Below are 56165 nucleotides of genomic sequence, written 5' to 3' on the forward strand. Positions count from 1 at the left end.
CCTTCACCTTGGATTATCCCAATCCGTTGGATCGCCGATTGGGCAAGACCGGGCACGGAATTTGGCTGCACGGGAATCCCACTGGGACGTTCAGTCGTCCGCCCCAGGACAGCGATGGGTGCGTAACTATGCACAACAAAGACCTGGAAGCCCTGGCTCCCTTGCTCAAACAAGGTAATGTTCCCGTGGTCATCGCCCGGCGGGTGGCCTGGGCTGATCCGGGTGAATTGAACAGGGCCCGCGACAAGATGTTGGATATGCTGGAGGCGTGGCGTTCGGATTGGGAAAGTCTGAACACCGACGCCTATTTGACGCATTACTCACGGGAATTTCGAAGCGGGTCCCAGAACCATGCCGCCTGGGCGCGACACAAGCGGAGGGTCAACGCCGGGAAAAGCGAAATCCGGGTTCATCTGACCAACGTCAACCTCTTTGAATACCCTGAAGCTCCTGGAGTCATGGTGGCTACCTTTATCCAGGATTATTGGAGCGACAACTTTCAGTCTTCTTCCCGCAAGCGTCAGTTTTGGAAGCACGAAGCCGACGGTCAGTGGCGCATCATCTACGAAGGAACCTACTGAGCAGGGATTGATTTACGCAATTCAAAGTATTCTAGGTGCTTTTAGGCCTAAAGTTTTTCAGGTATCCGCCGATAAAGGTCATGAGGAGAAATCCGCTGTGACCATTCAGCCATTCCAAGTTCAAAACATGCTTCGCGTTTACGACCAGCACCTGGATCAGGGGCGGCGAATGGCGCGATATCGCATGCTGCTCCAGCGGGCTTCGCCGGGGGACGTAGTCAATTTGTCCCAGGAGTCCCGCCGAAAGCAGTTGGTGGAGAAGATCGCCACCGAGATCATGGACAGTCTGATGGTTTCCGGGAGTAACAATCCGGTTGTCCTGGACATCAAACGGGACCTGCAACGGGAGTTCGGCTATGAAATGGAGTTCCGGTATCTTCCCCTGGAGCCCGAGATGCAGATCCTGCGCAAGGACGGAGAAGATTTGGTCGAAGTCACCGGCGAGGAGAAGGTATCCATTATTGAACGTTTTTGGCGCATTACCCTGGACAAGGTCAACGAGACGATGCTGTAGTGGGCCAAGCCCGCATGCCCGCGCCTAAAGCACAGCGGGATTTTGCCGATAGAGGGTTAGAGAGCAAGGAGGCAAAAAAATGCAAATCAAGAATCTGATTGATACCTTTCGTCCCGCGGAAAATCGGGATGTCGGGAACAAGTCGGCCCGGGGCGGGACTGCTTCGGGAGCTTCGACCCAGCAGAGTGACCGAGTCACCCTCTCCGCCGGGGCCCAGACTTTGCGCGCCGCGATGACCGCCGCCCAAGCCAGTTCCGGGGTACGCGCGGAGCGGGTCGAGCAGCTCAAACATCAGGTGGAGACCAACACCTATGAGATGAACAGCCGCAGGACCGCCGAAAAACTGGTGGAGCAGGAAAGCAGCCTCTGGGAGCGGTCGGTTTGACGCCTGTCGCTTATGACGGCTCGTGTGTTGAGCCTTCGCCTGTTTGACCTCCCCCGGCCAGATGCAGCCTCGGGGGGTGTCGCAACTGGTTCTGCGGGACCTGCATCCCTCTGCGCAGGCGAATGTTGATGACCAAAGGGCCGACCAGGTTCAGCACCGCATCCTCCGGCTTGCCCGGCGGGATGGTCACGGTGACCAGGACCACGGCCTCGCGAATGTTCTTCAACCGCAGCAGTTCCTGCTCGGGCGTGCTGATCTTGATCCGATAATCCGGCACGTACACGTAGGGGTCGGCGACCATTAGGCCCAGTTGCGGATCCGTGCTGCTCTGCAGCAGAAAGAAAGCCGAATCCTCCCGCAACCGGACCAGGGCAAAATCCCGTTGCGCTTCAAAACCCACCAATCCCTTGGGAAACAGGATCAGGCGATCCTGCTCCACATGCAGCGGCCCGACCCGGGAATGAATCACTCTTTCTTTTTTCTGGACCATAATTCCGTCGCCATGAAAAAGTCTTGCTCCGTGGCCCGCGCGGCCATCAGATTTTCTTCCTTGATCCGCAAATAGACCTCCTCCCGATGCACGGTCAGGTCCCTGGGGATGTCAAACCCCAACTTGACCTGATTGCCCTGGACCTTGAGCACGGTGACCTTGATGTCGTCGCCCAGGTACAGGCTTTCTCCCGCCTTTCGGGTCAAAATGAGCATGGTTCGTTGATCCGTGCCATCAGGCTTACATGAAATTGACCAGGCTCATGCGCATGATGGTGGTGGAGGATTTCAAAACGGCCTCGTAGGTGATCTGCTGCATGTGCATCTGGGTCATCAACTCGGCAATGTCCACGTCTTCGATGCTGCTTTTGCGCTCGGATGCGTTCAACTGCAATCCGTACAGAATGTTGTCCGTGATATCCAACCGATTCCGCCGCGCTCCGACCCCGGCAAGATAGGTGGAGATGTGACTCTGCACGTCGGTCAGATCGTCCAGGGCTTCCTGAGCACCTTGCTGGGTGTTCGTCTCCAGATATCCGACCAGTTTGCCGACGGTTTCAAAAAGATTGCTGGACAGCTTGCCGCGCAGCTCCACGGGTTGACCGTTGTACAGCCCGCCGAACACATCCATGCCGATGTTGTTGATCTGAATGGTTTCGTTCTGGGAGATTTCGACGTGCATCAAGGCGCGGTTGGGGCGGATGACAAACTGGTCGCCTCCAGCCGGATCGTCGTCAAGGTTCAGAAAACCACCGGGAACCGGGAGGGATGGGCTACCGTTCGCAGGAGCCGTATTTCCCTCCACCCAACTGCGTCCGCCGTCCGTGCTGTAGGAATAATTGACGTTGCCACCGGCAACGGAGTCAACCCGGACATTGACGTTTTTCTTGAAAACACCGGTTGCCTCCGGATCAAGGTCTGCCGTTGCCGTGGGGCCGAAGTGTTCCACCGCGATGCTGTTTTCGTCATCCCCCTGATAAACGGCTGTTGGCCGAATCCAGAGCCAAGAACCTGATGTGTCGTTGTAGTCGGCGCTATTAGTGGCAACCACAGTCGCAGTATCGTTTACCGTCACCCGAACGCCACCCATGACAAGAACCTGCGTGCCTATGGGGGGAGTTGAATCGTACTCACCGTTATTCCAGGTTTTCCCTCCATCCGTGGAATATCTGAAAGGGGGTTGCTCTGAGATGTCGTCGTCATCAAGAAATTGTACAAGTACGGTCCCCGATGTGCCTCCTTCCACGCTCAGAATATTTCCATCCAGTGTTCCGTTCCCGTTGCTCTGCGCGAACAAAGCTTCCCGAAACGCCAGCGTGTCGGTTTTATGGCCGGAATAGATGTATTTGCCTTCATATGAGGCGTTGGAAAGCGTGATCAGTTGGCTGTAAAGCTGGCGGGCCTCAAAGGAGATCTGTTCCCGGTTGTCCCCGGACAACGTGCCCGTCGCGGCTTGTTGGGCAAGCTCCTTGAGTCGGGTAATGACCACGTTGACCTGAATCAGGTTTTCATCGGCCAAGCCGTTCCAGCCCTGGGCCGTGTCGATGTTCTTCCGATACTGGGCCATGGAGGCCATGGAATCCCGGTAGGAGAGTACCCGGGACATGCCGATGGGATCATCCGAGGGACGGTTAATCTTTTTCTGGCTGGAAGCCTGCAGGTTCAGCTCGACCAGGCCCGAAAGCGACCGGTTCATGTAGCTGAGCACGTTTGCGTAGATATTTCGATGGCTGACACGCATGAGGCTTTGCTCCTTGCCGACGTTACGTCTACTTCATGGCTAAGATGGTCTGAAACATCTGGTCCGCCGTGGAGATGAGCTTGGCAGCGGCGCTATAGGAATGCTGAAATTTGATCAGGCTGCTCATTTCTTCGTCCAGGTTTACGCCGGAAATTTCTTCCTGGCGGTTTCGCAGATCGTCGGACAGGGCCTTGTTGAAGCTATAGTTGAAACTGGCGTTGCTCGTGGCCGCCCCGATGTCGCCGACCAGGGAACCGTAAAAACTTTGCAGGGTTTGCGAGGTTTTTCCCTGGAAGGTCGTTCTGAAATTGACTTTTTCGTACTGAAGGGCCGCGATGGCCTTGGCCGTTTCATTGTCTCCGGTGTTGATTTCCCCGGCACCATTGACGTGCCCGACATTGATCAGCGAAAGATTGTTGAAAACATCCTGGTTTATACTGAGGCCGCGCGCGTCCGTGCCGTCAAAGAACGTGTTGATGCCCAGGGCCGCCAGGAGGCCGGTGGAGTCGGAGCCGAAGGCGAAAGTATTGCCGGATGTTGAAATCAGTTGCAGTCGATTGTCGACAACGGATGCGGTTATATCAGTTCCTGCTAAACTAGCGTTGAGGGCCAAAACAACATCATCAAGGCTATGATCGAGAGCACTAAAATTCGCTTGGCTTGGATCGGCGGCTGTAAAGTCAATTGTATGGGGAGTGCCTGAGTTTCCGGAACCAAATACCCAAATCGTCAAGCTTCCGTCTTGCAACTTATCCCCATAGAACAAACCGGAAGACAAGCTGCCCAAAGGTATTGATTGATCCGAAACCCCATACGTCCCCAGCACCTGCCCGAATTTTTCCAGCCCAGCCCCTTGGCTGTGTATCCGGTTCACTTCCCAGGCCATGGTTGAAGCGAGCGAGTCCAGTTTTTCCCGGAAGTTGCCGATATAGTCGTCTCGGAAGTTGAAATAGCCGGTCAGAGAGCCGCCGGTGATCCTTCGGCGGTTGTCCTCCCCGTTAAAATGGATCTGGGGAGTGATGTTCATTTTTGAAGACGTATTTTCGTACCAATACAGTCCGCTTTTGGGCACGATTGTAAACTTGTCTCCCGCTGTTAACACTCCGTCATCAAACCAGATATCAAGGCCTTCGATCGTCACCTTGCTATCTTGCAACTGGGTAGTGAACTCGCGTTGAACTCCATTGTCATCCTTGAGCCAAGTGACACCACCATCTAGCGAGACCCTATAAGTGGCCACATCATCAGCATCACCGCCAGCCAGTACTTCAACAAGGTATTCACGTTCTGAAGTACCAGAAAAATTAATATTACTCGTTGAGGTTGGGGCAAGAGATTTGAATGCTTGCGCCCCCTCAAACTTCAACTCAAAGAAATGCTGCCCGTCCACCAACGTATGGCCCGCCGTGGTCATGACGAAGAATTCGCCGTTGCCCTTGTCCTGGGTCTGGATGTCCAGGAGGCCGGCGAGTTCGCGGACCATGGAGTCGCGTTTGTCCAGGAGGGCGTTGGCGTTGTTCTGGCCAGGGATGTCGTGGACCGTGATCCTGCTGTTGATTTCGGCGATTTCCCGGAGCAATTCATTGGCCCGGTTCACGTCCTGCCGGATGAAGTCATCCATCTGGCGCTGGAATAGCCCCAGGTCGCGTTCCAACTGGTTGATTATCTGAGTCATGTTTTGGGCCGTGCTGGTGAGCTGGCCGCGAGAGGCCATGTCGTCCGGGCGCAGGGAGACGTTCTGCCAGTCCGCCCAGAACTTGGCCATCACGTCGTTAAGGCCGTCGCCGATGGACTCGTTGAACAACAACTCCACCTGACGCAGGTTCGCGTGCAGGGAATCCCAGCGGTGCATGGTGGAGGACTTGTCCAGGTACTGGCGCTCAATGAAATAGTCGTAATGGCGGATGACTTCCTTGGCGGTCACGCCCGTTCCGATTTGCCCTGGGCGATAATCGATGCTCGGGTTTTCCTCCAGACGGACGGTACGCCGACTGTAACCCGGAGTATTCACGTTGGCGATGTTCTCGCCGGTGACGTGAATGGCGGCCTGGAAGGCCAGGAGTGCGCCCTTGCCGGTGTTCAGGAGTGAGTTGACGCCGACGGTCATGAAAATATCCTACAGTCTGCCCTTGAGCAGGGCGCCCGTGTCGCCGGGATGCAGCCATCTGCCGCGTTGGGAGTAGGTATGCCCGTTTTTGGGCCGGATTTCGTTGGTCAGGTAATCCAGGAGGGCTTGGTTCTGGTCCATCAGGCCGCGGGTGATCACGGCGTTTTGGGCGGCTTTTCTGGCGCAGTCCTGTTCCTGAACGTCGATTTGGCGGAGGGTATCACGAACCTGATCTCGGATGGACTCATCCAGAATCAGCGGCAGGTCGCGAATGCCCGGAAGGGCGGGGTCGATTTTGCGGATGGTGTCCTTGAGGTCCCGACGTTCCTCGCTGATCTGGCGCAACAATTCCTGAATGGAAAATTCCACTGAAGCCACGGACTGGGGGTCGCTCTTGCTCAGGTGCTGAAACTCCTCGTCCAGGAGGTGGGACAGGAGAAAGAGCGCCTGTTTTTGACGATGCAGATTTTGCAGTATGGCTCGGGACATGATCGACCTCGCGGGGTTGAGTGCAAATTTTTCCGGGTCGTCCGGCATATCCTCGACACATTCAAAAACTAGGCCGACTCTTGTTTACCGATGTGCAATCCGGCTTCCAGACGATCCCGAATCTGTTTCGGGTTCCAAGCCGTGGCGCCCTGACGGACCTCGAAGTGCAGGTGGGGGCCGGTGGAGCGACCGGTGGAGCCCACCGTGGCGATCTGTTGCCCAGCCTGGATTTTGTCTCCGACCTTGACCGTGTTTCCGTCGTTGTGAGCGTAGTAGGAACGCCATCCTCCAGCATGCTCCAGAACCACCATGTTCCCGTATCCGCCGCGTTGGCCCACGAAGACCACCCGCCCGTCCCAGGCCGCCCCGATGGGCGTCCCCTTGGGGGCAACCATGTCCACGCCGGAGTGCCAGGCCTGCTCCCCGGTGAACGGGTCCCGACGCCAGCCGAACCCGGAGCTGACCCGGCCTTCAAGAGGCCAGTGCATGGGGGGCAGAATCGGAGAGGGCGAATCGATGTTTCCGGTTGGGCTCAGGCCGTCGACCGACCCCGGGTGTTCCGGGACTACCCCGCCGCGTTCCTCAATGGACCGGGCAAGGGAGCGCACCATGCTCATGGTGCTGGTGGTTCCGGGAATGGTGACGGAGTCGAAGGAAGACGCTCCGGCGCGCCCCGGAGCATCGGGCACGGCGTAAGGCCCTTGGGACGAGGCCACTTGTGGATAGTTCTCAACTTGAGAGGACTTCTGGTCCTCTTCCGAGGCGACGGAGGCCGTGGGTGGGGTCGTGGTTGGAGCAAGGATGGTCAGGGGCATGGGCTTGCCCATCGGATCGCTGTCCTTGGTGGCCTGGACCTGGGTTTGCCGGAGCTGCTCGAAGATCATGTCGCCCAGGCCGATACCGCCGCTTCGAGCCAGGACCGAGGCCATTTCCATGTCAAAATGAGACTGCCAGAATTCTTCACCCTTGCCCCGCAGCGGGTCGTGGTGCGGAACCGTGGCCCGCATCTGCTTGATGAGCTGGTGCAGGAACATGGCCTCGAAATCCTGACTGGCTTCGCGCAGCTTGCTCTCGTGCTTGGCGGTCGCCGCGTCTTGCGGATCGCCTTTAACGGAGGCTCTCTGGGAATCCTCGGACGATTCACCGGAACGCAGTCCCCGGAGCGCATCGAAGCGCCGGTGAACATCGCTCTGCCCATGACCGAGCAGCAGGGTGTTCGTATCCGGCAGGCTGATCATCTAGATCACCTCCACATCCGCATGCAGCGCTCCGGCCGACTTCAGGGTGCGCAGGATGGAGATCAGGTCGCGGGGCGTCGCGCCGATGGCGTTGAGGCCGTTGACCAGGTCTTGCAGCGTGGCGCCTTCCAGCAGGGTCAGGCGGCGATCTTCCTCGCGAATGCCCAGTTCGGTGCGGGGAACCACGGCTGTTTGGCCCAAAGAGAAAGGTTGAGGCTGGACCACCTCCGGACGCTCGGACACGACGATGTGCAGATTGCCGTGGGCCACGGCGACCTTGGACAGACGGACGTTCTGGCCCACGACCACGGTGCCGGTCTTCTCATCCACCACGACCCGGGCACGTGAGTCCGGCGTGATGGGCAGGCCCTCCAGGGCCGCGATGAAGGGAACCAGATTGCCCTGGTACATTTCCGGGATGTCCACTTCGATGGTGGAGACGTCCATGGCCCGGGCCAGGGGGGTGCCGAAGTTGGCGTTGATCCGGTCCACAACCTGGACCGCTGTGGAAAAGTCCTTGGTCTGGAGATGCAGAACCACGTTATGCTGCTCATTGAACTGGAAGGGGACGGAGCGTTCCACCGTGGCTCCGTTGGGGATCAGGCCCACGGTGGTGATGTTTTTCTGAGCCTGGGCCGCATCGCCGCCGGCGCTGAACCCACCCAGAAGCAAGGGGCCCTGGGCCAGGGCGTAGGTCTGGCCGTCCACGCCGCGTAGCGGGGTCATCAGCAGGACGCCACCCAGGAGGCTGGTGGCGTCGCCCACTGAGGACACGGACACGTCCAGGTTGGAACCCGCTCGGGACGAAACGGGCATTTGGGTGGTGACCATCACCGCGGCCACGTTGCGAACCCGCAACCTGGAGCGATCCACCCGCACCCCCATCCGCTCCAGCATGTTGGTCATGGACTGGATGGTGAACTCCGCTCCCCGACGGTCGCCGGTGCCCGACAGACCAACCACCAGGCCGTAACCCACCAATTGGTTGTTGCGGTCGCCGGCCACCGTGGCGATGTCCTTGATCCGGACGCTGGCCTGGGCCGGATTCGTTCCCATCAGCGCGAATAAGAAGCCCATGGCGAGAACCAGCACGGCTGAAGTCTTGAAATATCTCTTCCACATACAATTTTCCTCCAGATTGCCGCCAGGGCAAAGGTGTCTCATGCTCGCATCGGAATCAGGTCGTAATCGAAATCGAAATCGAAATCGGGATCGAAATCGAAAAGAGCTTGATCAAAGAGCACTGAAACAACCCTGGCAATATCGATTTCGATTGCGATTTCGATTTCGATACCGATTAGAAATGGGTTCGTTTATGTAACCCTAAAACGGCCAGACATTGTCCAGTATCCGGGTCAGCCATCCGGGCCGTTGTTTGTCCGCCAGAACACCCATGCCGTAGAATTCGATGGTTGCGTCGGCCATGTGGGTGGAGAGGATGGTGTTGTCCGGGTCGATGTCCGTGGATCGGACCAGTCCCCGAACCACGACGATCTGGGTTTCGTTGTTCACACGGGTTTCCCGTGCGCCCTCCACCTGCATCAGGCCGTTGGGAAGCGTCTTGACAACCCGCGCGCCGACGGTGGCCGTGATGGTGGACTCCCGCTTGGTTTCCCCGTCGCCCTTGAAGGAGTTGGAGGTCTTGGCGCTGATCAACGGGGTATCTCCGAATTGGCCCCGTTCAATGCCCAAGACCGGCAGGCCCGCGTTGATCAGCCGTTGGTCCAAAAGATGCTCGATGCCCATGCCGATGTTGGACTCCCTGGACGTGTCCGTGGTGGCCTTGTTCGTGGCCTTGCTTTCCTCCACGACCTTGATCCGGACGATGTCCCCCACCCGCCTGGCCCGGTTGTCCGCGAAGAGCAGCTCCGCGCTGGCCGGGTTGAACAGCGAGCCGGGATTGAGTTCGGCCGGTTGGGGGTAGTCCACGGTTTGGGTCAGTATCGGGCTCGGCATGCTTTGGGTCCTGGCCGGGGCGCAGGCGAACCCGCTCAGCCCGAGGACCATTACCAGGGTCATGAGTACGGATGTTTGTATGGAGAGTGTTTTGTCGGTCATCGCATTATCCTCGTGTTTTCTTGAATTGGTCGGATCTCCAACTCGAAAGCGCAACGCGATAACGAATCGGCTCACCTGACCACCACGGTTTCATAATCCCGGATACGGGCCAGGACTTCACTATTGTTTTGCAAGTTTCGTACCGTGATGGTTTCCCCAATGGCACCGTCCTGGAGAGCCTGGACCTGGACCTGCAACCGGACCAGCTCGCCTTCATAGAGCAGCGTGATAACTTCTCCACGGCGAACGGCGGGCAGGGGTTCCAGGGCGGACAGGTAGACGACCTGGTTCATGCCCACCGGAGAGCGAATCTGCCACGGTCCGCCGGTCCCGTCCCAGACCTGTTCCCGCAAATAGGCCAAGTTCTTGCGCTGGAAGGTGACGTCGTCCAGGTCCAGCGGATTCCCCCGGTTTAGCGGTCGTCCCGCCGTGGGTACGGTTTGCCAGACGTCAAGAAAAACCGTGCCGGTGAGGCGGCGCGTGATGCGTTCGTCCACGGAGCGAACCAAAAAGCGCAAGCTGTTGCGTCCGGGTTGCGGATCCGCGGCCAGCTCCAGTTCCAGGGTGTCCTGAATGTGAGGCAGAAAAATATGGCTCGGAAGGCGAAAGTCGCGAACGGTAATTTCTTCTCCCAGCGAGCGGACCTTCGGGGTCAAAAAAGTGACGACGCGGGATCGCAGCTCTTCCTCCAGCACCACCTGCCCTCCGCCCTGGATCACGACTTGGCTCGGGATGCGCGTGGAGGCGGCGGCGTGGCCGACGTACTGCCGAAGCATGCCTGCCAAGCGGTCTTGGGAAAAAGTCAGGGTCTTGCCGCTGTCCGGAGCGGGCCACATGGGACGATCGGCGAGGCTCGTCCACTGGGCGCGGCCATGATCCGTCAACGGCACGGCGATGTCTCCAAACCGGACCACCTCGTCCTGGACCGCTGCCACGGGCTGAATCATATAATGCCAGTAACCCCGCTGGGCCTCGATCGGCTCTGCACGGACGGTCAGGCCGACCGCCGTCAAAAGCGCGAGAACCAGAATGAAACGAGTTGGAGAAGTTTGCATGGTCTGCCTTCTCATCCGTTTACCTTCCCCTCCTTACATTACCGCTTGAGCTGCGTGGCGGTCTGAAGCATCTGGTCGGAGGTCTGGATGGCCTTGGAGTTGATTTCGTAGGCCCGCTGGCCGGTGATCAGCCGGACCATCTCCTCGACCATGTCCACGTTGGAGCCTTCCAGGAAGCCTTGGGCAATGGTGCCGACGTTTTCCTCGCCGGGGACCCCTTCAATGGGATCCCCTGATGCCTCGGTGGGCAGGAACATATTCCGTCCGATGCTGTTCAGACCGGGCGGGTTAACAAAGGTAAACAGCGGGATGTCCGCGCCGGCCAACTCCTCGCCGAATCTGTCCATGGCCACGATGCGTCCGTTTTCCGTGACCACGATATTCTGGGTTTCCTGAGGCACGATGAATTCTGGCTGCAGGGCGTAGCCGTTGGCCGTGACCACCTGTCCTTCGTTGGTCAGCTTGAAGGCTCCGGCGCGGGTGTAGGCGAAGTCGCCGTTCACATCCACCTGGAAAAAACCGTCGCCTTCAATGGCCAGGTCCAAGGGGTTCCCGGTGTTTTGGAAAGACCCGGTGGAGAATTCCTTGTGCACGGTCACGGGGCGAACTCCCATGCCCACCTGAAGCCCGGTGGGAATCCGGTCTCCGGCGGCATTGGCAGCACCGGCGATTTTCATGGTTTGGTACATCAAATCTTCGAATTCAGCCCGGCTTTTCTTGAAACCCGTGGTGCTGACGTTGGCCAGGTTGTTGGACGTGACGTCGATGTTCATCTGCATGGCTTGCATGCCCGAGGCCGCCGTCCATAAGGAGCGCATCATTGAGGTTTTCCTCCGTCTATTTCAGTGCATTATTGCTATCGGGGTGAAGCCACTTCCCGGATGACCTTCTGGTCCGCTTCCTGGGCCGTGTGCATCACCTTCTGGTAGGCTTCGAAACTGCGATGGGCCTCGATCATGCTGACCATCTCGCTGACCACTTCCACGTTGGCTTGTTCCAGATAGCCCTGCACGACCGTGGCGTTGTCCGCGGGCAGCTCGGCGGCCTCGACTCCGGCTCGAAGCCGGAACATGTTCTGGCCCAGTTTTTCCAATACCTGTGGGTTGTCGAAGGTCACCAGGTCAAAATTGCCCACGGGCTCGCCATTGGCTTGGATGGCGCCGTCGGGGCCGATGACGATCCGGGCGTTGGGCTCCAGGTTCACGGGACCGCCGTCCACGAGCACGGGAAAGCCTTGATTCGTAACCAGTTCGCCGTCCGGGGTGAGACGGAAATTGCCGTTACGAGTGTAAAAGTCTCCTTCCAAGGTGCGGACCTTGAAGAAGCCATCGCCTTCAATGGCCGCGTCCAGGGGATTGCCGGTCTCCTTAGCCGATCCTTGGGCGAAGTCGATGTGGGTCAGGGCGATCCGGTTCTGGGCCAGCTCGTCCGGGACGGGGAGCAGCGATTTTTCGTTGATGGCGGAAATAGGGTCCAGCATGCCGTGGCCGAAGCGGATGAAGACGTCCCGAAAGGCCATGGTTTCACGCTTGTATCCCGTGGTGTTTACGTTCGCCAAATTGTTGGCGGTGTTTGCCAAGCGGTGTTCCTGGGTCAGGGCGCCGAACAGGGCGTTATACATACTGGTCTGCATCGCGATTCCTCCTGGTTTTGGATTCAAGCAAATTCCAAGCCATTTTTCCTGAGCTGGGTGCTTGACAAGTTCCAGGGCCTTGAGCATATGAACGACTGCGTTTCGCTGGCGGGCGTAGCTCAGCTGGTAGAGTACAAGCTTCCCAAGCTTGGTGTCGCGGGTTCGACTCCCGTCGCCCGCTCCATCTTTATTCGCAGCATCCTGATCGGTAGCGGCCCGGCCGCACAACAAAGACGACGAACGGGGTGGGCCATGTGGTCCACTTTTTTTTTGGATTTTCAGACAGCCATGCAGACTTCTCCCCCTTCTTCCCGCGCCCGGTCGGAAGAAATCCTTCGCCATCTGGAGTTATTGGTTTTGCCCGTTGTTCACGGCCTCGGTCTGGAACTTTGGGGGGTGGAGTATCTGCCCCTGGGTCGCAAGGCGTTGATCCGCATCTATATCGACGCCGAGAGCGGACCGACCATCGAGCAGTGCGCCATGGTCAGCCGCCAGCTTGGCCCTGCTCTGGAAATCGACGAACGACTTCCCGGTGCCTTTAATCTGGAGGTCTCCTCGCCCGGCCTGGAGCGTCGGTTCTTCAAGCCGGAGCAACTCCAAGGCTACCTTGGGCGGACCGTCCAGGCCCAGCTCCATGAGCCGCTGGAAGGACGCAAATCCTATCGCGGCGAGCTGTCCGCGGTGGACGACCCGACGGTCACGCTTGTGGAAAACGGTGCACCGCTGGCGTTGAATTGGAACCAAATAAAGAAGATTCATTTGATCCATGCGTTTTGACTCGAAACCGCCGAACGATTCCGGAACGGAAAGGGCTTTGGGAATCGGCGCATGGTTTCGACACATATGAAGAATTGCCGAAAACAATGATGATTGTTGCCGGCCGGAGGCGCGAAACGGCCCCGGCCCTGATATTATCCTGGAGGACGAGATGAGCGCCGAACTGCGCAAGGCCATTGAGCAAATCAGTAAAGACAGAGGAATCCACAAGGATCTTCTCATTGACACCTTGGAACGGGCCGTGCGGTCCTCGGTGACCAAAAAGCTGGGCGAGGATGTGGATATCGAGGTCACCTTCAACGAGGACAAGGGCGGCTTCGACGTCTATCAGTTCAAACGGGTGGTGGAGGAGATCGTCGATCCGGTCAGCGAGATTCTGCTTGAGGACGCCAAGCATCACGACCCCAATGTTCAGTTGGAGGACGAACTCGGTTTCGAACTGAAAGTGGAAGACTTGGGCCGGATTGCCGCCCAGTCCGCCAAGCAGGTCATCATCCAGCGGATGCGCGAAGCGGAGCAGGAAATCATTTACGAGGAGTACAAGGACCGCAAGCGGGAGATCGTCAGCGGGTCCATCCAGCGCCGGGATCGTTCCGGCTGGATCATCAACCTCGGTCGAACCGAAGCCTTGTTGCCCAAGGAAGAGCAGATTCCCAAGGAGCGGTTCCGGCGCGGCGATCAAATTCAGGCCCTGCTTTTCGACGTGCGCAAGGAAGGGCGCGGCCCGCAGATCATCGTCTCCCGGTCGCATCCGGATTACCTGACCGTGCTGTTTCATCGTGAAGTGCCGGAAGTGGGAGATGGATTCGTGCGGATCATGGGCGTGGCCAGGGACCCGGGCAGCCGGGCCAAGGTGGCGGTGATGTCCACTGATCGCGACGTGGATCCGGTGGGCGCCTGTGTTGGAGTCCGCGGCTCTCGGATTCAGAACATCGTCCAGGAACTGCGCGGCGAGCGGATCGATATTATTGTCTGGAGCCCGGAGATCACCACCTACGCGGTGAACGCTCTGTCTCCGGCGAGGATTTCCCGAATCACCGTGGACGAGGAAGACGGCGTCCTGGAAGTCGTGGTTCCGGATGATCAGCTTACATTGGCCATCGGGCGCAAGGGGCAGAACGTCAAGCTGGCGGCCAAGCTGTTGGGTTGGAAGATCGATATTTTCACGGAGAGCCGCTTCGGGACCATGTACAAGGATCGGCAGGGGCTGGAGCAGTTGGTCAGCGTGGCCGAAGTGCCTCTGGAAGCCTTTTTGGCCGCCGGCTTCAACAGCCCCATGGCCGTGGCCGAGGCCGACGACGAGCAACTGTTGACCATTCAGGGGCTGGACGAGGCCAAGGTCGCCGATGTTCGTTCAGCCATCAATTTTCTTGGCCTGATCGAACGTCCTGAGGAAGATGATGCCGAAGGCGACGAAGAGGCCGTGGACTCAGGTGCTGAGCTGAATGAAGCCGTGGATTACGATCTCGGAGAGTCTGAGAACGGGCCCGGAAGCGAGCTCGAGGAAGCAACGGAGGAAGCCGTTGAGGCGAGTGAAGAGACGGAAGCAGGTTTGGCCGAGAAGGTTGAAGGCGCTTTGGCCGGAGAAACGGGCATAAGCGCGGACCCCGAGGCGGAGCGTGTCCGAGAATGAGTCCCAAAGGGCGGGCAACGGTCTTCCCGAAGATGTTTCGAGGGAACCATTGAAATCCCAGCCGAGACGACACGCCGGGCACGTGCCTGAACGGACGTGCGTCGTCTGCCGCCGGAAGGCTCCCAAGATTGAGTTGCGGCGATTCGTGCGCGACTCTGAACGAGGACCTCTTGTTGACCTCCGTCAGCAACTGCCCGGGCGGGGACTTTACGTATGCAATCAATCATCATGTTTGGATAAATTGACGTCGACAGGGAAACGTCGGAAGCGGTGCAAGGGAGAAATGCATGGCCAATAAGATACGCATTATGGAATTGTCTTCTGAACTTGGGGTCAGCAATAAGGAATTGCTGCAAGTCTTGCGCGAGCTGGACATCCCGGTGAAAAGCCATGTCAGCAGCATCTCCGAAGAGGAGGCCGCCCAGGTTCGTGAGAGAATGCAACGCAAGGACGCCCCCGTCGATGTTCAGCAGCGTGAGGTTCAACCCGGGGTGATTTTGCGGCGGCGACGGAAGGTCGCCAAGCCGGACGTCCAGGAAGCTTCGGACGCCCCCGAGGATCAGCCTGGGGATTCCCCGGCTCCCGAAGGAACGGATGGTTCAGTGCAGGATGCGGGCAAGGAAGCGGCGGAGAAAGCTGAGGATGCGTCCGAGGCCGCTGCTCCGGCTCAACGTCGGGCTGGGAAAAAGACAGTGGACGCTCCCCGTGCACGGATTATCGGCACATCCGAAGAGCCGGTTGCCCCAGGCGTGAAAGAACCGGGCGCGGAAAAAGTTGGCGAGGATGCCCCCACCACGGATGCCTCCGAAGAGATGCAGGTTCGTGTTGAGCCGGATGCCCCAGCCGCGCAGGAAGGCCCTGGCACACGGGATGTGCCAAGTGACGCGCTGGGCACGCCGGATGTTTCCGGCACGATGGATACGCCCGCAGATGGCGTCGTGATGACCACACCCGCGGAGGAATCGGCGGTCAGTGCAAAGGCTGAGGACCCGGACGCCGTGGCTCCCGCCGACGCGGCCACTGGCGAAGAGTCCGATGCGGCTGCCTCGGAAGCCGCCGGTGAAAAGGCGAAGAAGCGTAAGCCACGGAAGCGCGAGCCGTTGATCCAGACCGGACCGCAGGTGCGGATCATTTCCAAGCCGGAAGCCAAGCCCGACTTTTCCTATAAGCCCGAAAGCAAGCCTTACACCCCCACTCCGGTACGGACGCCCGGCGCTACGGAAGCGCCTGCTCGGGCCGGGGCGGACGCCGGTACGCAGGGCGATGGCACCTCGGATCGGAAGAAGAAGAAAAAAGGCAAACGCACCGTGGAGATCACCCAGCCTACGGTGCTCGGAGAACAGGACCGCGGTGATCCGTCCTGGAAAAAGAAGAAAACCTCCCCGGTTCAGGATCGGACCGGCGGCAAGTTCCGGGCCAAGCGGTCACGTCCCAAGTTCCGTCACGAAGCCGAGGGTCAGGCCGGTCAGGCCGGAACCCAGCCGATCAAGGCCGCCAAGCGCAAGATCCGTATGGAAGAGGCCATCCGGGTTTCGGAGATGGCCAAGCAAATGGGGCTCAAGGCTCAGGAGATCATCAAAATGCTGTTTTCCATGGGCGTGATGACCACCATCAACCAGTCCATCGACATGGATACGGCGACTCTGGTGGCCGCGGAGTTCGGCTACGAAGTGGAGCAGGTCGGGTTCATGGAAGAAGGGTTCACCCACACCCGTGAAGAGGATAAACCGGAAGATCTCGCGCCGCGTTCTCCGGTTGTGACCATCATGGGCCATGTGGACCACGGCAAGACCTCTCTGTTGGACGCCATTCGCGAGTCCAACGTGACCAAGGGCGAGGCGGGGGGAATCACCCAGCATATCGGCGCCTACCATGTGGAGACCAATCGCGGCGCGGTGACCTTTCTGGACACGCCCGGACACGAAGCCTTCACGGCCATGCGTGCCCGTGGAGCCCAGGTCACGGACCTGGTTATCCTGGTGGTGGCCGCGGACGACGGCGTGATGGAACAGACCAAGGAAGCCGTGAACCATGCCAAGGCCGCCGGGGTGCCCATCGTCGTGGCCGTGAACAAGATTGACAAGGAAGACGCCAATCCCGAGCGGGTGATCCGCGAGCTGAGCGAGATGGGTCTTCTGGCCGAAGCCTGGGGCGGAGACACGATCTTCGCCAACGTCTCGGCCAAACAGCGCATCGGTCTGGACGAACTGCTGGAAATGGTCCTGCTCCAGGCCGAGGTCCTGGATCTTAAATCCAATCCGACCAAGCGGGCCCGAGGGCGGATCGTGGAAGCCCGACTGGACAAGGGCCGCGGCCCGGTGGCCACCGTGCTGATCCAGGAAGGAACCCTGCGCGACGGCGACGTCTTTGTCTGCGGCCTTTACCAGGGCAAGGTCCGGGCCATGTTCGACGACAAGGGCAAGAAGATCAAGGAAGCCGGTCCGGCTTTCCCGGTGGAAGTGCAAGGCTTTGACGGCCTGTCGGAATCCGGGGACGAATTCGTGGTGGTGGCGGATGAAAAGATCGCCCGCCGGATCGCCCAGTCCCGCATGACCAAGGAGCGGGAGAAGACCCTGGCCAAGGCCACCAAGGTCACCCTGGACAGCTTCCTGGCCTCCAAGGCGGCCGGCGAGGCCAAGTATCTGAATCTGGTCATCAAGACCGATGTGCAGGGGTCCGCCGAGGCGGTCTCCGAGTCCCTGCTCAAGCTGTCCACGGACGAGGTCCGGGTGCGGATCGTCCACTCCGGCGCCGGGGCCATCACCGAATCCGACGTCATGCTGGCCGCGGCGTCTTCGGCCATCGTGATCGGCTTCAACGTCCGGCCCGTGGCCAAGGTCAAGGAAGTGGCCGAAACCGAAAGTGTGGAAATCCGCTTTTACGACATCATCTACAACCTGGTGAACGACATCCGCGACGCCATGACCGGAATGCTCTCGCCGATCATCCGGGAGTCCTACTTGGGTCAGGCCGAAGTCCGCCAGACCTTCAGCGTGCCCAAGATCGGCATGGTGGCCGGGTGCGCGGTGATGGACGGCAAGCTGTTGCGTAATGCCAAGATTCGCCTGTTGCGCGAGGGCGTGGTGATTTACACCGGCAAGCTCAGCTCGCTGAGGCGCTTCAAGGAAGACGCCAAGGAAGTGCTCAAAGGCTTTGAATGCGGGGTGGGGCTGGCCAACTTCAACGACATCAAGGTCGGCGACGTGGTCGAGGCCTTCGAGGAAGTTTCGGAAGCGGCGACCCTGTAACCATGTTCGTCCCATGATCATCGGCGTATTGCGGCTGGAATTCCGGCTGCACGGGAACGACTCCCTCAAGGGCAAACGCAAGGTGGCCCAGAGCCTGAAACAAAAGCTGCGCAACAAGTTCAACCTTGCCGTGTCCGAAGTGGAGGCCATGGACGAGCATGAGCGGCTGATTCTGGGGGCTGTTACGGTTTCCAACGACGCGGCCCGGGTAGAAAGTCGGCTGCACAAGGCCATGGCTCTGGCCGAGGCCGCCGCGCCGGTGGAATTCGTCCAGGGCAACACGGAAATATTTCGATCAACGCAGGACCCCGGAGATCTCCGCGCGGACCTGCTGGAAGGAGGCTCATGGTAATGCGTGGTCCGTCCCGGCGATCGATTCGCCTCGCGGACATGATCCAGCGGGAACTGGCTCAGTTGCTCCAAGAGGAGATCCAGGACCCCCGGCTGGAACTGGTCACCATCAGCGGGGTGCGGCTGAATTCCGACCTGAGCATCGCCAAGGTGTTCTATACGTGCACCGACGACCCGCTCCGGCTGGAAGAAATCGCCGTCTCCCTGGGCAAGGCCAAGGGATATCTGCGTACCTTGCTGGGTAAGCGCCTGAATCTGCGCTCAACCCCGGAACTGCGCTTCGAGCGGGACATTTTTCTGGAGGACATGGTTTATGACGGCCGCCATGAAAGGTAGTACCGCGGACAGTTGGGCCAGGGTGTTGCGCCTGTTGCGCGAAGGCGACAATTTCCTGGTGGCCGGGCACAATAATCCTGACGGCGACGCCCTTGGCTCCACTGTGGCCCTGGGATGGCTACTGGAGGCTCTGGGCAAGAACTATTGCCTGTACAACGAATCACCGTTGCCGGATCGATTTTCCTGGTTGCGCTTCCCCCGTCCCTTGCAGCAGAGCCATCCGGACTGGGAACCCCGGTGGTATGTTCTGCTGGATTGCGGCGATGCGAAGCGGGTGGGCAAGGACTTGGCTGGTCGCCTGCCTCTGGAGCGGACGATCAACATCGATCACCACGTCAGCAATCGGGATTTCGGCACAGTGAACCTGGTGGAGCCGGATCGGTCTTCCGTGGGAGAGATGATCGGCTATCTGGCGCAGGAACTGAACATTCCCTTGAGCGGTCCCCTGGGTGAAGCCGTTTACCTTGCCTTGACCACGGACACGGGATCCTTCAGCTACGAAAACACCGGACCCAAGGTGCTGGAGCTGGCTGCGACCATCATTCGGCAAGGGCTGAATCCAGGACGGTTCAACTCCCTGCTGCAAAACCAGTGGCGAATGAACCGATTGAAGCTGATGGGCGACGTGCTGAGCCGGGCCAGATTGTTCGATGACGGTCGAATCGGAATGCTTTCCATTCCGAGGAGCTTTCGCGAAGAGCGTCAGGCCACCATTGAGGATTGCGACGACATGGTGGACTACATCAGGCGGGTCAAGGGGGTACAAATCGCGGTCAGTCTGCGTGAGGACGAGCCCCGCAAGATCAAATTCAGTCTGCGCTCCTCCGGTGACACGGATGTGGAGGCAATCGCTTCCTCCGTGGGCGGCGGCGGACATAAGAACGCCTCCGGGGGGGAGCTGCATCACAGCCTGGAAGACGCGGAAGCTCTTCTGGTGCGGATGACCCGCGAGTATCTTGCCCTGGCGGATAAAAACCCTTCTTCCTTGTCGTGACTTTCCCGCCCCGTATGGAACCTGTCCAACGAATGGATTCCGAGACCCCGACGCGAAAACCAGCCCAAGCCCACGGTGTGCTGGTCCTGGACAAGCCCTCTGGCCCTTCTTCCACCCAGTGCCTAGAACGGATCAAGCGCACCCTGGGGCAGCGCAAGATCGGCCATGCCGGGACTCTGGATCCGTTGGCCCAGGGCGTCTTGCTGGTTCTTCTGGGCCAGGCCACGAAAATCGCTTCCTATCTGACGGAGGGCCGTAAGCAGTACCAGGGCGTGTTGCGTTTGGGCGTTGAAACCGATACCTACGATGTTTTGGGAAAGGTTTTGAGCACGACTGATCTCATAGAGGCGGACGCCCAGAGTGTCCGCACCGCCGTTCTGGAGTGGGGGCAGCTCACCGAGCAGGAAGTGCCGCCCTATTCCGCGGCGAAGCATCAGGGCAAGCCCTTGTATGCTTTGAGTCGATCCGGGCGAGACGTCCCGGTGAAACGAAAACCGATCCAAATTTTTCAGGCGGAGGTCCTTTTCATGGAGCTCCCCCTGGTGCGCTTCCGGGTGGAATGTTCCGCCGGCACCTATATACGTTCCCTGGTCCACAGCCTGGGGAAACGCCTGCATTGCGGGGCCGTGCTGGAAGAGTTGATCCGGGAGCGCAGCCATCCCTTCGCCCTTGACCAAGCCCACGGCCTTGCTGCCGTGCTGGAGGAATCCGAGGCGTTTTCGGGGAAAGTGATCGCGTTGCGGGATGCCTTGCCGCATTTCCCACAACACATTCTTTCTCCGGAACAGTCCCGGATTGTCCGCCATGGCGGGAGATTGCCCTGGAATTTTTCCGGCAATGGCCCGCGGGACGATGCGCCTCCGGCTCCGGGTGCGCGGGCCCTGTTTCTGGATGACCGGGAACAACCCCTGGCCTTGGTCGAGTCGCGCGAAGCGGAAGGCGTGTTGCAATGGACCATCCTGCGCGGCTTGTTTTAGCCCCAGGACCCGGAGTCGAACGCTTGTCGCTTTCCGGGACCCGAATCATTCCCCGAAGGGAACAAACAAGGAGGAATCCGCTGTGGTCATGAGTATCGAAGATAAAGCCAAAGTGATCGAGGAGTACCGGTTGAAAGAGGGCGACACTGGTTCGCCCGAGGTGCAGGTGGCTCTGTTGACCCACCGCATCAACGAATTGACCGGACATTTCAAGACCCACAAGAAGGACTTTCATTCCCGGACCGGGCTGCTGAAGCTGGTCGGGAAGCGCCGGGGGCTGCTGAACTATCTTAAGAAGAAAGACGTTCAGCGCTACCGCGATCTGATCGAACGACTCAAACTGCGCAAGTAGTTTTCGCGCATGCCTTTGGAGCCCCGGCGGCCATCGCCTAGCCGGGGCTCCGTTCACTTATTTTCAGCTAAGGATATGTCTACGCATTATGAATGATCTCATGAACTGCACACGCCTGTCGACGAACCTGAACGGCAAGGAATTCATCATTGAAACCGGGAGAATGGCCAATCAGGCCGACGGCGCCGTCTGGGTGCAGTGCGGCGACACCGTCGTGCTGGTCACGGCCGTGGCCCAGGCCCTGGACCGGGAAGTTTCGTTCCTGCCCCTGACCGTGAACTATCAGGAAATGTCGTATGCCGCGGGCCAGATTCCCGGAAACTTTTTCCGGCGGGAGATCGGCCGTCCCAGCGACCGGGAGACCTTGGTTTCCCGTGTCATCGACCGGCCCATCCGGCCCATGTTCCCGAAAAAATTTCCCATGGAAATCCAGGTCATCGCCACGGTTTTGTCGGCGGACCCGGACAACGACCCGGACGTCCTGGCGCTCACCGGCGCTTCCGCGGCCCTGCACATTTCCCGGATTCCCTTCCTGGGACCCATTGCCGGAATCAGGGTCGGCTGCATCAACGGCGAGTTCGTGCTGAATCCCAGCTTCAAGGATTTGACGGAAAGCACCTTGAACCTGGTCATGGCCGCCTCACGCGACGCCGTGGTCATGGTGGAGGCCGGAGCGAGCTTTGTTCCGGAATCCCTTATCGCCAAGGCCCTGGAGTGGGGCCAGCAGCAGGCCATTCCCCTGCTGGATCTGCAGGACGAGATGCGGGAAAAGGTGGGCAAGCCCAAGATCGCACCCAAACTGACCATCATTGATCCGGACCTGTCAGCCACGGTTCGCGATTTGGCTCAGGGCAAACTGGAAGTCGCGTTGCAGATTCCGGTGAAGGCCGAACGCAAGGAGGCCCAGAAGGCCGTGCACCGGGAAGTGGTTCAGGCCCTGGTGGAAAAAGGCGTGGACATCCAGGCCGTGGGCTCCCAGGTGGACGAGATCATGGAAGCCCTGGAGAAAGAGGTGATGCGCGCCCGGATTCATCGCGAGCACGTACGCCTGGACGGTCGGGACCTGACCACGGTGCGGCCCATTGACATCCAGGTCGGTCTGCTGCCCAGAACCCACGGCTCGGCTCTGTTCACCCGCGGCGAGACCAAGGCCCTGGCCGTGGCCACCATGGGCAGCACCCGTGACGAGCAGCGCCTGGACACACTGGCCGGGGGGAGCACCAAGCGGTTCATGCTGCATTACAATTTCCCGCCCTATTGCGTTGGCGAGGCCCGGATGCTGCGCGGCCCCAGCCGCCGGGAGATCGGCCACGGCCAACTGGCTGAGCGCGCCCTGACCCCGGTCCTTCCCCAGCCAGAGGATTACCCGTTCACCCTGCGCATCGTTTCCGAGGTCATGGAGAGCAACGGCTCGTCGTCCATGGCCACGGTCTGCGGCGCGTCCTTGGCCTTGATGGACGCCGGCGTGCCCATTTCGGAACCCGTGGCCGGGATCGCCATGGGGCTGATCAAGGAAGGCGATGATTACCTGGTTCTGACGGATATCCTCGGAGCCGAGGACCATCTCGGAGACATGGACTTCAAGGTTGCCGGGACCGTCGAGGGCATCACGGCGATCCAGATGGACATCAAGATCGCCGGTATCCCCACGGACGTGCTCAGCAGGGCCTTGGATCAGGCCCGTGACGCCCGGCTGCACATTCTCAAGGAAATGAACGCCGTGCTGGATAAGCCCCGGACGGAGCTTTCACCCTACGCCCCGCAGCTCAGCGTGGTGCACATCAACCCTGAGAAAATCCGCGAAGTCATCGGGCCCGGCGGCAAGACCGTGAAGGCCATCACCGCGGCCACGGGCGCTTCCGTGGATATTGACGATTCCGGAAAGATATCCATCTTCGCCCCGACCAAGGATGCCCTGGACATGGCCGTGGAAATGGTCACGTTCTACAATCAGGTCCCGGAAATCGGCAAGGACTACATCGGTCGGGTCAAGAAGATCATCGAGTTCGGCGCGGTGGTGGAAATCCTGCCCGGAGTGGAAGGCCTGGTCCACGTTTCCCAATTGGATACGGCCCGGGTGGAACAGGTGGCGGACGTGGTTCAGCTTGGTCAGGAACTGAAGGTCAAGGTGATCGAGGTGGAGCCGTCTGGTCGGGTCCGTATGTCCCGCAAAGCCGTGATCATGGAAGAGCGCGGTGAAGTCTTCGACATGGCCTCCGCGGCCCGGCCCTCAGGCGGTCCGCGCCGGGACAGCGGCCGTGGCCGGGATGACCGGGGGCGCGGTGATCGCGACCGCGGTCGTCGATAGGCACCTTGATTGAATGCTAACCTGACGGTGTAAACACTGGTCAGGATCGAGAAAAGGCGCTGTATGCGCCTTTTTTCGTTGGGGGACGATTGCTCTTGCCGGAGATGCCCCGTATGGGGCAGTATGCCGAGGCGTTCGAGAGTAGCCGCCATCTACGCCGTGTCTCCCCGTCTCCCTTAACCGTATCGCTTCCGGAGGTTCCCATGTTCGCTTTTCGCTTCTCCGTATCCGTCTCCGTACTCCTGTGCATCCTGCTTGCGGGGCTTTTGGCCTGCGCCCCCGGAACAAAACCCGAATCACAGCCCGGATCGCAATCCGGACCGCGACACGTTTCCCTGGCCGCTGCCCCTGAACATGCGGACCCTGGTCCGTTCCCAATGGCGTTTCGTGACATTGTCATCGAACATATCGCGGACACCTATTCCGGAGATCGGGTTCTTCGCAATATCGTGGTCCAGCCTCCTTCAGAAGGCGTGGCCTCGGTCCAGGAAGTAAATATGGCGGGATTCGTCGGTCTGGTGCGGATGAGCCTCAAGGATGAGGAGCGACAGGCTTACGTGCCGGTGGAATACTGCTATTTTCTACGTGAAGAGCAGGTGCTGGCTTTCGCGGACGCGCGGGAAGTCGAATGGTGCAAGCCGTAGTAGTCGTGGCATGATCGGCGAGGAAGGTTCACGGTCTGGGACGGACAATCAGTTGGATGCCGTCCCGGCCCACCACGTCGACCTGTGTTCCAGGAAGAACATTCGCGGCTTCGTCCTCGGCCCTGGCCTTCCAGAGCACGCCGCGGATGCGGATGTAGCCATCGGGCCGCAGCGGACGACGAACTTCGCCCCGCAGTCCGATCAGGGAATACCAGCCGTCGCCTTCACTCCCCTGGTAGGCCGGCCAGACGAAAAAGAACATCAGGGCGTCCTTGGCCAGCCAGAGCAGCAGGAGCGCCCAGGCAATCCTTGCGGAGACGCCCAGGAACGCGTGCAGCACCCACAAAACGATCCCGACCAGGATGATGCCCGGAACCTGGAACAAGGAGTATCGGAGCAGCGTTTTTCTGCTCCAGGAGGGATTTGTTCTGCAGTGTTCCATGGTGGCGCGATGTTTGGCTGTGTTTGGCAAGGCCGAAGCATTTTCGGTCAGCGAATGGGAAGATAGGAGACGAACACGGCAAACTCAAGTCGGCTCTCGCGGGTTTGCCTTGAATTGGGAAATGTCGTAGAGAACGCCCCAACTTATGAGGAATCCCGCCATTTCCAAGAACGCTTCCGTGACGTCGGGCTTTTTTGCTCTCTTGGTCCGCCTGAATATCAGGACGAGTATTTCCAAAATTGCCGTCTTGTTGTTGCCGTTCGTCTTCCTGGCCATTCTGGCTGGTTGCGGAGCCAGGCATCCTCCGCCGCGACCCGCTATTCCCGGCAGTGCGGCGGAATCCATCGTTCAGACCGCTTTGAGCAAAACTGGTCGGCCTTACTCCCGGGGTGGGACTTCTCCCCGTGTCGGATTTGATTGTTCCGGGCTTGTGGTCTGGGTCTACGGCAAGCATGGAGTGAAGCTTCCTCGCACGGCGCGGGACCAGTCCCGGGCGGGGAGCGTGGTCCCTTATAATCAGCTTCAGGGCGGAGATTTGATCTTTTTCCGGATCGGCGGTCGGGGGGCATACCACGTGGGCATTGCCACCGGACGGGGAACCTTTATCCACAGTCCGAGGCCGGGCCAGCGGGTCCGCGAGGAAAGCCTGTTCGACAGATACTGGCAACAACGCCTGATCGCCGTACGCCGGGTTCTCTGACGCTGCTCCGCGAGTTCTCTCTCTCCCTCCGTCTTTACTCATCTCTCTTTTTGTTTCCCAAGGCCCACTGCATCTGGCGGCAGATTCCCATCAGCAAAGCGTACTCGCTCCGTCGCATTCCCAGACGATGCCAGAGTCGGCGCAGCCTGAGCATCCCATAATCCGGGTTCGTCTTGGGGAGGAAGTCGATCGTCGTCAGCAGATGCCCTAGGGCCGCGAATAATGCTTCCTGTTCGGCGTGGTCCACGAAGTCGGCTTGGAGGGGTTTGGGGGTCGGCGACGGTGCGCCTCGGGCGGCTTGGAGGCATTCGTAAAGGATCAGCAGAACGGCCTGGGCCAAGTTCAAGGAAACGCTGGGCGTGGCCGTGGGAATGGAGATCAGGTGGGTGCAGCGGTCGATCTCGGCGTTGGTCAGGCCGCGGTCTTCCGGTCCGAAGAGCAGGGCCACGTCATGACCTGCCAGCATTTGGTCGACGATCTGGCGGGCGGCCTGGGCAGGAGAGAGCAGGGTCGCGCGCCGGCCGCCCAGGCGAGCCGTGGTGCCGTAGACCTGGGTGAACGGTGCCAAGGCCGAAGGAAGGTCCGCGAATGTCTGGTTTTGATCCAGGAGCGGCTCAGCGTGGACCGTGGCCAGCGGCTTGGCCCGCTCCGGCACGTAGTCCCGAGGGGCCACCAAAAGAATCCGCTTACAGCCCATGTTCAGGCAGGCCCGGGCCGTGGAGCCCACGTTTTCGGCGAACTTGGGGCGAAACAGGACCACGGCCAGCCGCTGCCGAAGCAGGGCAACCGCGGGATCGTGGGAGGGAGGCACGGAAGGCGATTCCTGGTGCATTTGATCCCGGCAATCGGCTTAGACCATTTCTAATTCAGAGCTTCTCGTTCGGTATCGGGATCGATACTGTTTTTTCGCCAGTTATCCCAATTCGACCCCGATTCCGACGCCGACCCCGATAACTGCATAAACTCAAACGAATAACGCATTACCGAAGTAGAATTGGTATTACACGTTAAACCGGAATTCGATGATGTCCCCATCCCGGACGACGTATTCCTTGCCCTCCAGGCGCAACAGGCCGCGTTCCTTGGCGGTCTTGAAGGTCTTGCAGGCCAGGAAGTCCTCCCAGCCCAGCACTTCGGCCCGGATAAAACCGCGTTGGATGTCCGAGTGGATCACCCCGGCGGCTTCCTGGGCCGGCTGACCGGCCCGCAAGGGCCAGGCCCGGACTTCCTTCTCTCCGGCGGTCAGAAAGGTGATCAAGCCGAGCAGGTTGTATACTCCCCCTACCACCAGGTCCAGGGCCGAGCGTTTCATGCCCAGGTCTTGCATGAAGGCGTTGCGTTCCTCGTCGTCCTGCAGTTCGGCCAGTTCCCGCTCCAGGCGGGCGGAAACGGCGATATGCACCGCGCCGGGACCTGCTTCGGGCACCGTGACGTCGGCCAGCTTGTCTTCACCGACGTTCCAGGCCCAGAGCACGGGTTTGGCCGACAAAAAGCGGAAGCCGCGCAGTTTGGGCAGGGCCAGCAATGTCTCGTTTTCCCGCAAGGGGCGTTCTCGGTCCAGGTGTTCCTTGGCCTGCAGCAGGGCCGCTTCCTCTTCCGGATCGTGGAGAAGCTTGGTTTTTTTCTTGTCCTGGGCGATGCGTTCCAGGCGCTTTTCCACCACGGCCAGATCGGCGATCAAAAAGTCCGCCTCCATGGCCTGAAGCTGGTCCATAGGCTCGGCCGCTCCGGAAAATCCATCCAGGAGCGCGAGCAGACAGTCGTAGGGTCGGACTTCGTTGAGCACCCGGTCCCCCAGGCCCCCACCCTTGGCCCCGGCCGCTCCGGGCAGGTCCAGCAGTTCGATTTCCGTGAAGGTGATCTTGGGCGGTTTATACAGTTCGGCCAGGGGCGTCAGGCGCGGTTCAGGAACCTTGACCATGGCCCGCCCGGAGGGCACGGCCGCCGCTCCGGCCAGGGCCGCGAACAGTTCGCTCTTGCCCGCCCCGGCAAATCCTATCAATGCAGTTTTCATGAATGACTCCCAAATGGTTGCGATGCAGATGCGGATTAGGGCCATATGGGGGGATTGTCAAAGATCGCTCCGTCGGCGCGGCCACAGGGCGGGATTGCCTCATGGATGTGGATCGGCTCGGCACCTCATGGCGATCGAAATCGAAATTGTGATCGGAATCGGTCTTGAGCTGGCTAAATCCAATGAATGGAGGTGACAGTTGTATTTTTCGATTTCGATTTGTCATGCATGGTCTTTGAGATAATCAGGGTACAGCGTGGTGGCGGCTTCCGGCCCCCAGCTTCCGGCGGGATAGAAGTTGAGGTGCTTGGCCCGATCTCCGCAGGATTCGCACAGTTCCAGGATCGGGGTGAGGTAGGCCCAGCAGAGCCGGACCGCGTCCTGACGCCAGAACAGCATCTGGTCGCCCAAAAGGCAGTCCATGAGCACTTTTTCATAGGCGTCCTTGATGGCCGTCTTGCTTTCCTGGTTGTAATCGAAGTTCATGGTCACGGTGCGCAAGACGTTGTTCATTCCTGGAATTTTGGCCTGGAAGGTGAGGTTGATCACCTCGTCCGGCTGGATGCCCAGGATCAGGCGGTTGGAGGAGATCCGTTCGCCGAGAACGTGCCGGAACATGGCGTGGGGAACGTCCTTGAACTGGATGATGATCCGGCTCAATTTTTTGGCCAGGCGCTTGCCGGAGCAGATGTAGAACGGCACGCCCTGCCAGCGCCAGTTGTCGATGTAGGAGCGCAGCAAGGCGTATGTGGGGGTGAGGGAGTCCGGGGCGACCTTCTCTTCGCTTCGGTAACCGGGTACGTCCTTGCCGTTGATTCGGCCCGCCGCGTACTGCCCCAGAACCAGATCGCTGAACTTGCCCTGGAGTTCAAAAGGCCGCAGCGAGCGAAAGACCTTGGTCTTGTCGTCGCGCACCGGCTCGTCCTGGAACCGGGCCGGCGGTTCCATGGCCACCATGGAAAGTAGTTGCATCATGTGGTTCTGAAACATGTCCCGGAGCACCCCGGCCTGCTCGTAGTATCCGGCCCGTTTCTCCACGCCCAGGGTTTCCGCCGCGGTGATGCCAACGTATTCGATGTAATTGCGGTTCCAGAGCGGCTCGAAGATGGTGTTGGCAAAGCGGAACATCAGCACGTTTTGCACGGTTTCCTTGGCCAGGTAATGATCGATGCGAAAGATCTGGTGTTCGTCGAAGTGTCGGTGCAGCACGTCGTTGAGCGTTTTTGCCGATTCCAGGTCGTGACCAAAGGGTTTTTCCAGGACGACCCTGGACCATTCATGGGTCCTGTCCTTTTCCTGGGCCAAGCCGCACTGGCCGAGCCGGGTGGTTATCTCCGGGTAGAGCTGTGGAGGAACGGCCAGGTAGAAAAGCGTATTGCCCTGGGTGCCGAAGAACGCACTAACTGATTCGAGACGGCGACTCAGGGCCATGTAGTCGTCCGGATTGTCGTATTGCAGTTGCTGATAGCAGACGGATCGCAAAAAGGCGTCGCGGTGGTCCTGGTCGCCGTTGTCCGGAGACGGCAAGGATTCTCGGACCTGCTCTCGAAATCCTGGATCGTCGAACTCGGTCCGGCTGCACCCAATAATGGCGAAATGATCCGGAAGATGGCCTCCGCCGTGGAGGTGGTACAAGGCGGGAAAAAGTTTGCGCATGGCCAGGTCGCCGGATGCGCCGAACACGACGATAATACACGGGGGCAGGTGGCGACCGGTGCCGCGGGTTAGGTCGGGCATGGCGAGGGTTGTCGGGGAATCCGGCTGGACGGAGGGTTGGACGAACAGGTCCCGAAGGTCTTGCGTGGTCATCGGAGTGCTCCTGTTAGGAATTGGGGCGAGGACGCGGCGTGGAGCCGGGGATCGGTCAGTGACGAAACAGCCAAATCAGAACGGTCAGGCCCAGGCCGATCATGATGGAACTGGTCACGGGCAGGTAGAGCCGAAAATTGCCTCGCTGAATCAGAAAATCGCCGGGAAGCCTGCCCAGTCGGAGTTTTCGGAGCAGCGGCCGGAACAAGCCGGTGACGATGAGAAAGACGGTGATCAGGATAAGAAATTTGGACATGCGCTCCGTCGAGTCAGCTTTCCTTTTGACTCAGAGGTGCGGCTGCAAAGAGCTCGGTCAACGCATCCTTGATCCCGGTTTTGTCCAGACCGAGTTGCTTGCGCAGCATTCGCTGCGGACCGTGTTCCACGAAGACGTCCGGGATGCCCAGCAGGCGAATGCTTTGGCCGCAGAGCACGCCTTGGGCCGCGAACAGCTCCAGCACGGCGGATCCGAATCCTCCGGCCACGACGTTTTCCTCCACGACCAGTATTCGGGAATGTGTTCGGGCCAGCTCCAGCAATTGGGTTTTGGGCAGCGGCTTGATGAACCGGGCATTGAACACGGCGACCTCGCGACCCGCTTCTTTGGCCAATTCCTCGGCGGCTTCCAGGGCGGGATGCACCCGGCTGCCCAGGGCCACGACCACCGCATCCCCTCCGTCTCGCAGGGTTTCGCCCAGGGCCAGGGGCAGCGGTGACGGGTCGTCCTGAGACGGCGCGCCCACGCCCACGCCCCGTGGGTAGCGAATGGCCGCCGGACCGGGGTGTTTCAAGGCTGTGATCAGCATGCGTTGCAGTTCCGCTTCATCCTTGGGGGCCATGAACAGCAGGTTGGGGATGTGGCGCAGAAAGGAAATATCAAACGTGCCGTGGTGAGTCGCTCCGTCCTCACCCACCAGTCCGGCCCGGTCCAGGCAGAGGGTTACCGGGAGGTTCTGGAGGCAGACGTCGTGAACCACCTGGTCGTAGGAGCGTTGGAGAAAAGTGGAATAGACCGCCACCACCGGCCTGTATCCCTGGGAGGCCAGTCCGGCGGCCATGGTCACGGCGTGCTGTTCGCAGATGCCCACATCGAAGAAGCGGTCCGGGTAGGCGTCCGCGAAATAGTTCAACCCAGTGCCTTCGGGCATGGCCGCGGTGATGGCCACGATCTTGTCGTTTTTCGCGGCCAGGTCCACCAGGGTCCGCCCAAAGATTTCCGTGTAGGGCGGCAGGCAGGCGGAAATCTTCTTGGCTTCGCCGGTTTCCGGAACAAAGCAGCCCACGCCGTGAAAATAGGTGGGATTGTTTTCCGCCGGGGCGTAGCCCTTGCCCTTGGTGGTCAGCACGTGGACCAGGACCGGGCCTTCCAGCTCCCGGACTTGTTGGAAAATGTCCACCATGTCCGGCATGCTGTGCCCGTTGATCGGGCCGATGTAGTTGAATTTGAAGGCTTCAAATATCATTCCCGGCGTGAAGAACCCCTTGAAGGAGGATTCGCTGAGCCGGGCGTAGTTGGCCAGGTCGTCTCCGAATCGGGGGACTTGGCGCATCCAGGTTTCCATCTGCTGTTTGAAGCGCTGCACCCAGCGCTTGGAGAGCTTGCGGCTGAGGAAGGAGGACAAGGCCCCGACGTTGCGGGAGATGGACATCTCGTTGTCGTTGAGCACTACGGTCAGGTTCACTCCCAGGTCTCCGGCCTGGTTCAGGCCCTCATAGGCCAAACCGGCGGTCATGGAACCGTCGCCGATGATGGCGGCCACGGTATGGTCCTCGCCGGCCAGGTCGCGGGCAATGGCCATGCCCAGGGCCGCGGAGATGGAGGTGCTGGAGTGCCCAACGCCGAAATGGTCGAAGGGACTTTCGGCCATGCGTGGGAAACCGCTGATCCCGCCCATGGTGCGCAGGGTATGAAAATTTTCACGGCGGCCGGTCAAGATTTTGTAGGCATAGGCTTGGTGGCCCACATCCCAGACCAGCCGGTCATGTTCCGGGTTGAACACCTTGAGCAGGGCCAGGGTCAGGTCGGTCACGCCCAGGGACGGAGCCAGATGCCCGCCGTTGGCGGAAACCGTGGAGATGATCGTCCGGCGGACCTCCCGGGCCACGGCTTCCAACTGGGCGATGTTCAGTTCGTTAATGTCTTTGGGGTGATTGATGGCGGAAAACAGGGCATGCCCGTCAGGACTCTCGGTTCGTTTGCGGGCCTGGATCGGCGCTTGCGGAGTCACGTCGCGCGGGCCTGCGCTGGTTTCATCGACGGGCTGTTGCAATGGAGCTGCCTCCCTGGGCATGAACGTGGCGTTGGAATGGCTGGACATGGGGTGGTTTGTCGTAAGATGGTCTGTGGTGGAACGAAAAAGATACGCGGTCAAGAGCGAATCGGCAAACGGCAATGCGACTGGTCAGGTCTTTCGGGTCAGGTCCTTCGGGTCAGGTCGCCCGGGTCAGGATATACTCGGCCAGTTCCCGTAGGAACCAGGCGTGGCGGCGCGTGAGGTCAGAGATGTCCGGCGCGTCCGAAAACACGTCCAGAGCGGCGAGGGCTTGGTCCGTATGCGAGCGGGCCAGATCACGGCTGGCTTCCAGTCCGATCAGGGCGGGGTAGGTGACCTTGCCCAGGTCCTGGTCGCTGCCCACGGGCTTGCCCAGGACGGCTTGATCGCCGATGACGTCCAGAATGTCGTCCGTGATCTGAAAGGCTCGGCCGATGTGCGTCCCATAGTCCGCGGCCCGGGCCAAATCCACCTCCGTGGCTCCGCCCAGAAGCGCCCCGCAGACGCAGGAAGCGCGGATCATGGCTCCGGTCTTGAGTTCCTGCATGCGGGAGAGGTCCTTCTCCGTCGCCGTGCCCCCGGTCCATTGCATGTCCAGCACCTGCCCCCCGACCATCCCGGCGGCTCCGGCGGCCCGGGCCAGCTCCCGTCCGGCGGCGAGCATCCGCTCGGCCGGGACGGCGCAGGAGAAGAGCAGGCCGAAAGCCTCGGTGAGCAAGGCGTCTCCGGCCAGAATGGCCAGGGCTTCCCCGAAGCGCTTGTGGTTGGAAGGCTTGCCCCGGCGCAGATCGTCGTCATCCATGGCCGGAAGATCGTCATGGATCAACGAATAAGTATGGATGCACTCCAGGGCCGCGGCCGCGGGTAGGACATGAGCCCGGGGTTCGCCGACCATTTCCGCCCAAACCAGACACAAAACCGGGCGCAGTCGCTTGCCTCCGGCCAGCAGGCTGTATTCCATGGCCTGAAGAAGCGGATCCGGGACGCCGGGGCGCTTGAGGCACGTGGCTAGATAGCGATCGACCTCGCGTCCCAGTTCAGAAAGGTATGCTTTCATCATCGTTCTCCGATACGGCGGATTGCGGGTCGGCGGCGGAATCTTCCTGTTCAAAAGGCTCCAAAAGACCTTGGGACAGGACCATGACTTCATTTCTGGCCGACTCCAACTGCTTGCGGCAGTTCCTGGCCAGCACGACGCCTTCCTTGAACAGGGCGACCCCGGCTTCCAGCGGCAGGTCCTCGTTTTCCAGGCGAGCCACGATGCCTTGAAGCTCGGCCAGCTTGGCGTCAAAGCCCGGTTCCTTTTTTTTCGCGCGCATGTGTTTTCCTTGGGTGGTTCCGTCGGGCCGTCGCCGCCGCCCGTGGTCGTCGTTGGCAATACCAGCGGGTGGCCGAACACTCAAGGGGAAAGAAGCGCGATACCGGGAAAGCTTGAAGGGCAAGCTCAAGAGGCAAGCTTAATTTCGCTATGGGGATTGCTTTTGCCGGGGAGGTGTGATTTTTGTTCGTTTTCTTCAATACTGCTTTTCTAAGGCGCGACGACCTGATACAGGTCGCCGTCGAAGACGAGACCCCGGAGTCTGTTTTTCACCATGAAGAAAGGAGCTGAGAGCATGCTGCATGCCGTTCGATCCGTGGAAGGATTTCGTCTGGCCGGGATCGGGAGTGCTTTGGCCGTTCCCGTTATTGCCGTGGGCCTGCATCTGGCCCAAGCTTCAACCTGGACGATCCTGAGCGTGGTGATCGCGGGATGCATGGTGCTCGCGCTACTGATGTGGGGATTTCTTTCCGGGTTGGCCGCCGTGCTGCAAAGCAACCGGACCTGCGCCGAGGCCATCGTCGCGGGGGATTATCATCGACTGTTCGAGCAGGCTCCGGACTCTGGTCTGCTTGGGCAAAGCCAGGAAGGCCTGCGGGACACGCTGACCCACCTGAAGCACGAACTGAGCCTGTCCAAAGGCGTGATGCGCAGCATGGTCACGCCCTTCGTGGTCACGGATACCAACGAGGTCTTTATTTACGGCAACCAGGGACTGATCAGGATGCTGGAGCACGAAGGCAAGCCCGAGGATTACTACGGGCAGGACGTGTCCATGTTTTTTTACGGGGAGAAGCGGCAGACCGTGTTGGGCATAGCCATGAAGGAGAACCGCACGATCAGCAAGGAAGTGGAGTTTATCGGACGCAAAGGCGGTAAGCGGAACATCCATATCGACGCCGCGCCGCTGTTTGATATCGAAGGTCAGCTGATGGGCGCTCTCTGCATTTATACTGACTTGTCCGACATCCGAGCCTCCGAAGCCAAACTCTGCGAACAGAACGAGATCATTTCCTCCGCGGCCGGCAAGGCCACCGGGGTGTCCAAGTCTTTGGCCGCGGCGGCCGCGGAGCTGGCCGCTCAAGTGGAGGAGGCCCGCGGAGGCGCGGAGGAGCAACGCTCCCGGACCGCGGAAACAGCCACGGCCATGGAGGAAATGAACGCCACGGTCCTGGAGGTGGCCAGAAATGCCTCCAGCGCCGCCGAGGCGTCGGATCAGGCCAGGGTTAAGGCCATGGAGGGGGCGAAGATTGTAGACGAGTCCGTGGCGGCCATTACCAAGGTGCAGTCCCAGTCCTCGGAAGTGCGGTCCAGTTTGGGCCAACTCGGCCAGCAGGCCGAACAGATCGGGCGGATCATGAACGTGATCGAGGATATTGCGGACCAGACCAATTTGTTGGCCTTGAACGCGGCCATCGAGGCGGCCCGGGCTGGGGACGCGGGACGCGGGTTCGCCGTGGTGGCCGACGAGGTGCGCAAGCTGGCCGAGAAGACCATGAACGCCACCAAGGAAGTGGGCGACGCCATTTCCGCCATTCAGCTGGGTACACGGGACAGCATCACGAGCATGGATCAGGCCGTGGGAGCCATCGAGCATGCCACCTCCAAGGCCAACCTCTCCGGGCGGTCTCTCCAGGAGATCCTGGGCTTGGCCGAACAGGCCGCGGACCAGGTCCGGTCCATTGCCACGGCGGCGGAACAGCAGTCCGCCACCAGCGAGGAGATAAATCGCGGGGTGGACGAGATTAACAGGATCGCCTCGGAAACCAGTGAGGTGATGAACCAATCCGCCCAGAGCGTTTCCCAGATGGCGGGCATGGCCGTGGAACTGAATACGATCATCGCCGATATGCGCGCCCAGGCTCCGGAAGAATGTACTCCGACGTAGCCCTGTGTATGTGAGTGACGAGAAAGCGGTCCGTATGGCTGAAAGCCTCGGGCGGACCGCTTGTTTTTGGCGGAATGAAAAGAAAAAGCCCTCCGAAGATTACTTCGGAGGGCTTTGCTGTTTCCCTTTGTATTCTCAGTGGTGGGCGGTCGGGGATTTGAACCCCGGACTTCCACCGTGTGAAGATGGCACTCTAACCACTGAGTTAACCGCCCACGTTTTTCTTTATGTGAAACCCTCTTCGTTGGCAAGATTTTTTTTCAGACCTGTTTGCTTTCGGCATTTTTCTCGTCCAGCGTTTCGATTGCCGGGGCAACTGGACTTGGGTGGGGGATGGGCATACGATGTTTGGCGGTTGTCACCTACTTGCAGGAGAGGAAAAGCTTATGTTGTTGATTGAGGATCTTCGGGTTTCCATTGACGGCCAGGAAGTGCTCAAGGGCGTCAGCCTGGAAATCAAGGAAGGTGAGACGTTCATCCTGTTCGGACCTAACGGTTCGGGCAAGACCTCGTTGCTGATGACGTTGATGGGCTTCGCGAACTATACGGTCACGGGCGGGAAAATCACCTTCCGGGGGCACGACATCACCCATGCCCCGATTTATGAACGGGCCAGGCTGGGCCTCGGCATGTCCTTTCAGCGTCCGCCGACGATTCACGGCCTGAAGACGCGCCACCTCGTGAGCATGTGCGCCCATCACCGCGACCGGGAGGTGGACGTGGAAGCCTTGGCCCGCAGGGTCAATTTCGACCAGTTTCTGGAGCGGGATATCAATGCCGGGTTTTCCGGAGGTGAGATCAAGCGTTCCGAGTTGCTGCAACTGATGGCCCAGAAGCCCTCCCTGCTGCTTTTCGACGAGCCGGAATCCGGGGTGGACCTGGAAAACATGGCCTTGATCGGGAACACGGTGCGGGAACTGCTGAACGGCTCCCAGGAACCCAAGCCGGACCAGAGCATGAAGGACCTGCGAGCCAAACGGGAGACCTCGGGGCTGATCATCACCCATACCGGATACATTTTGGACTACATTCACGCGGACCGGGGTCAGGTGCTTCATAAAGGCGTTTTGTGTTGCCAGGCCAACCCGCGCGTGATTTTGGAACATATCGGGAAATTCGGCTACAAGGAGTGCGTACGATGTCTGAATTAGCCGGCAAGCCCCAGGGCACCGCTCAAAATACTCCCCTGGCCGACGTCTCCAGGTTCGCGTTTTCCGGCAAGGGCGCGGGAATCGCGGACATCCGCTCACTGACTCCGGAGGATAAGGAGCGTCTGCTCATGTCCGGCGTGGACCTGGATATGGCTGGCCGAGGCGGTTCGTATCTCCAGGTGGATGATAAAAGCATACACTGCGACACCTGCGATCCCAACGTGGAAATTCTGGACATCACCGAGGCGCTGCGACGATACGACGGTTTGCCGGAGTATTTCTGGAATGCCGTGAAACCGGAGCAGGACGAATTCACGCGGATGGCCGCCCGTGAGCAGTTGCAAGGCGGCTACTTCATGCGGGCCAAGGCCGGGATGAAGATCGCGGAACCGGTTCAGTCCTGTCTGTTCATCAAGGGCGAAGCCGTGGCCCAGAACGTCCACAACATCATCGTCGTGGAAGAGGGAGCGGAGCTGCACGTGATCACCGGCTGCGCCACGGCCCACGACCGACAGTCGGCGCTGCATCTGGGTATCTCCGAGTTTTACGTGAAAAAAGGCGGCAAGCTGACCTTTACCATGATTCACAACTGGGGCGAGAAGGTCATGGTCCGACCGCGCACCGTGGGCGTGGTGGAGGAAGATGGGGAGTTTCAAAGCAATTACGTCCTGCTCAAGCCCGTGGAATCCGTGCAGTCCTATCCGTCCATCTATCTGAACGGCCCCAGGGCCGTGGCCCGGTTCAACTCGGTGATCGTCGCCCCCACCGGCTCGCTGGTGGACACGGGCAATCGGATATACCTTAACGCCCCGGAAACCCGTGGGGAAATCATTTCCCGGACCATCACCACCGGAGGCAAGATCATAGCCCGGGGGCACATCATCGGCAGCCACGTTCCGGCCAAGGGACATCTGGAATGCAAGGGATTGATCCTGGGCAACGGGATCATCCACGCGATTCCGGAACTGGAAGGCACGGTTTCCGGAGTGGAGCTGTCCCACGAAGCGGCGGTGGGCAAGATCGCCCAGGAAGAAATCGAATATCTGATGGCTCGGGGCCTGGACGAGGACGAAGCCACATCCACCATTGTCCGCGGCTTTCTGAACGTGGAGATCATGGGCCTGCCTGAAAAGCTGCGTCGGACCATCGACAAGACGATTCAGGAGTCGGAAAAAGATATGTTTTAAGCGGGAGCAAGAAAATGCCCGGTTTCAAGGCGCACCTGTTCGGAGGTGCGCTTTTTTTTGGTTTGGTGCTGATAATGGTGCTCTGGCTGGGCGTGTACCAGCCGGATCAGCAAACCCTGCTTTTTTTGGCCTTGATTGCGTTGCTCAGCGCCCTGTTCCCGGATGTGGACACGGACTCCAAGGGCCGGGTGCTGTTCTACGGGGCCTTGTTGTTGGTCTATCTCGTGCTGATGATCCAGGGGCGGTTTCGGCTGGCCGCGGTGCTGGGGTTCTGCGCCCTGCTCCCGGCAGTGGGGCATCATCGAGGCTGGACCCACAGTTGGTGGGCCATGCTCCTGGTTCCCCTGCCGATCATTATCCTGCCCATGGTCTTCTACGAGCGCTCTTTCGCCTCGGTCCTGCCTTTCTACCTCGCTTCGGTCACCGGGTACTGTTCACATCTGGTCTTGGACAGAACATTCTGAATCGTAACTACTCAGCTCATCCGTGCGAAAGCGGACTGGATACCCGCCTTCGCGGGTATGACTGATTGGGAGGCGGCATGGAAAAACACGTCATTCCCGCGAAGGCGGGAATCCAGCGTCGGAAATGGGCTCAACTCAGGATGTGCTGAGTAGTTACGCTTCTGCAAAGTTTCGCTGTAGTGTTACGCTTTTTCCTGCAATCGAGACTCGATCAAGTCCCGGGCCCGGCGGGCGAGTTGCGTGACTTCGGGCTTGGAGATTTGGTCGTCCGCCCCCACGGCTTCGCCCTTGTGCCGCAGCTTGTCCGTGATCAGCGATGAGAACAGAATGACCGGCAATCGCCCCAGGTCCGGGTCGTCCTTGATTTTTCTACACAGTGTCAGGCCGTCCATGGTGGGCATTTCGATGTCCGTGATCACGATCTGAACATGATCGGTCAGCTGTTGCCCCTGTTCCTTGGCGGCATGGTTCAGCTTCTGGAGGCGGTCCCAGAGTTCCTGGCCGTGAAAGGCCGTTTCCACGGTGAAGCCGGCTTTTTCCAGCAGATCCCGGAGCATGTTCCGGATCAGTGACGAGTCGTCGGCGATCATGGCTTTCAAGGCTTTTCCCTGGTGGGCCTCAAAGTCCAGGTCCAGGCGCAAGGCCATGGAGGGATTCAGGTCGGCCACGATTTTTTCCAGGTCCAGCACAAAGACAATCCGGCCTTCCAGGTTGATCACGCCGGTGATGCAGTCTGAACTGAAGCTGGCCAAGTACGCCCCCGGCGACATGACCTCTTCCCAGTTGATCCGATGGATGCGGTTGACCCCGGAAACCAGGAACGCCGTGACCACGCCGTTAAACTCGGTGACGATGACCTTTCCTTCCTCTTCGCCCTCAGCTGGGGGGGCCTTGGTCTTGCCGAGCCAGACGCTGAGATCCACCAGCGGAATGATGGAGGAGCGAAGATTGAACGCGCCCAGCACCGAAGGGTCGGACAACTGCGGCATTTCGGTGACCTTGGGCATGCGAATGATTTCCAACACTTTGGCCACGTTCACCGCGTAGTGCCCATGGTAGGCCTCTGTCTGGCCGGGGGGCTGCTCCAACAGGGTGAACTCCACGACTTCGAGTTCGTTGGTTCCGGCTTCCAAGAGAATATTGGTCTGGCTCACGGTGTTCTCCCTCTAAAGGTTGGATCAATCATGGAGGATTTAAGCGTTACATGGTTTCCACGCGTTGGACAACCGCCTGGATTACGTTTTTGGGCGTGGAGGCGCCGGCGGTGATACCGATGGAGTTCAGACCCCGAAGCTGGTCAAGGGGCAGCTCGTCCGCGATTTCCACGTGATGACAAGGGATGCCGGCCTGTTCGACCACCTGGACCAGTCGCCGGGTATTGCCGCTCTCGCGTCCGCCGACCACGACCATGGCCTGGACTTGTTCGGCGATGACACGGGCTTCTTCCTGGCGATTCATGGTTGCCGCGCAAATGGTGTCCAGGACCGGAATGTCCGGGTCGAGCCTTCGGCGCAGCAGGTCGGCCATTCGGACGTACAGTTCCTGATCCTGGGTGGTTTGGGCCGCGAGAAAACAAGGGCCGAGCCGGTCCTGGAGCAGTTCTTCAAGTCCTTCCTCCGAGTCCACGACACAGGCTCCGCTGGCGGCATAGCTGAGCAGGCCGCGCACTTCCGGGTGGTCCGCCTCGCCCAGAAGAATCAGCAGCCGACCTTGGGCCGCTTGTTTGGCGATGAGCACCTGGGCCTTCTTGACTTTGGGGCATGTGGCGTCGATCAGGCGTACGCCTCTGGCTTGCAGCGCGGCCTCGATGTTTCGGGGAATGCCATGGGCTCGGACGACCACGGTCTGACCCGTGTTCAGGGCTTGTGGGTCGTTGATTTGAGCCACGCCCCGTGCCGCGTATTCCTGGAGAACCTGGGGATTGTGGATGATGGGCCCGAGGGTGCAGACCTCGGATTTTTGGTCCGGGCCGTGAAGCAGGGAGTCCAGTTTGCGCAGGGCCATGTCCACGCCCATGCAAAAGCCGGCGGTTTGGGCCAGGATAATGTTCATGACGCATCCTCGTGGGGAATATCGGTTTTGCTGAGCACGACGGTGAGTTCGTCGAGCAAGGCTTCAAGCTGGGTCCAGGATTCGATTTGGGTCAGTTGGGTGCGAAGGGACTTGGCCCCGGAGAACTGGCGCAGATAGCGCGGGGCGATGGTGCGCATGGCCAGCAGGGCGCGGCGGTCGTCCAGGTGCGCCCTGGCCAGCTCCATGTGTCGGCGGACGATGCCCAGGCTGTAGACAGGGGGGGCGTGAAAGGGCCGCCCGTCAGGCCATAAGGACAGAAATTTGCGGAAGATCGCCGGATCCCACAATGCCCCGCGGGCGAACATCACCCCGTTGACCCCGGTTTGCTCCAGACAGCGGTATGCGTCCTCAGCCGTGAACAGGTCGCCGCTGGCAATGATCGGCACGGTGATGTGTTTCCGCAGCCGGGCCAACCGTTCCCAATCCGCGTGCCCGGAAAAGCCCTGAGTGGCCCAGCGTGGATGCAGGGTCAGCCAACCCACGCCGAGATCTTCCAGTCTCTTGGCCAGGTCCGGCAGAACGTCCTCTCCTGGTCGCCATCCCAGTCGCAGTTTCACGCCCACCCGACCTTCTCCGGCCTTGGCGACCATGGTCGCGACGATGCTGGTCAAGGTCTCAGGCTCGCGAAGCAGCGCGGCTCCGCTGCCGGTCTTGGTCACCTTGGGCACGGAACAGCCGGCGTTGAGGTCGAAGTAATGGGCGCCCCGCTCCAGTAGGAGGTCCATGGCCCGGCCCAAGGTCTGGGCGTCCGGGCCGTAGACCTGGACCACCAGCGGGCTGTCTTCGGAATTGGAGGTCAGGATGCGCTGCGTGGCGGTGTTGTTGAAGATCAGGCCCTTGGCGCTGACCATTTCCGTACAGGCCGCGGCGCACCCCTGCTCCCGGCAAAGCAGGCGAAAGGGAAGGTCTGAAAAACCGGCCAGCGGGGCCAGCCAGGGTTGCTCCGGGGTTATGGGCAAGGGAGGATATGTCGGTGATGTGGCGTGGGTCATACTTTGATGTGCAGCCGGGGGCGTCCCGGAGTCGATGCGAGCAATAAGCGCGAAAGGAGTCCTGAGTGCCTGCCCGCGGGTAGAGGCTTGACGCCCAGAAAGGACAACGCCCCGGACAGGGGGCGGGGGAAGGCTCGCTGGAGCCAGTCCGAGACGGAGGCGATGGTTTGGGACGGGAGGGCTTCCAGGTCCAGGTGCAGGGTCCAACCCAAATGGGAGCCCGACAGAACGAAATGCATCTCCATTTGCCCCAAAAGCGGATGGGTGCAGGTGAATACGGCTTGAGGGCCGGGTGGCCCTGAGGTCGTTTGCCCGGCACGGCCCGGAGCTCCTCCGAGGAGCAGCCCGGCTCCGCGGACCCGGTGGGACAGCCAGGGCAGGGCGAAGAAGCGTCCGATTCCTCTGGCGGCCAGTTCCGCGTTGATCGGCTCCAGGGCCGTGTACAGACGTTGGAGATTTTGGCGCGCTTCGGTGTGTTGGTCCAGGAGTTTTCGCCACGCGGCCAAGGGACCGGCCAGGCAATGAACCCAGCCTTGTGTCGGGTCCAGCTCCAAATTTACAATCGGCCCCTGTTCGAGATTGTTGTCCGACATAACGGACGACCAGAGAGAGGCCAGCGAGGCGTCCAGACGGCTCTGCTCGGTCCAGAGGCGTTGCAGCAGGGGAAAGGTTCCAGGCAGGTCGGAGGACGACAGCTCTTGCAGGATGATATCCGGGAAGAGCTGTTTGACCAAAAAATGGAGGCGCGAGCCGACTTCGGGACGCGAGGCCATCCTGGCCAGTAGCTTGGTCCCCTGAAAGTCCACCCAGCCGATGCCGGGACCGTCCCAACCCAGAAATGTACCGGATATCCGCTCGTCGACACGATTGTCGGCGCGAAAGCGTTCTACCCGTTCAGGAGTCGCGTGGAACGGGGAGGTTGGACCGCCCCAGCGCCTCACGACGATCCGCCCTGTTCCAGAATAAGTTCGACTTCATCGGTGCTCAAGCCCGTGGATTGGGCCAGAGACTTGATGGAGCGGCCCTTGCGGTGTCCCGAGAGGATGACTTGGCGCAGAAATTGAGGGGACTGGGCGAGACTTTCGGCCTGCTGGAGCAGGTTGCGGAGCTGTTTTTCCCGTTCAGCTAGCTGCGTTTCCAGATGCAGCAGTTCGGTTTGTCGCTCGGCGAAATTGTTCAGGAACTGCTGCTCCAGATCCACGCTTTTTTCGATCTTCCCCAGAAATTCATTCTGACTTTTTTGCAGTTTGGCCAAGAGCTGTTCGGAACGACGCAGGCGAAAAAAGAACGTGATCACCCCTGCCAGAAGGGCGACTTCCAGCAGGCTCAAGACGAGTATGATCCAGTATGATGTATGCATGGTCCCTAGACCGTGAGTGAACGGCGTTTCAGACGCCGCCCGAAGTGCCCATATTCAAATTTTGAGGTTTACGATCTGGCCGGACCAGGGGTCCTTGTGGCCAAGGGGTTCATCTTCCGGCTCCGCTTGGCGCCGTTGATCCCGGCGGGGCTGACGACCACCGCGCCCCCGGTCCTGTTCGTCTTCCGGACGGACCTGAAAGGACTCCTCGGTCTTCTTTACTTCCGCGATTCGCTCCCGCTCTTTTTTCAAAGCCTCCTGCATCAGGCTTCCGGCCAAGGCCTGCTGCATGGCCGGTCGATCCTGCTCGGCCTGGATCATCTTTCCTACCTTGGGCAGCAGGGAAAGGAGCACGGGAAGCTGAACCTGTTGGACCATTTAGCGCACCAGATACTCCTTGATCAGGATATCGTTCAGTGGGCTGCTCAGGTGCTGGTTCATGACCGACATCAGGTCCGCCTTCAGCGCGTCGGCGGCGTCCTCGCGCTTGATTTCGGGAATCGGGCGGTTGTTTAAAAAGTAATAAATCGCATCCCGAAGAATGATCTCCTTGCGCTGGACTTCCACATACCTTGTCGAACCTTCCATGGTCAGGGTCAGACGCAAGGAAAGAAACGCGACCTCCTCACCCTGGGTATAGGCGACCCAGAACGGCTTGAGGTCGACGGTGTACTCCTCAGGCTTTGGTTCGGGCGCGGGTTGGGGCTGTTGGAGCGGTTCCGGTTCTGAAAGTGCCGGTTCCGGGGGAGGCGGCGGACGTGTAAGCCAGAAAGCCAGACCGGCCAGCAAAAGCGCCACGACGACCCCGCCAATGATCAGAGCCAGGCGGTACGACTTTCCGGACTTCCGCTCGTCCTCGACATTTTCAGTCTCCGGTGCTTCCGGCCGGGCCTCCTCTTCGGAGGGCGCTTCTTCTTCAATGTCGTCAAGAAACGGTGCGTCATCCAGGTCCAGGGTAACCTTCTGAGTTGCCTGGGGCGACTTTGGCTCAAGCTCGAGGATCTCCTCGTCCCGTTCCAACGGGTTGACCTCATTGGTTGGAGGCGTCGGGGGGGTGGCCATGGACGATGCCTTTCGCTGGTTCTCGTCGGATATTCGAGGTTGTTGCCGCGGGTTCGATATTCATGTTCGTAATGGAACGCGTCCGGGTTCCATCCGCCCTTTTCGGACGCGCCATATCAGCGAAGAGGAGCACGTAGCGCGGTGGGCCGTCAAGGAAATGGAAAACGGGATGTCATGCGAAAATCTTGTCAATCTTCTGACCGAGGGTCTCCGGGGTGAACGGTTTGACGATATAGTTGGAAACTTTGGCCTGGACCGCTTCTATGATGTTCTCCTGAAGACCCTCGGCGGTGACCATCAGAAAGGGGACGTCGGCGTATTCCTCGCTGGCCCGGACTTTGCGCAACAGTTCGATTCCTGTCATTTTGGGCATGTTCCAGTCGGAAATCACGAAGTCGATCCGTTCCTTGTTCAAGACCTCCCAGGCCGTGGTTCCATCGTCGGCCTCGACGATGTTCGTGAATCCCAACTGACGCAGAATGTTCTTGATGATCCGCCGCATCGTCGAGAAGTCGTCGACGACGAGAACGCGCATGCTTTTGTCGTAACTCATCAGGCTTGTCTCCTTGTTTTCTTTTGGTGATGGCTGGATGTTTGGAGCTTGGCGAACTTATCCCGGAGTTTGCCCAGGGCCTGGGAGTGCAGTTGGGACACCCGGCCCTCGGTAATGTTCATCACCAGGGCCGTCTCCCGCATGTTCAACTCGTCGGCGTAGTACAGGGAAAGGACCATCTGCTCCCTAGAGGTCAATCCATCGATAAGTTCCGCAAGTTTGTCAATCAGTTGTTGGTGCAGGGTATGGGAGAAGGGGTCGTTTTTCGTGGTACTCGTGGAACGAAGGAAATGGTCCTCCAGGCCGTCCAGGCTGATACAGACTTGATTTTGCAGAGCTTCCAGGCCTTCCTGGATTTCCTTGGCGTTCAGGCCGGTCATGGCTTGGAGTTCTTCGGCGGTGGGGACGCGACCGGAGTGTTGTTCCACCTTACGCATGCTTTCTTCCAAGAGCCGGACCCGTTGGCGCAACCCGCGGGTGAACCAGTCCATGCGCCGGAGCTCATCCAGCATGGCCCCCTTGATTCTGTTTTCAGCGTAGGTCTCGAACTTGATTCCCATGCCCACCTGGAATTTTTCCAGGGATTCTATCAGGCCGAGGCTGCCGGCGCTGAGCAGTTCTCCCAGCTCGATATGCTGAGGGAGCTTGGCCTTCATGCGCAGGGCGATAATTTTTATCTTCGGGGCATAGTGCGCGACAATGGCTCCTCGGACCGCGGGGTCGGCGGTGCTCCACGCCAACTGACCGTCTTCGAAGCATTGCCAGTGGTCAGGTGTTGAAGAGGAGTTTTTTCCAGAAGAATTTGATATTGCCATCGGTTTTGGCTGTTTGCGGCCAGGCCAGAATATTTTCGGCGATTTTTCTCACGGCCTGGGCCGCAGCCGAGGATGGAACTTCGTGGCAAAACGGCACCTGGCGGGTAACGGATTGCCTGACGACCGGGTCCTGGGGCAGCGAACCGATCAGGTCCAAGGAAACGCCGTCCAGGAATTTGTCGCAAGCCGCGGCCAGTCGCTGGAAGGTCTGCTTGGCCTGTTTCGGGTCAGCGGCCATGTTCACGACCACTCGGAATCTGTGTACGCCGTGTTTGTTGTGCAGAACCTTGATCGTCGCATAGGCATCGGTCAAGGCCGTGGGTTCCGGGGTCAGAATCAGAATCCGTTCCTGTACGGCCAGATTGAAGTACATGACATTATCCCCGATCCCGGCTCCGGTGTCCACAATCAGGATGTCCGTTTCCTGGCCCAAGGGTTCCAAAGCCTCGATCAGTTCCAGCTTTTGGCCCGTGGACAGTTTGAGCATTTCCGGCACGCCGGAGGACGCCGGGAGAATGGAAAAGCCGTACTCCGTCCGAACCAGCACCTGGTCAAGTTTCTTTTCATCGTAAACGAGGTGGAAGATGTTGTATTCCGGGGCCAGGCCCAACAGAATATCCACGTTGGCCAGCCCCAGATCCGCATCCATCAACAGGACTCGCTTGCCCATCCGTTGGAGGGAGTAGGCCAAGTTCACGGAGAGGTTGGTCTTGCCCACTCCGCCTTTGCCGGAAGTTACGGAGAGAACTAGGGGGTTGTGCTCGTTCGTGCGCGTCATGGTTTCCTCGCGAATACGTGAAGTTCGTCGTCAGTGCAAAGGTCTTTCCGGCCCGCCCCCGAGGGGCGTGGGCAGACGGTGGGTGAAGACCAGTTTCCAGAGGTTCTGGTGATCCGCCGCGGCCAAGCTGGAACTCAGCGAAGTGCCGTAGGACAAGGCTGATACGGGGAGTCGGGTGGAATAGCCGATGTTCACTAGAGAGCCGTAGCTTTCCGCCTCGTCCAGCTTGGTCCAGATCAGGCTGGACAAGGCCGGGACCTGAAATTTTTCTATGAACCGCTGGAGGATCGTGTTGGAGTAATGAGGGCTGAGGACCAAATGTACGGCGCAGTTGCCCTTCAGGGAGATTTCCTTGTCCATCAGCCAAGCGTCAAGATGGTTTCCCGCCGGCAGGCCGGGCAGGTCGATGAAGACCATGTCGTAGGTTTCGCGAAGCAGGCGTCGCCAATCTTCGGGCGAGCGCAGATCCACAAAGGGAAATTCTCCCAACTCCGCGTAATGTTGCAGCAACAAACGCCCCTTGCCATGATGCTGGTCCGCGTTGGCCAGGGCGATCCTGCGGTTGGGAAATTCCCGGCGCAGGTTCAGGGCCAAGCGTAACAGCGACGAGGTTTTGCCTGAACCGTGCGGGCCGACGAAGGCGTGCAGCTTTTCCGGCCAGTGCCGCCCGGTCCAAGGTTTGACGGCCACAATGGACCGCAGTTCCTCCAGGATGGATTTCTCCGGCGCGTTTTTCATCGTCCGCCACAGATGCATGGCCACCTCGGGCAGGACTTCCTCCCGTTCCAGATACTCCAGCGCTTGGCGCTGGCGTGGAGAGAGGAGGTTGTAGTCCGCCTGAGGCTTGAGGACGCTGAACAAGTGCTCCTTGAGGCAGGTCCACTCCTGGTGCATCTGTTTCCAGCCCGGATAGGTCCCCCCCAAAGGGGCCGCGATATCCGGATGCTCAGGATTTGCAAGCCGGTTTCCTCCGGACGGCGGCTCCAGGGCGGCCATGATTTCGCAGCAGGATCGACCATTCTCCGTTCCGTTCTGGGTGCTGAGAATGACCGCGTCCGGCCCAAGTTCGGCGCGGATTTGCTTGAGCACGGTCCGGGTGTCCGGTCCGCGAAAGGTCTTAACCTGCATTGGCCATCCTCACCGTTGCCGCGGACTGAAGGTTGATCCCCGCGGGAATTTCGGCCTGGGAAATGATGGGCAGCGTGGGAATGAAGCGGGTGATAAGCTGGGCGAGATGCGAACGCAGGCTGGGCGTGGTCAGCACTACGGGTTGGCCCTCGGCGACCATGGCCTTTTCCATGGCCGACTGGAGCCCCTGGATCAGCTTCTGGCCATTGCCGGGGTCGATGTTCAGGTAGGTTCCCTGTTCGGCCTTGCGCAGGTTTTCCTGAAGCAGGCGCTCCCAGTCCTGGTCCAGAATGATCACCGCGAGATTGTTTCCTCCGGCCAAGTAGGGCTTGACAATGGTCCGGGCCATGCGTCCGCGAACGTATTCCGTGAGCAGGTCCGGGTCCTTGATGGATGGCCCGAAGTCGGCCAGGGTTTCCACAATGGTCAGCATGTCCCGGATGGAAACCTGCTCGCGGACCAGGTTCTGCAACACCCGTTGCACGGTCCCCAGAGACATGATCCCTGGTACCAGTTCTTCCACTGCCTTGGGAGCGCGTTTGGCCAGGTTGTCCAAAAGGGACTGAATTTCCTGACGGCCCAGGAACTCGTGCAGGTTGCGGCGGAAGACCTCGGTGACGTGGGTGGCGATAACCGTGGACGGGTCCACGACGGTGTAGCCGGCGAGCATGGCCTCGTCCTTTTGTTTGTCCGGTATCCACAGGGCCGGCAGGTTGAAGGCCGGTTCCCGGGTTTCCACGCCCTGGATGCGATGCTTGGCGTCGCCGGGATCCATGGCCAGGAAGTGGTCGATGAGAATTTCCGCTGACGCCACTTGGTTGCCCTTGATCATGACCACGTACTGGCCGGGCTTGAGCTGCAAGTTGTCGCGCAGATGCAGCGAGGGAATGATCACGCCCATATCCAGGGCGAATTGGCGGCGGATGGAGCGGATGCGGGCCAACAGGTTGCCGTTCTGGTCCTCGTCCACCAGGGGGATCAAGCCGTAGCCCACTTCCAGCTCCAGAGCGTCCAGGGGCAGTAATGCCTGAACTTCTTCCGGAGTGTCCAGGCTGGGGGTTGGCTTTTTTTGCGCTTCTTCCGCGGCTTGACCGGATTCGGCTTGGATTCTTCCGGCGACAACGGAGATGCCGTAGGTCATGCCCGCGAAAAGCAGGAACATCAGCGTCGGCATGCCCGGGACCAGCCCCAGGACCAGGAGGATCGCGGCGACCAGGCGCAAGGCCTTGGAGTGCAAGGTCAACTGGCCGATGAACTCCTGGCCCATGTCCGCTTCCGCGGCGGCCCGGCTGACGATGATACCGGCGGAGGTGGAGATGATCAGTGAAGGAATCTGGGCGACCAGGCCGTCGCCGATGGTCAGGATAGTAAAGGTGGCCGCGGCGTCGCCCCAGGCCATGCCGTGCTGGAAGACGCCGATGAACAGACCACCGACGATGTTGACGGCGGTGATGATCATGCCGGCTTTGACGTCCCCGGAGACAAACTTGGCCGCGCCGTCCATGGCCCCGTAAAAATCCGCTTCCTTGCGAATTTTTTCCCGGGATCGCTTGGCCTCGTTCTCGTCGATCAGGCCGGCGTTTAAATCCGCCTCGATGGCCATCTGTTTACCGGGCATGGCGTCCAGGGTGAACCGGGCCGCGACTTCGGCGATGCGCGTGGTACCGGTGGTGATGACCATTTTGTTCAGAATAAAGATGACCAGAAAGATAATTACACCGATGACGTAGTTTCCGCCGACCACAAATTGGCCGAAGGCTTCAATGACCTTGCCGGCTGCGCCGGGGCCCTGGTCGCCGTTGAGCAGAATCAGGCGGGTGGAGGCCACGTTCAGGGCCAGTCGGAGCAACGTGGTAACCAGGAGCAGGGAGGGGAAAATCGAAAATTCCAGGGGAGAGCGCATGTACATGGCCGAAAGCAGCACCACGAATCCCAGGGAAATGCTCAGGGTGAGCATGGCATCCAGGATGATCGTGGGCATCGGGATGAGCATCACAAACAGGATGGTCACCACGCCCCCGGCCAGGAAGATGTTCCCGTATCCGGAGAAACGGGAGTAATCGATGTTGGTAAGATTTATCGCGGCTTGGGCCATGGATTTGACGCTCGTATTGGCTAGGCTGAAGAAACTATTTCAGATGATGTTTCATGGAGTTACGTTCGTTTTTCCTGTCGGCTGGCCATGGACTCGATTACCTGCGACGGAATTTTGGCAATTGGGCCAGGATGGAGGCCACGGCCTGGAACAGCTCCTCGGGAATCGCCTCGCCCACATCAACGCTTTTATACAAGGCCTGTGCCAGGGGCTTGTTCTCCCGGATCGGGATGTTGTGTTCCTGAGCGATGTCTCGGATTTTCGCGGCCATGAAGTCCGCCCCCTTGGCCAGGACCATGGGCGACGGGGCCTCCAGCGGATTGTAGCGCAGGGCGATGGCCAAATGGGTCGGGTTGGTGATGACCACGTCGGCTTTGGGCACGCTCTCCATCATCCGCTTTTGCATCACGGCCATCATTTTTTGACGCTGCTTGTTCTTGATGGCTTGATCGCCTTCGGCCTGCTTCCGTTCGTCCTTGACCTCGTCCTTGGTCATTTTCAGGTTTTCCTCGTAATCCCAGCGGGTGTAGACCAAATCCGCGATGGCGATGATCAGCATGGGCACCAGAGCGTACACAACCATTTTTGCGCCGGTGATCAGCATGTAGCTGGCTACGGTCAGCGCGTCCTGGTAGAAGAGGGGAATGAAATTCGGGGCTTCCATTCTTAGTACAAGGTAAGCCGCGAACCCCACGACAATGACCATGAACAGGCTGCGGAGCAGGCGGACCACGGTCTGGGTGCTGATGAACAATCGTTGAAGCCCGGCAACGATGTTCAGTTTTTTCCATAAGTTGGACAGCTCGAAAACTTTCAGGGTCCAAAGGTGGCCGACTTGTAGACGTACGGTCAGAAACGCGACCAGCGCGCAGGTGAACATTACCGGCAGGACCATCACCGCGATACGCCAGGAGACCGTCTGGAAGAGCAGATAGACGGTTTCCGGGGTAAATTCGGTGAGCAGGTTGTCGCTGAACGTCCAGACGAAGAGCCCGTGCATCTGGTTGACCATGACCTGGATCATGAACAGCAGGGCGAGAAAGCCACCTAACAGCACCGTGACCTTGGGCAACTCCTGGCTTTTGGGAACATTGCCCTTTTCCCGCGCTTTGTCGCGTTGTTTGGGGGTGGCTTCTTCGGTTCTACTCGGATCGCTCTGGGGCATGGTTCGGCCTCCAGCTCCTTCTATTCTTGCCCGTGCATGAGGCTAGTGTCCGTAATCGCTCAGCGTCCGCTGAGCATAATGCCCTGGAACATGGAGCCAAGCATCAGGATGAAGTCCTGCACGTAGAGCCCCATGATCGTGAACATGGTGCCAAGAAACAAGAATCCCACGGCGATTTTCAGGGGAAAGCCGACGAAGATCACGTTCATCTGGGGCGCGGCCTTGGCCACCAGGGCCAGGGCCAGGTCGATCAGGAACAGGGCCACCATCACCGGGCTGGCGATTTTGACCGCCAGGATGAATATCTGGCTGGAAAAACGGATCATCTGGTCGGATAAGTCCGGTGTGAGCAGCAGCCCGCCCGGAGGGACCAGACTGAAACTGTGGGTCAGGGCGTGGAGCAGATGCAGGTGCCCGTTGAGGCTCAGAAAAATGAGCAGGGAGGTCATGTAGAGGAAGTGGGCGGTCACGGCCATGCTGACCCCGGAACTGGGGTCCACGACACTGACCATGGCAAAGCCCATCTGAAAACCGACCAACTGCCCGCCGGTCTGGATGGCGGCGAAGAGCACCCTGACGATCAGCCCCAGAGCCAGCCCCAGGATCAGTTCGCCCAGGATCATCAAGGCGATCATGATGGGGTGGGCCGGGAAATAGTCCGCGGAAAAGGCCAAGTGCGGCCACAGCCCCAGGGCCAGGACCAGACACAAGGCCGCCTTGGCCGGCAGGGGGATGTTCTCCCCGCCGAAGAACGGCAGCATGAAGACGATCAGACTGATTCGGAACAGCGTCAGAAAAAAGCTGAGATAAATCCTGGGATCAAAAGAGAACAGGTCCATTGCCGGAGCAAAGCAAGTTTTGGACCATCGATCCGCCTTGCTCTGTACGAGCCGGTGAAACGGCGCCTCTTTAATAGGCGGGCTTGGCGAATCGGTTCAGTTTTTTTGAAGCAAGCTGAAATCAACCACGTCCTGGATGCTTCGGGAGCGCCCATCAAATAGACGAAGGTGATTACGAAACAAAAGGAGTGTCCTGAAAATGTTTCGAATTTTGAATAAGCCGTCGATAAGTTGAAGATAGTCTCGCGCGAGCTAGTAAGCGTTGGTTCGTAGGCTTGGGTTGGCAGACAAGCTTTCCCGAAGAGATTTTGTCAACACGAAAGGCCCGGCAAGTATCTGCTTGCCGGGCCTTTCGTGTTTATGGCCGCTCGTGAAGGTTTGTCTGGAACCTCGCTCAGTGCGACGATTTCAATGAACCATCACGCCTCCTCACGCCTCCGGGCGTTCCATGCACTGGTAGATGATGTCCCCCAGGAACTTGATCTCCATGCCCAGCTCGTACTTGTGCACCGTGTCGTCCAGGCCGCCGTGGCAGTTGTGGCAAGGGGCGATGATGGTCTTGACGCCGGTGGCTCGGAGCTGATCCGCCTTGGCTTTGCAGGCCGCGACCCGGGCGTTCTTGAAGGGCGGGCCGCAGTTGATCACCCCGCCGCCGGCGGAGCAACACAGGTTGTGTTCCCGGTTGGAGGCCGTCTCCACGATCTCGCCGTCCACCAGGATGCGGATCACTTCCCGAAGTTTATCGCCCAGACCGCGGCCGCGGACGATGTTGCAGGGGTCCTGGAGGGTGACCGGGCCGGGGTATTTGGAGACCAGCTTGATCTTGCCCTGGGTCAGCAGTTCCCAGAAAAACTCCACGGAGTGGACCACGGGCACGGGGTAGTGCTTCCAACCGGCCCAGCGGTTGCCCACGTCGTAGATCGAGCGAAAGGCGTGGCCACATTCGCCCATGACGATCCGCTTGACCTTCAGCTTCTGGGCGGATTCGAAGTGCTTACGCTTCAGCCGACCCATCATCTCAAAGTCGCCGGTGAACATGCACATGTCCGAGTTGTCCCAGCCCGGCTCGGCGGGCATGGTCCAGTCGATCTTAGCCGTGTGCAGGATGGCCGCGGCCTGGTAAATGAGCTGGGTTCGGAACTTCGGCTCCGGAGCGATGACCGAGTAGTAGACGTCCGCGCCTTCCTTATCCAGGGGGATCCGCAAATCCGGGAATTCGTCACGGGCTTCTTCTTCCTGCCACTGCAGGGTGTCGGTCCACTCATCGTCCTTGACCCACATCTGGTTGAAGGTGGCGGAGTGGCTGTGTGCCGTGTCCTGAATGTACTGCGGAGTAACCCCCAGCTTGTGACAGATGCGGCGCATGGTGATCATCATGTAGGCCGTGTCGATGCCCACGGGACAGAAATGGACGCAACGCCGACACAGGTTGCACTCCGAATAGGCGATCTGAGCCATGTTATAGATCTGGTCCGGGCTGACCCGCCCTCCATTGGCCAGTAGCGTGCCGATGGTCTGTTTGACCTTGGCCGCCGGAGCGTAGGTTGGGTCCTTGTCGTGGGAGAGGTAGAAGTGGCAGGCCTCGGTACACATCCCGCAGCGCAGGCAGATTTCTGCGTAGGCCTTGAGCCGCGCCCCGGTCTCTCCCTGAAAAACCGCGTTGACGGTTTTCTGGATTTTGTCCTCGGTCAGACGGGAAACCCCTTCGCGGAGTCCCACGTCCTCGATCAGTCTGTCTTGAATGCCCATATGTTTCTCCTTGTGGTCCTACCAGTCTTTGGCTTTGCGAATCCCGCCGAACTCGGAGCCGATGTAAGCGCGGGTGAATACGGCGAAGAGCATATGACTGATGCGGGTGAACGGAATCGCGGCGATCATGATGTTGCCGGCTAAAACGTGGGCAATGATCAGCACTTGGTAGTTGAAGAGCTGGTGATAGGCCAAAAAGCCGGTAATGAAGGGGAGTGCCGCGATGGTCAGAATAAGCCAGTCCTGGCCGGTGGTCAGAAAGCGGACATCCTTCTGGTAGAGGCGACGACCGGCGAAAAATGCGCAGGCGGCGATGACCAGGATGGTCATGACGTCCGCGGTGGAGTCGGAAAGACTCCACCAGCTGACGCCCCAGGATTCCTCAATCATGATGATGTGAGCCGAGAGCAGGATGGGCGTAGCCAGCAGGCAGATGTGGAACACGTACGTGACCACTGTCAGGACCGGGTTCATTTTCCAGCCCAAGGCCTTGAAGGGAATCAGCCAGTTGAAAATGGATCGAAAAGAGAATTTCCAGTCCATGTAGGCCAGGGAGACGGCGTCCTTCTTTTTGGCCAGGGTGTACATGGAAACCAGGCGATAGATGGACCCGAAGATGAAGATGGCGAAGGACGCCCAAACCAGGGGTCCGGTGACGAAGTTGTATATGCCGTACATATGGCTACCCCCTTGACGAGAAGTCCGAAAGTGTGGCGACGATGCGCACGAACGCGCCCTTGTCCACGGCCCGGATAAGCACCTTGGAGCCGTCGGGGCTGAAGACGGGGGGCCATACGCGGTCAAAATCCCGTTTGTAGGCCTTGCCGTCCACGAGCACGGCATGTCGGCCCGCCTTTTCCACCTTGGCGGCGACATGGGTCCCGTCGGCGCTGAAGACCGGCTTCCAGGCCATGTCGTAGGTTCCGTCCCAGGGGCTGCCGTCAACCACCACCCGCCAGTCGACATTGCTGCTGTTGGCCAGGACCGCGGCGCGTTTGCCGGCCGCGGAAAGGGTCAGGTCCATAAGGACCGGAAACGTGGCGGACCAGGGCTTGGCGTTCACGGCCACGGTGAACTCACCGAAGGAGGGAGCCACGATGGCGGCCAGGGTTTTGCCGTCCGCGCTGAATTGCTGGTGCCAACACTGGAAAAAGATCGGATCCCAGATGGTCTTGCCGTCCTGGGCCATGCCCCAGGCTCCGGCGATGCGCACCGGGGCGACCACCGCGCCGGTGGCCGGGTTGAAGCGAGGCTCCCAGACACAGTTGTAGGTTTGTTCCCAGACCGCGTTGTCCACGGCAATGGTGTATTCATAGAGAGTCAGGCGAATCTGGGCGGCTACTTTGTTGCCTTGGGAATCGAAGGTCGGGGTCCAGGCATTCATAAACGACTTTCCCCAGGCCTCACCGTTCACGGCCACGGTGTAGACCCCGCGGCGAAAGGCGGCCAGGTCCGCGGCAGCCATGGCCTCGGTCTGGACCACTGCCGCCGTGCTTTGCCCGTTGGCGCTGATGGCGTAGTCGTTGGCGTTGTCGAACAGGTTCGGCCAGGCCGCGCCGCCCACGCTCATGCCGTATTGGCCGTCGTTCTGGATGGCCGCGGCAATGACCGAGCCGTCCTCTGAAAAACAGGGGTGCCAGAGGTAGGCGTAGAACTCCTCCCAGGGCTCCCCATCCACGGCCAGAGTCCATTCGCCGTCCTGCTGGGCAATGGCCACAAGACGGCCATCTGGGCCGAAAACAGGTTTCCACAGCTTCTCAAAACTGGATTCCCAAATTTTTCCGTTGACGCACATGGAAAACATATCGTCTTCCAGTCGGACGACGGCGGCAAGGCTTTCGCCGTCCGGAGCGACATACGGCTCCTCCTGCCACTGGTGCGCAACCCCACAGGTGGTCGAATCCAGAATGACCCGCTCACCCGGCTGCCAATCCCAGGACGATGCAGCATCTTGCATAATCACTCCTCACTTTGTTGCTGTTGGACTGCTGAAGTTTGGGAACTGTTCCGGCGTCACCGCCATGCGGCGGAATGCCGTCGGACCGTGCCGTCATGAGCCATGTTTATGGCCTGACGTGACATTCCCCACACATGATGTACCCGGTGTTTTTTCCTTGGCGGAGATACTCCTGGTGACAGCCGATGCACTGCTCGTGAAAGGCCTGCATCAGGCCCATGCCCGTCTCGTCCTCACCACTCACCGTATGACAATCGGAGCAGTAGTTTTTTCCGGAAAACATGTCCCAGACGTTTTCCTTTTTTCCTTTGACATCGACGTAATCGTGATGGCAGTCCATACAGTCGATGATTTCATAGTGCAGCAGATGGTTGAACTCCACTCCGGTGCGCTGCCGGTTTTCAAAGGCCTTGCTTTCGATGAAATAGCGATCTTCCTGGGCGACGATGGTCCCGGCAATGAAGACGCACAGGGCAAGGCAACAGACGAAAAGAACTCTGCTTCGCATGCATTCCTCCGTTGTTACGGTTGTTTTTTGTTGTTGATGACGTTCACCTTCCTCTCCTGAACGGTGCACGTTTCCCAAGTTCGGTGAGGGCCGTGTCACGCTGTCGCCCTCTTGTTGCTCGTTTCGCGGCGTTTTCAGGCATGGTCCTCCTTGTTGCGTTCTTCGGGCTTGTCCTCTTTTTGATTTGTTTCCCGTCCATCGAAGTCCGCCCGTGAGCAGACGCACCGGTCGTCCATCCACAGACAGTTTTTCTCATCAGCCACCGGAAAGGTGATTGTGAAGCAGGCTCCACTGGTTTCCCGGTTTTCGGCGGTAATGGTTCCGTTGTAATCCTGGATAATTCCGTAAGATATGGAAAGTCCCAGGCCCGTGCCCTTGCCCACGTCCTTGGTGGTGAAAAACGGCTCGAAAATTTTTTCACTCATGTTCGACGGCACTCCGAATCCGGTGTCGCATATCCTGGTGGTCACGAAGGCACCCGAAGATTCGGTCTCGATGGTGATGGTTTTCTCGCCATTCTTGACTTCCTTTCCGTTCCAGCGTTCTTCAATGGCATCCCGGGCGTTGATCAGCAGGTTGATGATCACCTGTTCCAGGCGATTCGGTTCGGCAATGATCAGAGGAAGGTCCTCTTGGAGGCGCCACTCCACGGAAATGTTGCGGACGTTGAGTTGCTGACTGAAGAACTCAAAGCCGCGTCTGATGACGTCGTTGATCTGGACGGGCATGGTCTTGAGTTCGGACTTTCGGCCAAATTCACGCATGTGGGAGATGATTTTCCCCGCCCGGTCCACATGCGTGCTAATGCTTTGGGAGATTTCCTCCAGCATCTCAGAGTCAATGTAGTGTCCCTTGCCGACCTTTCTGGCCAGAAATCCACTGATGGATTTCAGGATCGTCAACGGCTGGTTGAGTTCATGGGCCACCCCCGTGGCCATTTCACCCAAGGTGGTCATCTTGCTGGCATGGATGAATTGTTGTTCCGCCTCCAGGCGCTTCGTGATGTCGCTGCACGAGACGATCAATACTTCGTAGGTCTCAAACGTCGACAAGGAAATGCGCATGGAGACGAAGATGCTTCGGCCGTCCTTGGTGATCTGGGACGTCTGGTTGATTTCATGGGTGGTTCGCAGATTCCGTGTCCAATATTCCCGTTCATCCTCCTTGAATAGCGATGTGAAGGGTTTGTTCAGTAATTCTTCTGGCTTGTATCCGTACATTCTAAGGACAGCGTCGTTGCAGTTCATTATGGATAGGTTCGCTGTGTTGAGGACAAACAACGCACTCGGAATAGCTTCAAAAATTGAATGATAGAACAGCTCAGAAGCAGCGAGTTTGAACTCAAGTTCCTTGCGCGCGGTGATGTCCAGCATCATTTCCATGGCCGCGACGGTGTTGCCTTCGGTGTCTTTGACAGGAGCCGTGTAAACAATCCAGTGGATGGTTTTTCCTTCCTTGGAGAGGCCGAATTCCTCACTGACATGCGGAGAGTCGTATAAAAATGTTTTTTCCACGGGACAGACCGGACAGCGCTCCGTCAACCCTTTGTTGATTTCGTAGCAGCGCCGGCCTTGGATATTGCCACCGAAGTGATCTTCATACTTGGTGTTGTGGCGGATGACATTATAATTCCGGTCCACGACGCTGAGCAGGCAGGGGACATTCTGGAACAGATTGCGATACTCCTCACGTTGGGCCACCAGGAGCGTCTCTTTTTCCGCCACCTTGCGGCACATGTCGTTGTAGGATTCCGCCAGCACGCCGATTTCGTCCGCTTGGCGGATGGAGATGTCCGAGTAGTTCCCACCGGCGCAGATGTCCTTGGTCGCCTGGATTAATCGGCGGATGGGCTTGAAGATCAAAATGTGGTAATTCAGGAATAAAACCAGAAAAGTGGCCAGAAAGACCAAAAATGAAATCAGCATGTTGGCCTGC

The 56165-nt window shown here is 59.4% G+C and carries 57 protein-coding genes and 2 tRNA genes (2 of these 59 only partly in view); 20 read left to right on the plus strand and 39 right to left on the minus strand.

Annotation, left to right across the window (positions count from 1 at the left end):
* From GY33_RS0104325 to flgM, 3 genes are all read left to right on the plus strand, one after another.
* Positions 1 to 581 carry the 3' portion of a L,D-transpeptidase family protein gene (locus GY33_RS0104325; protein WP_161788440.1) on the plus strand. The gene continues 529 nt to the left of window position 1, outside the view, so only the last 581 of its 1110 coding nucleotides appear in the window; the start codon falls outside the window, past its left edge; its stop codon occupies positions 579 to 581.
* 97 nt (positions 582 to 678) lie between these two features.
* Complete coding sequence (locus GY33_RS0104330) at positions 679 to 1095, plus strand: DVU0524 family FlgM-associated protein (protein WP_031386164.1); 417 nt, start codon at positions 679 to 681, stop codon at positions 1093 to 1095.
* A 79-nt stretch (positions 1096 to 1174) separates the two neighbouring features.
* A complete protein-coding gene (gene flgM, locus GY33_RS0104335; RefSeq protein WP_031386165.1) occupies positions 1175 to 1480 on the plus strand; it encodes a flagellar biosynthesis anti-sigma factor FlgM in 306 nt (101 codons plus the stop codon).
* Positions 1481 to 1490: 10 nt separating this feature from the next.
* Here flgM and fliW read toward each other — a convergent pair whose 3' ends face one another.
* From fliW to flgF, 11 genes are all read right to left on the minus strand, one after another.
* A complete protein-coding gene (gene fliW / locus GY33_RS0104340) occupies positions 1491 to 1970 on the minus strand; it encodes a flagellar assembly protein FliW (protein WP_035271255.1) in 480 nt (159 codons plus the stop codon).
* On the minus strand, positions 1946 to 2185 hold the full coding sequence (gene csrA, locus GY33_RS0104345; protein WP_031386167.1) for a carbon storage regulator CsrA: 240 nt from the start codon (positions 2183 to 2185) through the stop codon (positions 1946 to 1948). Before csrA ends, fliW begins: the two co-directional genes overlap by 25 nt.
* Positions 2186 to 2210: 25 nt before the next feature.
* On the minus strand, positions 2211 to 3710 hold the full coding sequence (gene flgL / locus GY33_RS0104350; protein WP_031386168.1) for a flagellar hook-associated protein FlgL: 1500 nt from the start codon (positions 3708 to 3710) through the stop codon (positions 2211 to 2213).
* A gap of 28 nt (positions 3711 to 3738) precedes the next feature.
* On the minus strand, positions 3739 to 5817 hold the full coding sequence (flgK, locus tag GY33_RS0104355) for a flagellar hook-associated protein FlgK (RefSeq protein ID WP_031386169.1): 2079 nt from the start codon (positions 5815 to 5817) through the stop codon (positions 3739 to 3741).
* Between the two features lie 9 nt (positions 5818 to 5826).
* Entirely contained in the window at positions 5827 to 6306 is a 480-nt protein-coding gene (locus GY33_RS0104360; RefSeq protein ID WP_031386170.1) for a flagellar protein FlgN, read from the minus strand.
* Between the two features lie 68 nt (positions 6307 to 6374).
* Positions 6375 to 7544 (minus strand): peptidoglycan DD-metalloendopeptidase family protein, encoded by a 1170-nt coding sequence (locus GY33_RS19625; protein ID WP_051822279.1) that lies wholly within the window; start codon positions 7542 to 7544, stop codon positions 6375 to 6377.
* Positions 7545 to 8666 (minus strand): flagellar basal body P-ring protein FlgI, encoded by a 1122-nt coding sequence (locus GY33_RS0104370; RefSeq protein ID WP_031386172.1) that lies wholly within the window; start codon positions 8664 to 8666, stop codon positions 7545 to 7547.
* 201 nt (positions 8667 to 8867) lie between these two features.
* Positions 8868 to 9602: a flagellar basal body L-ring protein FlgH gene (locus GY33_RS0104375; RefSeq protein WP_031386173.1), complete on the minus strand. Its 735-nt coding sequence runs from the start codon at positions 9600 to 9602 to the stop codon at positions 8868 to 8870.
* 71 nt (positions 9603 to 9673) lie between these two features.
* A complete protein-coding gene (gene flgA / locus GY33_RS0104380) occupies positions 9674 to 10657 on the minus strand; it encodes a flagellar basal body P-ring formation chaperone FlgA (protein WP_051822280.1) in 984 nt (327 codons plus the stop codon).
* 38 nt (positions 10658 to 10695) lie between these two features.
* Positions 10696 to 11478: a flagellar basal-body rod protein FlgG gene (gene flgG, locus GY33_RS0104385; RefSeq protein WP_031386175.1), complete on the minus strand. Its 783-nt coding sequence runs from the start codon at positions 11476 to 11478 to the stop codon at positions 10696 to 10698.
* A 35-nt stretch (positions 11479 to 11513) separates the two neighbouring features.
* A complete protein-coding gene (gene flgF / locus GY33_RS0104390) occupies positions 11514 to 12290 on the minus strand; it encodes a flagellar basal-body rod protein FlgF (RefSeq protein ID WP_031386176.1) in 777 nt (258 codons plus the stop codon).
* Between the two features lie 108 nt (positions 12291 to 12398).
* Here flgF and GY33_RS0104395 point away from each other — a divergent pair.
* The 12 genes from GY33_RS0104395 to GY33_RS0104445 all read left to right on the plus strand — a co-directional run bounded on the left by GY33_RS0104395 (position 12399) and on the right by GY33_RS0104445 (position 23910).
* Positions 12399 to 12474, plus strand: a tRNA-Gly gene (locus tag GY33_RS0104395).
* Between the two features lie 104 nt (positions 12475 to 12578).
* Positions 12579 to 13067, plus strand: coding sequence for a ribosome maturation factor RimP (locus GY33_RS0104400; RefSeq protein ID WP_161788441.1), 489 nt, complete (start codon positions 12579 to 12581; stop codon positions 13065 to 13067).
* A 151-nt stretch (positions 13068 to 13218) separates the two neighbouring features.
* A complete protein-coding gene (gene nusA, locus GY33_RS0104405) occupies positions 13219 to 14700 on the plus strand; it encodes a transcription termination factor NusA (protein ID WP_084184779.1) in 1482 nt (493 codons plus the stop codon).
* An 82-nt stretch (positions 14701 to 14782) separates the two neighbouring features.
* Positions 14783 to 14998 (plus strand): YlxR family protein, encoded by a 216-nt coding sequence (locus tag GY33_RS21640; protein WP_161788442.1) that lies wholly within the window; start codon positions 14783 to 14785, stop codon positions 14996 to 14998.
* Positions 14988 to 17948, plus strand: coding sequence for a translation initiation factor IF-2 (infB, locus tag GY33_RS0104410; RefSeq protein ID WP_031386179.1), 2961 nt, complete (start codon positions 14988 to 14990; stop codon positions 17946 to 17948). Before GY33_RS21640 ends, infB begins: the two co-directional genes overlap by 11 nt.
* 13 nt (positions 17949 to 17961) lie before the next feature.
* Positions 17962 to 18300, plus strand: coding sequence for a DUF503 domain-containing protein (locus tag GY33_RS0104415; protein WP_051822282.1), 339 nt, complete (start codon positions 17962 to 17964; stop codon positions 18298 to 18300).
* Positions 18300 to 18635, plus strand: coding sequence for a 30S ribosome-binding factor RbfA (rbfA, locus tag GY33_RS0104420; RefSeq protein ID WP_035271256.1), 336 nt, complete (start codon positions 18300 to 18302; stop codon positions 18633 to 18635). The genes GY33_RS0104415 and rbfA overlap by 1 nt, the downstream gene beginning before the upstream one ends.
* Positions 18625 to 19629, plus strand: a complete 1005-nt coding sequence (locus GY33_RS0104425; RefSeq protein ID WP_035271351.1) for a DHH family phosphoesterase — start codon at positions 18625 to 18627, stop codon at positions 19627 to 19629. The genes rbfA and GY33_RS0104425 overlap by 11 nt, the downstream gene beginning before the upstream one ends.
* A 32-nt stretch (positions 19630 to 19661) precedes the next feature.
* Entirely contained in the window at positions 19662 to 20606 is a 945-nt protein-coding gene (gene truB / locus GY33_RS0104430) for a tRNA pseudouridine(55) synthase TruB (protein ID WP_031386183.1), read from the plus strand.
* 82 nt (positions 20607 to 20688) lie between these two features.
* Entirely contained in the window at positions 20689 to 20958 is a 270-nt protein-coding gene (rpsO, locus tag GY33_RS0104435) for a 30S ribosomal protein S15 (RefSeq protein ID WP_028572360.1), read from the plus strand.
* A gap of 88 nt (positions 20959 to 21046) precedes the next feature.
* Positions 21047 to 23266, plus strand: a complete 2220-nt coding sequence (gene pnp, locus GY33_RS0104440; protein ID WP_031386184.1) for a polyribonucleotide nucleotidyltransferase — start codon at positions 21047 to 21049, stop codon at positions 23264 to 23266.
* A 203-nt stretch (positions 23267 to 23469) separates the two neighbouring features.
* The gene (locus GY33_RS0104445; protein WP_031386185.1) at positions 23470 to 23910 is read left to right on the plus strand and encodes a hypothetical protein; all 441 of its coding nucleotides are present in this window, start codon (positions 23470 to 23472) and stop codon (positions 23908 to 23910) included.
* Positions 23911 to 23938: 28 nt separating this feature from the next.
* On the opposite strand, the gene GY33_RS0104450 is transcribed toward GY33_RS0104445, so the two are convergent.
* On the minus strand, positions 23939 to 24295 hold the full coding sequence (locus tag GY33_RS0104450) for an NfeD family protein (protein ID WP_031386186.1): 357 nt from the start codon (positions 24293 to 24295) through the stop codon (positions 23939 to 23941).
* Between the two features lie 202 nt (positions 24296 to 24497).
* On the opposite strand from GY33_RS0104450, the gene GY33_RS0104455 reads away from it, so the two are divergent.
* Positions 24498 to 25052 carry a C40 family peptidase gene (locus tag GY33_RS0104455; RefSeq protein ID WP_051822283.1) on the plus strand — a complete coding sequence of 185 codons (555 nt, stop codon included), beginning with the start codon at positions 24498 to 24500 and terminating at the stop codon, positions 25050 to 25052.
* Between the two features lie 34 nt (positions 25053 to 25086).
* On the opposite strand, the gene GY33_RS0104460 is transcribed toward GY33_RS0104455, so the two are convergent.
* From GY33_RS0104460 to xseB, 7 genes are all read right to left on the minus strand, one after another.
* A complete protein-coding gene (locus GY33_RS0104460; protein WP_235185461.1) occupies positions 25087 to 25863 on the minus strand; it encodes an RNA methyltransferase in 777 nt (258 codons plus the stop codon).
* Between the two features lie 189 nt (positions 25864 to 26052).
* Positions 26053 to 27066, minus strand: coding sequence for a DUF933 domain-containing protein (locus GY33_RS0104465; RefSeq protein WP_031386189.1), 1014 nt, complete (start codon positions 27064 to 27066; stop codon positions 26053 to 26055).
* A gap of 222 nt (positions 27067 to 27288) precedes the next feature.
* Positions 27289 to 28875, minus strand: a complete 1587-nt coding sequence (gene zwf / locus GY33_RS0104470; RefSeq protein WP_235185462.1) for a glucose-6-phosphate dehydrogenase — start codon at positions 28873 to 28875, stop codon at positions 27289 to 27291.
* A gap of 55 nt (positions 28876 to 28930) precedes the next feature.
* A complete protein-coding gene (locus GY33_RS0104475; protein ID WP_031386191.1) occupies positions 28931 to 29131 on the minus strand; it encodes a DUF2905 family protein in 201 nt (66 codons plus the stop codon).
* Positions 29132 to 29144: 13 nt separating this feature from the next.
* Positions 29145 to 31193 (minus strand): 1-deoxy-D-xylulose-5-phosphate synthase, encoded by a 2049-nt coding sequence (gene dxs / locus GY33_RS0104480; RefSeq protein WP_235185463.1) that lies wholly within the window; start codon positions 31191 to 31193, stop codon positions 29145 to 29147.
* Positions 31194 to 31305: 112 nt separating this feature from the next.
* Entirely contained in the window at positions 31306 to 32208 is a 903-nt protein-coding gene (locus tag GY33_RS0104485; protein ID WP_035271258.1) for a polyprenyl synthetase family protein, read from the minus strand.
* On the minus strand, positions 32186 to 32467 hold the full coding sequence (gene xseB / locus GY33_RS18965) for an exodeoxyribonuclease VII small subunit (protein ID WP_035271259.1): 282 nt from the start codon (positions 32465 to 32467) through the stop codon (positions 32186 to 32188). Before xseB ends, GY33_RS0104485 begins: the two co-directional genes overlap by 23 nt.
* A 294-nt stretch (positions 32468 to 32761) precedes the next feature.
* Between xseB and GY33_RS0104495 the strand changes: the two genes are divergently transcribed.
* Positions 32762 to 34354, plus strand: a complete 1593-nt coding sequence (locus GY33_RS0104495; protein ID WP_051822284.1) for a methyl-accepting chemotaxis protein — start codon at positions 32762 to 32764, stop codon at positions 34352 to 34354.
* A 139-nt stretch (positions 34355 to 34493) separates the two neighbouring features.
* Here the strand turns inward: GY33_RS0104495 and GY33_RS0104500 are convergent.
* Positions 34494 to 34569: transfer RNA gene (locus GY33_RS0104500), tRNA-Val, on the minus strand.
* A 171-nt stretch (positions 34570 to 34740) separates the two neighbouring features.
* On the opposite strand from GY33_RS0104500, the gene GY33_RS0104505 reads away from it, so the two are divergent.
* The 3 genes from GY33_RS0104505 to GY33_RS0104515 are packed head-to-tail and all read left to right on the plus strand — an operon-like array spanning position 34741 to position 37156.
* On the plus strand, positions 34741 to 35505 hold the full coding sequence (locus GY33_RS0104505; RefSeq protein WP_031386196.1) for an ABC transporter ATP-binding protein: 765 nt from the start codon (positions 34741 to 34743) through the stop codon (positions 35503 to 35505).
* A complete protein-coding gene (locus GY33_RS0104510) occupies positions 35493 to 36692 on the plus strand; it encodes a SufB/SufD family protein (protein WP_051822285.1) in 1200 nt (399 codons plus the stop codon). The genes GY33_RS0104505 and GY33_RS0104510 overlap by 13 nt, the downstream gene beginning before the upstream one ends.
* A gap of 14 nt (positions 36693 to 36706) precedes the next feature.
* The gene (locus GY33_RS0104515) at positions 36707 to 37156 is read left to right on the plus strand and encodes a metal-dependent hydrolase (RefSeq protein WP_031386198.1); all 450 of its coding nucleotides are present in this window, start codon (positions 36707 to 36709) and stop codon (positions 37154 to 37156) included.
* A gap of 182 nt (positions 37157 to 37338) precedes the next feature.
* On the opposite strand, the gene GY33_RS0104520 is transcribed toward GY33_RS0104515, so the two are convergent.
* From GY33_RS0104520 to GY33_RS0104610, 19 genes are all read right to left on the minus strand, one after another.
* On the minus strand, positions 37339 to 38310 hold the full coding sequence (locus GY33_RS0104520) for a chemotaxis protein (RefSeq protein WP_031386199.1): 972 nt from the start codon (positions 38308 to 38310) through the stop codon (positions 37339 to 37341).
* A gap of 46 nt (positions 38311 to 38356) precedes the next feature.
* Complete coding sequence (ispH, locus tag GY33_RS0104525; protein ID WP_031386200.1) at positions 38357 to 39208, minus strand: 4-hydroxy-3-methylbut-2-enyl diphosphate reductase; 852 nt, start codon at positions 39206 to 39208, stop codon at positions 38357 to 38359.
* Positions 39205 to 40221, minus strand: a complete 1017-nt coding sequence (locus GY33_RS0104530) for a tRNA dihydrouridine synthase (RefSeq protein WP_031386201.1) — start codon at positions 40219 to 40221, stop codon at positions 39205 to 39207. The genes ispH and GY33_RS0104530 overlap by 4 nt, the downstream gene beginning before the upstream one ends.
* The gene (locus GY33_RS0104535; protein WP_031386202.1) at positions 40218 to 41162 is read right to left on the minus strand and encodes a hypothetical protein; all 945 of its coding nucleotides are present in this window, start codon (positions 41160 to 41162) and stop codon (positions 40218 to 40220) included. The genes GY33_RS0104530 and GY33_RS0104535 overlap by 4 nt, the downstream gene beginning before the upstream one ends.
* Complete coding sequence (locus tag GY33_RS0104540; protein ID WP_031386203.1) at positions 41159 to 41581, minus strand: hypothetical protein; 423 nt, start codon at positions 41579 to 41581, stop codon at positions 41159 to 41161. The genes GY33_RS0104535 and GY33_RS0104540 overlap by 4 nt, the downstream gene beginning before the upstream one ends.
* 54 nt (positions 41582 to 41635) lie before the next feature.
* On the minus strand, positions 41636 to 41959 hold the full coding sequence (locus GY33_RS18970; protein ID WP_035271260.1) for a hypothetical protein: 324 nt from the start codon (positions 41957 to 41959) through the stop codon (positions 41636 to 41638).
* Entirely contained in the window at positions 41960 to 42643 is a 684-nt protein-coding gene (locus tag GY33_RS0104550; RefSeq protein WP_031386204.1) for a flagellar basal body-associated FliL family protein, read from the minus strand. It lies immediately after the preceding gene.
* Between the two features lie 172 nt (positions 42644 to 42815).
* Entirely contained in the window at positions 42816 to 43196 is a 381-nt protein-coding gene (locus GY33_RS0104555) for a chemotaxis response regulator CheY (protein ID WP_031386205.1), read from the minus strand.
* Positions 43196 to 44011 (minus strand): FliA/WhiG family RNA polymerase sigma factor, encoded by an 816-nt coding sequence (locus GY33_RS0104560; RefSeq protein WP_051822286.1) that lies wholly within the window; start codon positions 44009 to 44011, stop codon positions 43196 to 43198. Before GY33_RS0104560 ends, GY33_RS0104555 begins: the two co-directional genes overlap by 1 nt.
* Positions 43965 to 44789 (minus strand): MinD/ParA family protein, encoded by an 825-nt coding sequence (locus GY33_RS0104565; RefSeq protein ID WP_031386207.1) that lies wholly within the window; start codon positions 44787 to 44789, stop codon positions 43965 to 43967. Before GY33_RS0104565 ends, GY33_RS0104560 begins: the two co-directional genes overlap by 47 nt.
* A gap of 30 nt (positions 44790 to 44819) precedes the next feature.
* Positions 44820 to 45917 carry a flagellar biosynthesis protein FlhF gene (locus GY33_RS0104570; RefSeq protein ID WP_031386208.1) on the minus strand — a complete coding sequence of 366 codons (1098 nt, stop codon included), beginning with the start codon at positions 45915 to 45917 and terminating at the stop codon, positions 44820 to 44822.
* The gene (gene flhA, locus GY33_RS0104575) at positions 45907 to 48012 is read right to left on the minus strand and encodes a flagellar biosynthesis protein FlhA (RefSeq protein ID WP_031386209.1); all 2106 of its coding nucleotides are present in this window, start codon (positions 48010 to 48012) and stop codon (positions 45907 to 45909) included. The genes GY33_RS0104570 and flhA overlap by 11 nt, the downstream gene beginning before the upstream one ends.
* Before the next feature lie 97 nt (positions 48013 to 48109).
* Complete coding sequence (flhB, locus tag GY33_RS0104580; protein ID WP_031386210.1) at positions 48110 to 49177, minus strand: flagellar biosynthesis protein FlhB; 1068 nt, start codon at positions 49175 to 49177, stop codon at positions 48110 to 48112.
* Positions 49178 to 49236: 59 nt separating this feature from the next.
* Positions 49237 to 50016: a flagellar biosynthetic protein FliR gene (fliR, locus tag GY33_RS0104585; RefSeq protein ID WP_031386211.1), complete on the minus strand. Its 780-nt coding sequence runs from the start codon at positions 50014 to 50016 to the stop codon at positions 49237 to 49239.
* A 429-nt stretch (positions 50017 to 50445) separates the two neighbouring features.
* Positions 50446 to 51765: an electron transfer complex ferredoxin TmcB gene (gene tmcB / locus GY33_RS0104590; RefSeq protein WP_031386212.1), complete on the minus strand. Its 1320-nt coding sequence runs from the start codon at positions 51763 to 51765 to the stop codon at positions 50446 to 50448.
* 18 nt (positions 51766 to 51783) lie between these two features.
* A complete protein-coding gene (tmcC, locus tag GY33_RS0104595; protein ID WP_031386213.1) occupies positions 51784 to 52443 on the minus strand; it encodes a TmcC family electron transfer complex membrane anchor subunit in 660 nt (219 codons plus the stop codon).
* Positions 52444 to 52447: 4 nt separating this feature from the next.
* Positions 52448 to 53722 carry an electron transfer complex subunit TmcD gene (gene tmcD, locus GY33_RS0104600; RefSeq protein WP_031386214.1) on the minus strand — a complete coding sequence of 425 codons (1275 nt, stop codon included), beginning with the start codon at positions 53720 to 53722 and terminating at the stop codon, positions 52448 to 52450.
* Between the two features lie 106 nt (positions 53723 to 53828).
* Positions 53829 to 54230, minus strand: a complete 402-nt coding sequence (locus GY33_RS19630; protein WP_051822287.1) for a cytochrome c3 family protein — start codon at positions 54228 to 54230, stop codon at positions 53829 to 53831.
* A 134-nt stretch (positions 54231 to 54364) separates the two neighbouring features.
* Positions 54365 to 56165: the 3' portion of a PAS domain S-box protein gene (locus GY33_RS0104610; protein ID WP_084184783.1), read on the minus strand. Its footprint extends 578 nt past the window's final position; the window shows 1801 of its 2379 coding nt (coding positions 579–2379); the start codon falls outside the window, past its right edge; the stop codon is at positions 54365 to 54367.

This window comes from Desulfonatronum thiodismutans (assembly GCF_000717475.1).
Lineage (GTDB): Bacteria > Desulfobacterota > Desulfovibrionia > Desulfovibrionales > Desulfonatronaceae > Desulfonatronum > Desulfonatronum thiodismutans.

Excerpts from the sequence above, each read along its gene's own strand:
- GY33_RS19625 (WP_051822279.1), bottom strand. The coding sequence starts at position 7,544 with ATGATCAGCCTGCCGGATACGAACACCCTGCTGCTCGGTCATGGGCAG.
- GY33_RS0104370 (WP_031386172.1), bottom strand. The coding sequence starts at position 8,666 with ATGTGGAAGAGATATTTCAAGACTTCAGCCGTGCTGGTTCTCGCCATG.
- GY33_RS0104375 (WP_031386173.1), bottom strand. The coding sequence starts at position 9,602 with ATGACCGACAAAACACTCTCCATACAAACATCCGTACTCATGACCCTG.
- ispH (WP_031386200.1), bottom strand. The coding sequence starts at position 39,208 with ATGAACATTATCCTGGCCCAAACCGCCGGCTTTTGCATGGGCGTGGAC.
- GY33_RS0104530 (WP_031386201.1), bottom strand. The coding sequence starts at position 40,221 with ATGACCCACGCCACATCACCGACATATCCTCCCTTGCCCATAACCCCG.
- truB (WP_031386183.1), top strand. The coding sequence starts at position 19,662 with ATGGATTCCGAGACCCCGACGCGAAAACCAGCCCAAGCCCACGGTGTG.
- GY33_RS0104400 (WP_161788441.1), top strand. The coding sequence starts at position 12,579 with ATGCAGACTTCTCCCCCTTCTTCCCGCGCCCGGTCGGAAGAAATCCTT.
- flgG (WP_031386175.1), bottom strand. The coding sequence starts at position 11,478 with ATGATGCGCTCCTTATGGACGGCGGCCTCGGGCATGCAAGCCATGCAG.
- GY33_RS0104445 (WP_031386185.1), top strand. The coding sequence starts at position 23,470 with ATGTTCGCTTTTCGCTTCTCCGTATCCGTCTCCGTACTCCTGTGCATC.
- pnp (WP_031386184.1), top strand. The coding sequence starts at position 21,047 with ATGAATGATCTCATGAACTGCACACGCCTGTCGACGAACCTGAACGGC.
- GY33_RS0104360 (WP_031386170.1), bottom strand. The coding sequence starts at position 6,306 with ATGTCCCGAGCCATACTGCAAAATCTGCATCGTCAAAAACAGGCGCTC.
- GY33_RS0104505 (WP_031386196.1), top strand. The coding sequence starts at position 34,741 with ATGTTGTTGATTGAGGATCTTCGGGTTTCCATTGACGGCCAGGAAGTG.
- GY33_RS0104540 (WP_031386203.1), bottom strand. The coding sequence starts at position 41,581 with ATGCATACATCATACTGGATCATACTCGTCTTGAGCCTGCTGGAAGTC.
- fliW (WP_035271255.1), bottom strand. The coding sequence starts at position 1,970 with ATGGTCCAGAAAAAAGAAAGAGTGATTCATTCCCGGGTCGGGCCGCTG.
- zwf (WP_235185462.1), bottom strand. The coding sequence starts at position 28,875 with ATGACCACGCAAGACCTTCGGGACCTGTTCGTCCAACCCTCCGTCCAG.
- flgF (WP_031386176.1), bottom strand. The coding sequence starts at position 12,290 with ATGCAGACCAGTATGTATAACGCCCTGTTCGGCGCCCTGACCCAGGAA.
- GY33_RS0104485 (WP_035271258.1), bottom strand. The coding sequence starts at position 32,208 with ATGATGAAAGCATACCTTTCTGAACTGGGACGCGAGGTCGATCGCTAT.
- GY33_RS18970 (WP_035271260.1), bottom strand. The coding sequence starts at position 41,959 with ATGGTCCAACAGGTTCAGCTTCCCGTGCTCCTTTCCCTGCTGCCCAAG.
- tmcB (WP_031386212.1), bottom strand. The coding sequence starts at position 51,765 with ATGGGCATTCAAGACAGACTGATCGAGGACGTGGGACTCCGCGAAGGG.
- GY33_RS19630 (WP_051822287.1), bottom strand. The coding sequence starts at position 54,230 with ATGCGAAGCAGAGTTCTTTTCGTCTGTTGCCTTGCCCTGTGCGTCTTC.
- fliR (WP_031386211.1), bottom strand. The coding sequence starts at position 50,016 with ATGGACCTGTTCTCTTTTGATCCCAGGATTTATCTCAGCTTTTTTCTG.
- flgK (WP_031386169.1), bottom strand. The coding sequence starts at position 5,817 with ATGACCGTCGGCGTCAACTCACTCCTGAACACCGGCAAGGGCGCACTC.
- xseB (WP_035271259.1), bottom strand. The coding sequence starts at position 32,467 with ATGCGCGCGAAAAAAAAGGAACCGGGCTTTGACGCCAAGCTGGCCGAG.
- GY33_RS0104465 (WP_031386189.1), bottom strand. The coding sequence starts at position 27,066 with ATGAAAACTGCATTGATAGGATTTGCCGGGGCGGGCAAGAGCGAACTG.
- infB (WP_031386179.1), top strand. The coding sequence starts at position 14,988 with ATGGCCAATAAGATACGCATTATGGAATTGTCTTCTGAACTTGGGGTC.
- GY33_RS0104495 (WP_051822284.1), top strand. The coding sequence starts at position 32,762 with ATGCTGCATGCCGTTCGATCCGTGGAAGGATTTCGTCTGGCCGGGATC.
- GY33_RS0104510 (WP_051822285.1), top strand. The coding sequence starts at position 35,493 with ATGTCTGAATTAGCCGGCAAGCCCCAGGGCACCGCTCAAAATACTCCC.
- flgL (WP_031386168.1), bottom strand. The coding sequence starts at position 3,710 with ATGCGTGTCAGCCATCGAAATATCTACGCAAACGTGCTCAGCTACATG.
- flhB (WP_031386210.1), bottom strand. The coding sequence starts at position 49,177 with ATGCCCCAGAGCGATCCGAGTAGAACCGAAGAAGCCACCCCCAAACAA.
- flhA (WP_031386209.1), bottom strand. The coding sequence starts at position 48,012 with ATGGCCCAAGCCGCGATAAATCTTACCAACATCGATTACTCCCGTTTC.
- GY33_RS0104455 (WP_051822283.1), top strand. The coding sequence starts at position 24,498 with ATGAGGAATCCCGCCATTTCCAAGAACGCTTCCGTGACGTCGGGCTTT.
- GY33_RS0104565 (WP_031386207.1), bottom strand. The coding sequence starts at position 44,789 with ATGACGCGCACGAACGAGCACAACCCCCTAGTTCTCTCCGTAACTTCC.
- rbfA (WP_035271256.1), top strand. The coding sequence starts at position 18,300 with ATGCGTGGTCCGTCCCGGCGATCGATTCGCCTCGCGGACATGATCCAG.
- flgM (WP_031386165.1), top strand. The coding sequence starts at position 1,175 with ATGCAAATCAAGAATCTGATTGATACCTTTCGTCCCGCGGAAAATCGG.
- GY33_RS0104555 (WP_031386205.1), bottom strand. The coding sequence starts at position 43,196 with ATGAGTTACGACAAAAGCATGCGCGTTCTCGTCGTCGACGACTTCTCG.
- flgA (WP_051822280.1), bottom strand. The coding sequence starts at position 10,657 with ATGCAAACTTCTCCAACTCGTTTCATTCTGGTTCTCGCGCTTTTGACG.
- GY33_RS0104550 (WP_031386204.1), bottom strand. The coding sequence starts at position 42,643 with ATGGCCACCCCCCCGACGCCTCCAACCAATGAGGTCAACCCGTTGGAA.
- GY33_RS0104570 (WP_031386208.1), bottom strand. The coding sequence starts at position 45,917 with ATGCAGGTTAAGACCTTTCGCGGACCGGACACCCGGACCGTGCTCAAG.
- dxs (WP_235185463.1), bottom strand. The coding sequence starts at position 31,193 with ATGTCCAGCCATTCCAACGCCACGTTCATGCCCAGGGAGGCAGCTCCA.
- GY33_RS0104515 (WP_031386198.1), top strand. The coding sequence starts at position 36,707 with ATGCCCGGTTTCAAGGCGCACCTGTTCGGAGGTGCGCTTTTTTTTGGT.
- nusA (WP_084184779.1), top strand. The coding sequence starts at position 13,219 with ATGAGCGCCGAACTGCGCAAGGCCATTGAGCAAATCAGTAAAGACAGA.
- GY33_RS0104560 (WP_051822286.1), bottom strand. The coding sequence starts at position 44,011 with ATGGCAATATCAAATTCTTCTGGAAAAAACTCCTCTTCAACACCTGAC.
- GY33_RS0104425 (WP_035271351.1), top strand. The coding sequence starts at position 18,625 with ATGAAAGGTAGTACCGCGGACAGTTGGGCCAGGGTGTTGCGCCTGTTG.
- tmcC (WP_031386213.1), bottom strand. The coding sequence starts at position 52,443 with ATGTACGGCATATACAACTTCGTCACCGGACCCCTGGTTTGGGCGTCC.
- csrA (WP_031386167.1), bottom strand. The coding sequence starts at position 2,185 with ATGCTCATTTTGACCCGAAAGGCGGGAGAAAGCCTGTACCTGGGCGAC.
- GY33_RS0104415 (WP_051822282.1), top strand. The coding sequence starts at position 17,962 with ATGATCATCGGCGTATTGCGGCTGGAATTCCGGCTGCACGGGAACGAC.
- tmcD (WP_031386214.1), bottom strand. The coding sequence starts at position 53,722 with ATGCAAGATGCTGCATCGTCCTGGGATTGGCAGCCGGGTGAGCGGGTC.
- GY33_RS0104475 (WP_031386191.1), bottom strand. The coding sequence starts at position 29,131 with ATGTCCAAATTTCTTATCCTGATCACCGTCTTTCTCATCGTCACCGGC.